Here is a 57,671-nt window from a genome sequence, read left to right as displayed (position 1 = left end):
CAACTGAACGATAGCCTTGAAGATCTCAATTTCGTCACGGCCAGTGAAATCCATTAGTCAGAACCCAAACCAAACGCTAAAAACAGCATATCTCAAAACCAATATGTCAGCAACACCATACAATATCCTGACTACACTTATAATCGGCCTGGCGTTTTCTTCCTGTGAAACCAAGCCCGGGCAGGTGTCTCAGTCCAAAGAAAATGCAAATCCGGTATCACAGTCTGTGACCACCTATCAAACCAAACTGGAATCCGTCACGGAATCGATACGGCTAAACGGACAAATTGAACACAATCCGGATCAGGTCGTGCATTACGCCAGTTTGATCAGCGGCGTTATTACCAAAATGTATTTTTCTCTCGGCGATAAAGTAAACAAAGGGCAGGTTTTAGCCGAGCTCAAAAGCAGCGAACTAACGGATCTGACGTCTCAAAAAAGCACTCTTGAATCTCAACTGCTGGTCGCGAAAAGAAAGCTCTCTGTTGCAGAATCCATGTTTGGAGACCGGATCTCGTCAGAGAAAGATCTCGTAGAAGCCCAAAGTGAAGTAGATATTCTCAAATCAGAAATCGAAAAAATACAGTCTAACCTATCACTTTACAATGCCAGTACCGAAAAGGGAGTTTTTCAGATCAAAGCGCCTGTCAGTGGTTATGTTGTTCAAAATAACATTTCCGGTGGCACACAAATAAGCAGCGGCGCCGATCTGTTTACGATTTCGGATCTATCTGACGTCTGGGTCACAACCAATGTCTATGCAATGGATCTTCCTTTTGTACAAAAAGGCATGGCGGCTGTTATCAAATCCAAGGCTTATCCCGGTGAGACTTTTGAGGGTATTATTTCGGAAATATCCCAGGTTTTTGACCCGCAGGAGCGCGTCCTCAAAGCACGCATCCGAATGCCTAACAAAGATTTGAAACTTAAACCCGGACTGGCGATTGAGGCCGTTGTAAAGAAAAACACGAAAGACTTTGCCATCGGAGTTCCTGCCAATGCTTTGATTTTTCACAACAACGAAAACTATCTGTTGATACAAAGACCTGATGGGGCACTTACGCCAAGAAAAGTGATTGTCGATGCAAAAGATAATGATAAGGTTTTCTTTAAAAACGGACTTTCAACAGGAGAAAATATTGTAATCAACAATCAGCTGTTGCTTTTCTCTGACGTAATTAATCTGGGTAAATAATATCGATTTTCATGCAGAAATTAACACAAAGTATTGTCGCCTTCTCCTTGAAAAATACCATGCTGGTGTTTTTCATGACGGCCGTTCTGGCGATTGTGGGCGTTGTGAGTTATATAGAAACACCGATTGAAGCATTTCCGGATGTAACCAATACCCGGGCGAGGATTATCACGCAATGGCCGGGAAGAAGTGCCGAAGAAATAGAAAAATTCATTACGCTGCCCGTCATGAAGGAAATGAATACCATTCCTAAAAAAACAGAGGTGCGGTCCATTTCCCTCTTCGGCTTATCGGTCGTTACCGTTTTATTTGACGACAAAGTCGAAGATTTTTACGCGCAGCAATATGCCTCAACAAGATTAAGAAATATCGATTTGCCCCAGGGAGCCAACGCCGAGATTGAGCCGCCCTACGGAGCAACCGGTGAAATTTTTAGGTATGTTTTGAAAAGTGACCGGCCACTTAAAGAGCTCACAGCACTCCAGGAGTGGGTTATTGAGCGGGAACTGGTAGCCGTGCCCGGTGTTGCAAACGTTGCCAGCTTTGGCGGAGAAGAAAAAATCTACGAAGTACGGGTTAATCCTGCTTTGCTCGCCCAGTACGACCTCACCCCGCTTGATGTTTATGAAGCCGTCGGGAAAAGTAACATCAATGTTGGCGGAGATGTCATTCAGAAAGGAGATCAGGCCTATGTCGTCCGTGGCGTTGGTTTGCTAGAAAGCACAAAGGATATTGAGAATATCCTCATCAGTGTGAAGGGTTCAGCGCCTGTTCACGTAAAAGAAGTAGCAGAAGTGAATATTACTGCAAAACCAAGACTTGGACAAGTGGGACTTGGTGAAGACAAAGACCTCGTTGAAGGAATTGTCGTGATGCTACGAGGAGAAAATCCAAGTGAGGTGATTGTAAAACTACGTAAAACAATTGATGAGCTTAACAACCGAATTCTTCCCTCGGACGTCAAAATTGTCCCGGTGATCGACAGAACCGAGCTGGTCACCGCGACTGTCAACACCGTTACCCATAACCTGGCAGAAGGCATTGTACTTGTCTCCGTCATCGTCTTCATCTTCCTTTTCAACTGGCGCACCACCGTTACGGTCGCTTTGGTTATCCCCTTGTCCTTTCTTTTTGCCATTACCATGCTTCGGATACAGGGATTACCTGCCAACCTGATTTCCCTGGGTGCGATCGACTTTGGTTTGTTACTCGAAGGCACCATGGTTATTGTTGAAAAAATTTATGTAGATCTAGAAAAAAGCGCGCACCGGCTCGGTGTCGACCGGTTCAATAAAATGTCGAAACTCGGGTTGATAAAACGCAGTGTGAAAAACGTAGCGTCCCATATCTTTTTCGCACAGATTATCCTCATCATTGCGCTCTTGCCAATTTTCTCGTTCCAGAAAGTGGAAGGAAAAATGTTTACGCCACTCGCATTTACGCTGGGTTACGCGTTGGTAGGTTCATTGATATTAAGCCTCACTTTCGTGCCGGCCATGTGTAAGGTATTACTCCGGAAGAATATTACGGAGAAGAACAACCCGGTGGTTAACTTTTTCCGGGATAATATTTTCAAACTATACCTTTGGAGCGATCGGAACAAACGTCTCGCCATAGGGGCCTTCGTGGTATTGTTTATGGTTTGTGTCGGAAAATTTCTGACTTACGGGACCGAGTTTATTCCCAAATTAAATGAAGGTGCCATCTATGTACGGGCCACTTTACCCAACAGCATAAGTCTGGAACAGTCTGTCAAAACCGGAAATGCACTGCGCGATACGCTGAGATCTTTTCAGGAAGTGAAATTCGTCATGAGCCAGACTGGCCGACCCAATGATGGAACCGATCCCACAGGTTTTTTCAACAACGAATTCCACATTCAGCTAAAACCCGAAAATGAGTGGAAACGACATATTAAAAAGGATCAATTGTTGAAAGAAATGAAACAGACGCTTTCTTCCTTCCCGGGGATTTCGCTCGGGTTCAGCCAGCCGATCCAGGATAACGTGGAAGAATATGTGGCCGGGGTTAAAAGTGCTCTGGTAGTTAAAATATTCGGCGAGGATTTGTATGATATGGAAAAACTGGCCGATCAGGTTGCCGACAATCTGCATAAAGTAAGCGGGATCACCGATGTGCTTGTATACCGAAACATAGGCATTCCCGAACTCGCGATTCGCATGGACGAGGCGCGCATGGCACGACATGGCGTATCGATGGCCGACGCCCAGGCTGTAATCGAAATGACCATTGGCGGCAAGGCAGCATCAGTATTCTATGAGAACGACCGGATGTTTGATATCACCATCCGTTATCAGAAGGAATATCGGGACACGGAGGAAGAAATCGGAAATATCCTGATTCCTTCACTCGATAACCACCAGGTGCCCCTCAAAGAAATTGCCAGTATCGGTACCAAAACAGGCCCGGCGTTTATCTACCGGGAAGGAAGCAGCCGCTATATCGGTATCGGTTTCAGTATCGATGGCCGGGATCTGGGCAGTACCATTGCCGAGGCGCAGCAGGTTGTTCACGAGAATGTCAAATTCCCTGCAAACGGAAAGGTCGTTTGGGCGGGAGAATTTGAAAGCAAAGAGAGGGCGACCAAACAGCTGTCTCTGATTGTTCCAGCCGCATTGGTGCTGATCATTTTTCTTCTTTACATGAATTTTGGCAATACAAAAGATACATTAATTTCATTAATAACGATTCCCTTCGCATTCGTTGGCGGTTTTCTTTCGTTATGGATAACGGGAACAATTTTTGGAATTTCTGCCGGGATCGGCTTTATCATCCTATTTGGCGTCTGCACCATTGACGGCATTATTCTGGTACATGTCATGAAAGATAACCTCATCAAAAAACTTCCTTTAAAAGAAGCCATTTCCGAAGGAATCTACGGCCGAATCCGTCCTGTTATTATGATAGCGTTAATGGGATCACTCGGTTTGCTGCCCGCAGCACTGTCAAGTGGTATGGGTTCGGAGATCCAGAAGCCCCTTGCCATTATGATCGTTGGCGGGCTCCTGATTTGTATGTTCCTATCTTTCACGGTCTTGCCGCAAATATTCTATTGGGCTTACCGCAAAACGGACAAAAATTTTCATCATTAAGATTATTTAACGATTTCATCACAAAACATCACGGATAATTACTATTAAGTCTTGTATATTTGTATAAATAAATATTATTAATTCTTATTTGGATTAATTATAAATTATAATCATCTTTGAATCATGTAAGCGTTATGAGATAAAACGAACCATACAAAGCGATTAAAATTCCTGTTTATCTTTAATTATCGACCGAATAGCAATGAAACCAACATATCAAATATCTTTTCGTACCAAATTACCTGATGTCCTTTCCTTTCAACGTCTTCATGACTGTCTGAAAAAATTAAATGTAAAACACTGGGCTTACGACTTCAAAGATCTCCTGTTAAGTATGAGATCGGAGCTCGCTGATTTCCGGAGTATTCAGTCGGCATTAAGTTCTGCCGGTTTCAGATGTGATTTTATTAAAATGGAAAATCTGGAAAGTAAGGAAAATATCCTGACCGCATAAATTCAGCATCAGCCTTATATTAAAAACAGCAAGCCAGGTTATCCCTGACTTGCTGTTTTTTTATATTCCCTTATGGGCAAATGGCTATTCTTCAGGCGTAGAGATCATAAATTTCAAAAAGTGAAATACCTCCTGCTGACTTTTGATATGATTCCTGGCAGCCGAAAGATCGTCTCCGATTTTGATCGTGTACGAGGTCGCAGGCAATGCTTCAAACATGTCTTCGTCCGTTGTGTCATCTCCCATCGCCAGCACAAAATCATAGTTCCCGTTTTCCACGAACGACCGGGCTGCCGTTCCCTTGTTAAAAGCAGTTTTCTTGACTTCCACCACTTTATTCCCGTCGATAATCTGAAGGTTAAGCTCCGGCTGAACAAAATTTTTGAGTTGCCAGATTAACTCCTGCGCTCTTCGTACAGCATATTCTTTATCTTCTGCCGTCCTGTAATGCCAGGCCAGAGAAGTTTCTTTCTCCTCAACAAAAGCGCCGGGGCACCTTTTCGCATAAATATCAAGGATTGGCCGGATACTTTCCTTCCAATTTTCCTCATAACTTTCATTAAGAATCCACTCCGGACTATCCTTTGTTTTGATCAAAGCACCATGTTCGGCAATAATATGAACAGGTAAATCCTTGAAAAGTTCATGCAGAAAATACCGGTCCCGCCCGCTGATGATAATCACCGTATCTCGTTTGGCAAGATCCATGATCAGCTTTTTTGTATCCGTTGAAACAATCGCCTTGGCCGGGTCCGGAACAATCGGAGCCAGCGTACCGTCATAGTCAAAAAATAAAATACGGTTTGACGACGCGTTATATGCCTTACGGATATTGTCAATTCCCTTATTCGTCAAAAAAACCTGACGAAGTCTCTCATGTTCCTGTTCAAGCATAATCATTTGGGTAAAAAAGTCATTGGTCCAGGCGAATACATCGTACTCCCTGATCCGGGCCTGCATGGCATCCATGCGTTTCATTTGTTCCTCTTCCGGCATTTCGAATGCCCGCTTTATGGCATCGGCTATGTCCTGGTTATCCAGTGGATTAATTATTAAAGCCTCCCCAAGCTCGGCCGCGGCGCCCGCCATTTCGCTCAAAATCAGAACGCCTTTTCTATCTTTTCTGCTCGCCACATATTCCTTACAAACGAGGTTCATCCCGTCCCGCACGGGGGTAATCAGCGCAACGTCACTTGCCGTATACATGCCAAGCAACTCCTCATAGGACATGGATCGGTATTGATAAATAATCGGCTGCCAGTTGATATTCCCAAAGTTGGCGTTAATCCTGCCAACGGTCTGATCTATGTCGGATTTCATCTGTTGGTATTGTTCAATATTATCCCGCGAAGGGACCACCACCATCACAAACGAAACTTTTTCGTACCAGTCGGGATACCTTTCCAGAAACCTTTGGTATCCGTTCAGGCGATGTAAAATTCCTTTGGAGTAATCCAGACGGTCCACGGAGAAAATGATCTTCTCTTTTAGCGACTCACGAATCTGCTCACGCTCCCGGACCACTTCCGGCTCGTCATAAGCCGCATTAAATTTCTTAAAATCTATACTAATCGGAAAGGAATCGACCTTGACAATCCGGTTGCTCAAATTGATATAATGTAATTTATTTCCATAACCAGAAACCATTCGGGCTGCTTTTAAAAAATACTCTACATAATCATTGGTATGAAATCCAACAACATCTGCGCCCAAAATACCGTCAATAATTGCTTGTCGCCATTTAACCGGCAGCATGCGGAATAACTCAAAAGAGGGAAACGGTATGTGGAAAAAGAACCCGATTTTGTTCCCTGGGAATTCCTGCCGGATCATTTCGGGTAGGAGCATAAGCTGATAATCCTGGACCCAGACAACGTCATCCGGCTGGATGATCTCCTTTACTTTATCAAAAAACAACCTGTTGGCTACCTGGTAACTTTCATAGTAGGTGTCCTCAAATTTAGCCAGAGAAGGAAAGTAATGACATAAAGGCCAAATGAGGTTATTACAAAATCCCTCATAATAATGCTCGTTTACTTCGGCCGGAATAAATACCGGATGTGCCTGGAAGCTATCGTTTTCAAGAGACTGTCCTTCAAGCTCTTCCACTGTATTTTCAGAAAACCCAATCCACTGGATCTTCTCCTCCGCGTTGAACGGAGACCCCTCCTGCTCATGGACCAAAGAGAGTACTGCCGAAACAAGTCCCCCTGAGTTTTGAAACAACCGGACCTGGTCGTTCTCACTGATGATCTTAAATGGTAATCGATAGGCAACAATGATTAATCTTCCCTTTTTTTCTTTGTTTTTTAAATCTTTCATAAGTTTCAATGCATATTTTAACAGATGCATCTGGTTAAATACAGAGCGACCAACTGGGTAATCACGGCCCCTTCCTATAATTTCCCGCAATTTTTGTTCCAAAAAGTTTCATTCTGGCGTTCCGTTGCCTTATACCAAAAAAATGTCGAAATATTATGTTTCTTTTATAGCAAGATTTCTATAATTTTGTGACAGTGCCACGCAAGTGGCCTATAGTGTGTGTTGTAGTGTACAAATAATCTTGGCATATGCTGGGATTTTTTTGTTTTTAGGCATTTCAAGCTCTGAGGCTCATGCTTAGCCCTCTACCTCTTCCCCCGATTTCGACAATTTGTGTGTATTTACACCACACTTCACCAGATATGTCATGGTAAGAGCCGTGCAGATCTTTCCGAGACCTAAACCCTGTTTATAGAAATATAATTTTTTCAATACTCTTTTTTTTCAACAAGCTGTTTTTCAGCATATTTAACGACATTCCTCATTTTATTCTCTGTCTGCTAGCATGATTATTTTTATATTTTATTTATTCAAAATGGGTCATGCTCATTTTGAGGTGAGAAATATTTAGTAAAAAATCCCGGCATTTGCAGGGATTTTTTCTTTTCTATCAGCACATTTTTCAAAAATAGAATTAATACTACAACTTAAATTTATAGTGTATAATAATTACTAGAATCAAAATAATATATTCTACAAAAATCTTGCTTTTGATATCCTATTGTTCTACTTTTACAACAGTTACCTAATAATGTAGAGTGCTGGGTTAAATAATGAACAAAAGAGCCTTAGTTATACTGAGGCTTTTTTCTTGGAAAAACAGGCAAAATTGTAGACGAAAAACCCCAGGTTTTGGTAAGTATCTAAATGTAACCGATTGGGCACCAGGTGTTTTATGTCATAAAGTCATGCTTTTGGCATAAAAAAACTGACAGTGATTGTCAGGCAAAATAGTCTTCAGTAGCTGTTATTTTGACTTTTTAAGCAGTCCAAATAGCGGACGAATGTACAGTTCAATTGAAGCTGTAAAACCAGAAGTTTTAATCGGCACCACGCCGTCAGGCAGTGTGTTACTGATATTGACCCTGTAACCGCTAAATAATTCAACGCCTATTATTTTATTAATCTGCCGGTTGTACATAATCCCTGTATCCATATCAATCTTTCGGAACAGGCCATTATTTTGCTCGGCGATGTAATAACTCCTGCTAATCGCTTCGCTTTTCAGGTATAGTATATCTTTTGGCGAAAAGTTATACCTCCAGGCAATTTTCTTGGGTAAACTTATTTCTATCCCCGATTTTGGGGAGAAGTTATAATTAAAGACAAAAACAGGCAATACTGAAAGATTTCTGTTCTTACTCGCCATGATACCGTAGCCAATTTCTTTATCTGCTGATTTCTTTTTCAGGTAAACAGCCGTAAAACTATAATTCAGCGGAACATTTTTCAGTGGGATCTCCGCCATACTGCCACTTTTATTTACCTGGGAAGCTACAATCAAAAACGAGCTATCATCCAGTCTGAAAAACGATTTGATATCCACACCCATGGAGCGAAGCTTCCAGTTCGACATCTGGTGCATCGGATTTTCTCCCCTGGTATCGATTTCAAGCTGTTCAGTACGATAATGAGGCCCTAGTACAATGGCATATTTCGGCTTATGGATAACGGGTATCCATGCACGGACATACACATCTTCCTGGGTATAGCGCTGTGTTTCCGAATTTACCGAGCGGTATCTCGCGCCTGGGGCCTGGGTATGTTTTATAGTTATCCATTTAGAAGGCCCCATTCCTGAAAGTCCGGGTTGTAACTCCTGACTGAAGCAAAAGTGACCTAAAAGGGTAAGAGAGCACGCTGCGAATCCCAGATAACGATAACCCATATAGTCTTAAACGTAATTTCTTTCTTATACAAATACTTCAATATATAAAACTTCCCTGCACAATGCCGCATTTCCCGTATGACTAACATCACAAACCGACAACAGATAAACGTATTAAACGATGCATACTCCGGCGCTCAGGCTATTTCCCTCAGGCCTATTCCATATACGAATTTAACCAAAAAAGTCACCAATATTACCGGGCAACAAAGATATTATTTTATAAAGTTCCATTGAGGTAAAAAATGCCTTATGAATTACGATTCAGAGACTTGCGTAAAAGATATCTAAAATAAACCTGTCCTTTTCTCCGGCAGGTTTATTTTGGATAGCCAACCAAGAAAAAGTCCCCCGACATAGTACCTTTGGCATTTAAACATTTATCCCTACAAAATTTCAGCTTTTACATGCGCATCGAAAAGTGTACCATCAACCATCTCCCGCAGCTTACCATGTTGTTTAACGAATACCGGATACACTTCGACCAGGAATCCGATTTAGCAATTTCTTACAATTTCCTTAAAGACAGACTGGAAAATAATCAGGCCACCATTTTCGCAGCAATCAATGAGGATTCCAGGGAGCTAATGGGATTCACCCTGCTTTACCCAATGTTTTCCTCTTTGAAAGCAAAATCAACCTGGACACTCAATGATATGTTTATTTCGGAACGATATCGAAAATTCGGGGTTGCTACCCGCTTGCTGGAAGAAGTAAGAGAATTCGGAGCAAAGACTGATGCCGAATGGATCATGCTCAAGACTGGTATGGAAAACACCAGGGCTCAGGCACTTTATGAAAAATTCGGTTTCCGGAAAGATGAAGGGCATTTTTACTATTATTTGTAATAACAGTGGCATTGAAGGGGCCTGCCTGTCAACAAAAGTTCGTTAAGACACTCAAACACGAGTCTTTCTAAGCGGGAAATTTTCAGCAGACTACTTTATTTATTAATATTGTATGTAGTTGATGTATGATCTATATCAATTAAAGGTTACGATATTTTGTAAAGGACTCCGGATTCCCTGGGTTCTTTATTTTTTTATAGACTACGAAAGACAATTTCTTCGGCAAATCTCAGCAATCAATCCGCTTTATCCGTAATTTCGCCACGTGACAATTAAAGGTTTCTGAACAAACCGGGACGCTTATTTGCTGGTCATATTACTATGAAAAAAACATCCTTTCTACTCGTTGTCATAGCCGTCATATTCAGTGCCTATCGCTTTGCAAATCCATCGTCCAATATAGATTCCGGTCCAAAGATGATCTCTCTCCCAAAAGGTGACGCATCGGGCGCTTATCTGACTACCGACCAGTCAGGCAACCCTGTTTTGAGCTGGGTGCAAAAGGTAAGCGCGGATCAGTATAAATTGTACTATGCTGTTTCAAAAGATGGCGGACGCTCTTTTTCAGGATCCAAAGAAATTCCAACTTCCCGCGGTATTTATCCGCATGATGAAAACCTGTCTAAAATAATTTTCAAGAGAAACGGTGATATGCTTGCCATTTTTGCTGTCAGCAATCCAAGCAAGGAAAATAAGTATGCAGGTTTGCTGTACTACACCCAATCTTTTGATAAAGGGGCTACCTGGACGGAGCCAAAACAATTGTCACCTGCCAAATCGTACAGTAACGATGAACGTTATTTCGATATGACTTTACTGCCCGACGGAGAGATCGGGGTCGTTTGGCTTGATTCAAGAAAACCGGCGCAGGCTAGCCAGCATCATCACGAAGGACACCATGAAGGCATGAGTATGGAAGGATCTGCCCTTTATTTTTCAAAGACAGAACAAAAGGAAGGATTTGTCAATGAGACACGCGTGGCGGAGTCAACCTGCCAATGCTGCCGGACGAAATTGTATTCCGATAAAATGGGGAAGCTCCATCTTACCTACCGCGCCATCCTGAATGATAGTATTCGGGACATGGTACATGCTGTTTCCATGGACAATGGTAAAAATTTTTCGCGGCCAAAGCGTATCAGTGCAGACAATTGGGTCATTCGCGGCTGCCCGCATACTGGCCCGACAATGACTGGAAATCAGCAGGGCATGCATTTTGCCTGGTATACGATGGGAAGCGGAAAAGGTATTTATTATTGTAATTCCAGTGATGCAAATCACTTTACCGCAAGGCAAAGCGTCAGCGCTTCCGCCTCCGCCAAGCATCCGCAAATGGTGGTCAACATGCAGGGCCAGCTGGCAATCGTCTGGGACGAACTTACGGAGGAAGGTAATTTCAGGATCGGCCTTCAAACACGCACAGAAAGTGGGAACTTAATGAAGACCGGATTTATTACCGCAGCTAATATCAACGCGACACATCCTGTTGCACTTGCCTCGGGTCAGACAGGTTTACTGGTTGCCTACACAAAAAAGGAGGGCGATCGCAGCCAGGTATTTTACGATTTCAGACAATTAAGCCGGTAATTATTTTCACAAAAACATTGTTACGGCTACGATAAGTTGTCATGCACGATCGCATGGCTCTGATAGCGTAAATTCAAATGTTGAAAAAAATAATAGTTATTTTAGTGCTCCTGGGCGTATTTTCAAATAGTTATGCCCAGGAAACCTGGAAGTTTCATACCGAAAAAGAGGGTGTGCGGGTATATACCCAATCCCTGCTCACCTCCAAGATCAAGGCACTGAAAGTAGAAAGTATACTGAACGCCTCGGCCTCTCAGTTCGTGTCCGTCATCATGAACATTGACAAAAGTACGGAGTGGGTTTACAACACAAAATCCAGTGTTTTGGTAAAACAGGTATCTCCTTCTGAGTTATTTTACTATTCCGAGGTAACCCTTCCCTGGCCGGCGCAAAATCGGGATTTTATAGCGCACATCGCGGTTACGCAAAATCCTGCGACAAAAACAATTACCATAGATGCACCTTGCGTTTCGGGATTCGTTCCCGTTAAGGAGGGAATCGTTCGTATCACACAGTCGCAGGGGCGGTGGATTATTTTCCCAATATCTAAAAAACAGGTAAAAGTGGAGTATACCATCGCCGTCGATCCGGGCGGTTCCATACCCGCCTGGCTGGTAAATCTGGTGGCTTCGCAGGGCCCGCTCGAATCATTCAAGATGCTTAAACGCCAACTTCAAAAACCGGAGTATAAGTATGCATCATTGCCTTACATTGTTGATTGATTGGCGGAGGTGAATGAAGTCTTTCAATCCGCAACCAAACAAGTCAACGCGGGGCTTGCTATAAAAATTATCTCCGGGTGGTGTAAAGCAATGCGCTACTTCTAATTAATTTAATTGGTCACATCAATGACCACGAAACGTTCCTTCGGAACGAAAACCGCATCGACCTATCCATTCTACCAACGAAATGTCCCGATGGGACAAGGGCATATGGATGTTTCGATGTTTTTATTCCAATAGGAACATTTCATCGGTAACAATGATATTTTGCAATTTCAATATCCGCAATGTGGCGGTGAGAAAAGGACATAAGAATATTTCTACCTTTTTGTTCCAATAGGAACATTTCATCGGTAGCAATGATATTTTGCTATTTCAATATCCGCAATGTGGCGGTGAGAAAAGGACATAAGAATATTTCTACGTTTTTATTCCAATAAAAACATTTCATCGGTAACAATGATATTTTGCTATTTCAATATCCACAATGTGGCGGTGAGACAAGGACATAAGAATATTTCTACCTTTTTGTTCCAATAGGAACATTTCGTTGGTAGCAATGATATTTTGCAATTTCAATATCCACAATGTGGCGGTGAGAAAAGGACATAAGAATATTTCTACCTTTTTGTTCCAATAGGAACATTTCGTTGGTAGCAATGATATTTTGCAATTTCAATATCCACAATGTGGCGGTGAGAAAAGAACATAAGAATATTTCTACGTTTTTATTCCAATAGGAACATTTCGTTGGTAGCAATGACATTTTGCAATTTCAATATCCACAATGTGGCGATGAGACAAGGACATAAGAATATTTCTACGTTTTTGTTCCAATAGGAATATTTCGTTGATAACAATGATATTTTGCAATTTCAATATCCACAATGTGGCGGTGAGACAAGGACATAAGAATATTTCTACCTTTTTGTTCCAATAGGAACATTTCGTTGGTAGCAATGATATTGAAATTGCAAAATATCGTTCCTTCGGAACGACTCGTGGTGTTGCCAGCAGATGCTTTGGTGCTTCAAAATTCAGCCTTTTTAATTGCCTTGAAAATTATCTTCGGGTAGCCTAACCCTGGCAAATCAGCCCAATAAATGCTTAAATTAAATTTGCATTAAAATAAATTAAAAATTAATCCTAATTTTTAATCCAAAGGAAGTATTTGATCGTAAGTGAGTTCTGTAAAACATTCACTCACTTACTCAGATATTTCATGAAAATCACAAATTCTCTACTCAAAAAAGTAACGCTTGTCACGACCTTGGCGGTGGCACTGGGTTGGTTTTCCTGTGAAGATCACCGTCTCGCCCCGACCGCGCAAACTCTTCCTGACAGGATTTTTTATGCATTGTCTGACAACAATCAGTTGCACGAGATCAATGTTAAAAACACATCCACGCCATTGAGATCATTTTCCGTTACAGGTCTGGAAAACGGTGACGTATTGGCCGGAATCGATTTCCGCCCGGCAACAGGTCAGCTTTATGCAATCAGTGCGCAAAGCAACCTTTACCAGATTAATGTAAAAACGGGAGACCAGCAGGGAAAAGCAACCAGAATCGGTACCGCACCCATTGCGACAACTCTGACCGGCACCAGCATCGGATTTGACTTCAACCCCACCGTTGACCGGATCCGCGTCGTAACGAACACGGCGCAAAACCTGCGTTTGCATCCTGAAACAGGGGCCGTCGTGCCGGGAGATTCTCCTTTAAACGGACCTGCAAGCCCAAAAATTGGTGCCGTCGCTTATACCAACAGCCGTGCCGGTGTGACGGCAGCTCCAGGTGGAGTCGGTACAACCCTTTACGATATTGATCCGGTTGCTGATATCCTGTACATTCAAAACCCGCCGAATCCGGGAGCGCTGGTAGCCGTTGGCAGACTGGGGCTTGATATTCAGGACGTGGGTGGGTTTGATATTTCACCAGATCTGAATGCATCTGATATCTATCCAATTGCTTCGGTTAAATTTGACAACAAATGGGAACTGGATTATGTAAATTTGACTTCCGGTAAATTACAAAAACTTGGAAATCTTCCAGCAAACGTTAACATTATCGGAATCGCTATCCCTGCTTTGCCCGTTGCTTATGCACTGGATGCGGCAAACAATCTTAAAATATTCAATCCTGCAAACGGGAGCGAATATAGCACCAAGGCAATTGGTGTGCCCGGTGGCGTGACGTTATTGGGTATAGATATCCGCCCTGTTAACGGACGCTTGCACGCTTTAGGCAGCAACAGTAAAATATATGGTATCGATCTTGGCTCTGGCGCTGCAACTGAACTGGTTAGCCTGAAACTCATGAATGACACACCAGTAACGATAAGCGGCATGTATTTTGGAGTTGACTTTAACCCCGCAGCAGACAGACTCCGTGTAGTGAGTGATAACGGCCAAAATCTGAGAATCAACGTTACAGACGGTGTAACGACGGTCGACGGTCCGCTAAAAATCGGAAACATGGCTGGTCCAACGCCTTTTGCAACAGCCGTTGCTTACACCAACAGCTATCCGGGTGTGATCGCAGCCAATACCACATTGTACGACATCGACAGTCAATCCAATCTGCTTTACAAACAAAGCCCGCCAAACGACGGAATTCTAATTGATCCGAAAGTTCTCGGCGTTGATGTTGACCCTAACAGTGGCTTTGATATCGGTAATGTTTCGGGAACGGGCTTTGCTATTTTTACGGTTGGAGGCAATACCAGCTTCTACACGGTTGATCTGGCAACCGGCACAGCACTCATGAAATACAGCTTCCCGGTACCTGTAAAAGGACTTGCTTTGGGTTTTGGTCTGTAACAATATTATTCTGGATACTAAAAAGGAGATCTGAATATTTAAGATCTCCTTTTTAGTATCACAACACACTGAAATAAAGACAATTAACCAAAATAACTTTTAATACATATCATAATTTAAATAAGTATTAAAAGTATAATATGATAAATACTTATTTCACTATTTTAAATTATCATACTTTACATAAAACCAATACTTTTAAAAACAATACACCAGGAATGACACTATTCACGAAGCCTGGAAAAGTTACCTGGCTTCTTTTCGGAGCTCCGCATAACGTTTACGAAGTTTCTTCAACGCCGATTTATCAGATTTATTTTTGATAATATTGGTCGTTTCGTTGGGGTCTTTTTGGGTATTGTAAAGTTCTTCGTAGTTGTGCTCGATGTACTTCATGTATTTAAAATTCCGGGACACGACACCCTCCACTTTGGGTATGGCCGCACCACCCAGATAAGTATGTTCATAGAAAAAATCTTTTCTGGCCGTCGACTTCTTCTTCATCATTCCGATTAAATCCATGCCCTGTATCGTTGACGGAACAGGAACACCTGCCAATGCCAGAATGGTTGGCGCGATATCAATGTTAAGGGCTATCTTATCCGTCTCTTCTCTTCTCAACTTTCTCGGTAAAGGAGCACCGGAAATGATCAGCGGCACTCTGATGGATTCTTCAAAACCGTACCATTTCCCTTCCAAACCATGTTCTCCAAGGGACAAGCCGTTATCACCCATAAAAATGATGATCGTATTTTTGTCAATTTCTAATTCCTTTAACTGAGCCACCATATTACCAACCACTTCGTCGACACCGGTTATCAACCGATAATAGTTTCTGATCGTTTCCTGTCTCAACGCAGGCGTCGAAAGCAAAGGTTTCCATCTTACACGCGCAATATTTCTATCACTCCTGAAAAACTCAGGGAAGCTGTTCCAGTATTTGGGATCGGCCGTGACCGGCTCGGGAAAGCTGGCATTCTGATAATACCCTTTGTACCGTTCCTGTGCCGGAAAAGTTGGTGGATTGCTATCCAGTTCATGCGGCGCCTTGAAGCTAACCGACAAGCAAAACGGTTCCTTTCCGGCAAACTGGTTTAGAAACTGACGGATATCTTTTCCTACACTATCGGTATGATGGATCATCTTCCCGCTTTTATTGATCATCTCATACACCGGCTGTTCTTCCCGCGCACTGGCCCAATAGTCGAAAAGGGTATCGGGCTGGCGCTTCCCGTCGAGCCCGAATTTACCGATAAAACCCAGCTTGTAGCCCGCATTTTTAAGTAATGCCGGATAAGTTTTAGCCAATGCATTTTTGGAAAGACAGGTTTTGAAATCATTGATCTTATGTCTCGACTGATACTGGCCGGTTAAAAGACTGGCACGGCTCACGCAACAAATCGAAGTGGTCACGTAAGCCTTCTTGAATAAAGTTCCTCTTTTCGCCAGTGCATCAAGGTTAGGCGTTTGGATAATGCTATTACCCATGGCACCCAAAGCGTCGCTACGGTGATCGTCCGTCAAAATGAAGATAATATTGGGACGGGGTTTTTCATCCCTTGGGTTCCGGGGACTTTTCCTACCGATCGCAGCAAGCTGATGCCGGTTATTGATCAATCCGATAACAATATTCGGACTGACGGACAACCGTCCTTCATACCGCTGTCCATACCCGGAAAGGCACTGTACGATAAGAAAAACAACTAACGAAGAGGATCTTATAAAGCTGCTAACTTGCATGGTCACTAATAATATGCTCAAATTTTATACAAAAAATTTGATTTATAATTATTCATGCGCCGGAAAACCTTTTTTTAATAAAATTGCCAGTTCATTTACCGTTTTACTTTGATTATTTTCTTTGGCAAGATTCTTAAACTCTCCCGGATCTAACTGATGGTCATACAGTTCTACGCCCGCTCTTCCTTCATCCCACTCGGTATAACGAAAGCGTTCCGTCCGGACCGAACGGCCGAAAATCTTGTCGCGGCGCACCTGCGTGTAGGCTGGCTTATCCCATTTTGCAGCAGGATTTTTCAACAACGGCGTCAAGCTTTTTCCCTGTAACTTCTGGTGGGGATCAAGGCCCGTAAGCTCTGCCAGCGTGGGATAAATGTCCAGCAATTCCACCGTCCGGCCGGACGCCTTTCCTTTCAGACCTCCGGGAACCGAAATAATCAACGGCACACGAGCAGAATTTTCAAACAAACTTTGCTTCATCCATTGTCCGTGCTGTCCAACATTGTAGCCATGATCACTCCAAAACACAATAATCGTATTGTCCGATAATTTCAGACGATCCAGCGCGTCCAGCAGTTTTCCAACCTGCGCGTCCATAAAAGAAATGGTTGCGTAATAGGCCCGAAGTGCTTCTCTGCGTTCAGGTTCTGAAAGCCCCCAGTGGGCTGGCTTTGTAAATATTGCGGCCTCAGGGATGTCATCCAGATCATTTTCCACTTCTTTTGGAAGCGGAATTTGGTCAAGCGGATACTGATCAAAATATTTTTTCGGAGCTACGTAAGGTGAATGCGGCCTAAAAAAGCCGACAGCGAGAAAGAACGGATCGTTTTTCTTTTCTTCCAGTAGCTTGATCGCTTCGTTGGTTATGATACCGTCGGTATGCTCATCATCCGTTCCTTCCGTTGCGAGGTATGCAAGCGCGCTGCCCAGCGGACGCTTGGGCGTCAGGTTTTTAACGAGTGGTTCTTCCGTTTTATCCCGCCCCTTCGGATTGATTTTGTGATTCCACGACGCAGCATCATCCAGACCATCCGTACCAATTTGTCCCGGTACCCCGTAATGGAAAATCTTACCTACCCGCGCGCTGTAATAGCTATTGTTTTTAAAAAGCTGCGGCAAGGTTACAATGTCCGGGAGGTTCTGCCGGAAATGTGTTTGCAGTTCGTAAATCCCGGTCACGTCCGGTCGCTGCCCGGTGAGCAGGGAAGAACGGCTGGGACTGCACAATGGAAACTGGGTATACGCCCTGTCAAACCGGACGCCGCGCCGGGCGAGCCGGTCAATATTGGGTGTTTTTACGAAAGTATTGCCAAATGCCCCGATATCATTGTTAAGGTCATCTGCGGCTATAAACAACACGTTATATTTCTTTGGCTTGTCAGATCCCTTCTTACTCGAAGAGCCCTGTGCTCCGGCATAACCGGAAAATATCACGCCCATCACCACCAGTGTGTGAGACAATCTACTGATATACTTAACCATAACTTTTCATTTGTTACATTGTGCAATGATTCATTTTATAGCATAAGCTCCTTCAGGGCTCCCCTATACTTCCCATTTTCGTAGCGGTATCGGATCAATAATATGGAATCTGACGATTTGCAACGCCATAAAACCGCATGACTATTTATTCAAACCACCCTTTGCTGCCCGCTCAGCCCGCTTCTTGATATGGCTATCGTCAGACGGCATGCGCTGTACAAGTGCCGGGGGCGTTGCACCCATCTTTTTATTAAAAACCGCCAGTGCGCCAAGCAGTTCTTTTGCCTTGGCAGGATTTGTTTTAAGCAGGTTATTCTTTTCAGTTAAATCTGTTTTCAGGTTAAAAAGCAGCGTGTCAGTTGCCGAAACTACAACGATACCATTGATTTTGATATCGGCCTGTGGCAGGCGTATTTTCCAGTCACCTTTCCGGAATGCTTCGATTTTCCCGTTGGAATAATATGCAAATTCATCCGCCTTACGTTTGCCGGTACCAAAAAGAACCGGACTAATATCTTCACCATCCAGTGGTTTTGTCGTCTGCGTTTTCTGACTTCCCGTCAGACTCATGATCGTCGGATACAGATCCAGCTGCGTTGTAATATCCTCGTAAACGCTTCCGACTTTTATTTTCCCGGGCCAGTAAGCAACGGCCGGAACCCGCTGACCGCCTTCAAAAGTAGTACCTTTTCCCTGTCGCAAAGGTACCGCTGAGCCGCCTTCCACATCGAAGATCAGCCATGGACCGTTATCACTTGTGAAAACAACGAGCGTATTTTCTTCCAACCCATTCTTCTTTAATGCTTTGACGACCTCACCAACACTCCAGTCGATTTCCTCAATAACATCGCCGTACAAACCTCTTTTCGATTTCCCCTCAAATTCAGGTGAAGCATACAACGGAACGTGCGGCATGTTATGCGTCAGGTACAGAAAAAACGGCCGGTCTTTGTTCTTGTCAATAAATTGAACCGCTTTATCCGTATAGGTTTTCGTTGTATACTTCTGGTTAACCCGGATGCTGTCCACATCGTTACCACGCAGATAGACAACACCTTGCATGTCATTGCTATACGGAATTCCATAATATTCGTCAAAACCATTTTGCAACGGCAGAAACTGTTTATGATGTCCCAGGTGCCATTTGCCGAAAATCGCCGTTGTATAGCCGTTCCCTTTCAGTGCCTCAGCAATCGTTACCTCCTCTGCCGGAATACCTGTAAAACTTTCCGGAAAGAAAACATGATCGATCCCCAACCTCCGCGGATAACGTCCGGTGATCAGCGCTGCCCGGGTGGGCTGCAAACCGGTGACGACGAATAAAAGGAAGTCAGTTTTAAACCATTTTTAGCCAGATTATCAATGTTCGGCGTACGAATGTCAGTGGCTCCAAAAGTTCCGATATCTCCATAACCCAGGTCGTCTGCCAGAATTACGACAATGTTAGGCCTGCTGCTCTTTTTCTGCGCGATGGAAACAGTTCCAACGGCCACAAGCAAGATACTTATTACAATCTTTTTCATAGTAAGATCAGGTTGTTTGCCCTACTTCAACAATAACTACTTCTTTAATAAGCCTACCTTTTCTTCTTTATCCTCATCCTGCTCAATAACCAGACTTTTCACAACGCCGTTAAAAGCAAATGTTCCAACGTAGGACTTTGTGACCGGGGAATTCAGGTCCTTTCCGATGCTAAATCCATCCGATGAAGCCGAGCTCAGGTATCTGGTTTTATTCACATTGGTCTGCTCTGCCACTTTCTCGTTATTTAGGTAAAGATTAACTTTCTTATCCTCTGTAAATTCCACCCGAACCACATTTTTCCCCGTTGCCAGACTTTTGTTAGCTGTCAGCACAATCTGATTTATACCGTCATTCAGCAGATATTGCAGTTTATTGTTTTGAACATAGAGACTCGTTCCGCCAATTAACCCTCCATTTGAAAAAATAACGCCCGCAGGATTTTTGGCAGGCACTTCAATATTTGCCGTAATGTTCACAGCACCTTTACCAATATAAACCCTTGTTTTGATCGTCGTGCCCTCATAGATCACTGACTTCTCCCGAATCGCCGGTGGTGTTAAACCAGCTCTGAAATTTTTAAGGGGATACACATTGTATTTTTCGGCTTCCTGATCAAACAACTTTTTCAATTCTTCAAGTTTTTCGGGATACTTCGCCGACAAATCATTGATTTCGTTCCAGTCTTCGCTGAGATTATAGAGCTCCCATTTATCACGCTTGAAATCCGCGATGAAGTTAATGTCCGTCGTAGTTTCTCCAAAAACATTACGCGGATGGTACACACTTGCCTTCCAGCCGTCCTTGTACATGGAACGTCCGCCGTGAAGCTCATAATATTGCTGGTTATGGCGGGTTTGCGCCGCCGCATTTTCGAAAGAGTAAACCAGGGAAGTGCCATGCAAAGGCCGCTGCGGATAACCGTTGATGACCTCCGGCACCTTCACGCCGGTAAGCTCAATGGTTGTCGGCAAAATATCTGTTACATGTGTATACTGGTTTCGCAGGCTCCCCTTCTCCTTAATGCCTTTCGGGTAGTGGACGATCAATGTGGTATGTGAAGCTCCCTCGGCATTTACATCACTTTTCCAGTAACGGAAAGGCGTGTTCGTCGCCTGAGACCAGCCAAGCGGATAATTGGGAAAGCTAAATTCGGTTCCAATCTTATCATACTGGGACAGTAAAAACTTCGCGTCATCGCCCTGCGACTTTTCTGCAATGCCCGTCGTTCCGTTATAAGTTCCTTCTTTACTCCCGCCATTGTCTCCAACAACGAGAAAAATAAGCGTATTGTCAAGCTGGTCAATCTGCTTTAAATAATCCACTACGCGACCAACCTCATAATCCGTATAGGACAAAAATCCGGCATAAACTTCCATAAACCTTGCATAGATCTTCTTCTCATCCGCCGAAAGTGTTTCCCATGGTTTGATACCAGTCTGGCGAGGCGGCAGTACGGTTCCTTTTGGTACAAGGCCAAGCGCCTGTTGCCGCTTGAAAACATTTTCGCGATACTGATCCCAGCCACCGTCAAATTTACCTTTATAGCGGTCACTCCATTCCCTGGAAACATGATGCGGCGCGTGTGCAGCTCCGGTAGCATAATACACAAAAAACGGCTTATCCGGATCCGCAGATTTTTGATTGGCGATATAAGAAATCGTCTTGTCCGTTAGCAACTGATTTAAATGCCGGGTATTGGGTTCAATATCAATCGGTGCGGTTTCTTCCACCAACTGCGGATGCCACTGATCGGTTGCTCCACCCAGAAATCCATAGAAATGTTCAAAACCCCGGCCGGTTGGATAACGGTTGTAAGGTCCTGCAATTGTCAGGTCTCTTGGCTGATTGCCATGCCATTTCCCAAGGGCAAAGGTGTTGTAGCCATTTTCACGAAATATTTCAGCGACAGTCCCGGCTTCGAATGGAATGTTTCCATTGTACCCCGGTGCACCAATGCCCAGCTCCGCATGATGCCCCATCCCAACACTGTGCGGGTTTCTGCCAGTCAATAAAGCTGCTCGTGTCGGACTGCAAATGCCGGTCGTATGAAAGTTCGTATAACGCAATCCATTGTGGGCCAGCTTTTCAAAATTAGGTGTTTCAATAAGTCCCCCAAAAGCAGAAGTTGCTCCGAAGCCTACGTCATCCAACAATATCCAAACGACATTCGGGGCATTTTTCGGGGCTTTGGGCTGCTCCTGCCACCACTGTTCTGTTTCCTCAATTGTTTTGCCAATTTTTCCCTGAAAAGGCTGAACAGGGTCATGCTGTGCAAGAACAGGAAGCGTTATAGTACCTAAGAAAATTGTGAGAGCCATCCAGCGCTTACGGTCGGCAAATTTGAATATTGTTGTTTTCATGTCAATGATTTCAATAGAACGATATATCATATACGCAATTGATCATTCTCCACGGCCTACCTGTTGCGCAGTTTTGAGCGGTGTTGCCTGTGGTGCACCAGAAGGATTCGCCGGTTTTATTTTATCGTAGTCAACCACACCTGTTTTATCCGCCCACTTGAAATAATCGGCTGATAACGCATTAACGATTTCCGTATTAACGGCTGAAAGATCATTGGTTTCACCCCTATCTTTTTCAAGGTCGTAAAGTTCCCACTTGTAACCAGGGTACGTCGAAACGATTTTCCATTTGCCTTTGCGTACCGCCCTGTTTCCCGCTCTTTCCCAGAAAATAGGTTCTCCTCTTTCAACAGTCTCCGATTTTCCTGTTAATACCGGGAGCAGACTTTTTCCCGAAAGGGTATTGGTAACTGCATTGTTGAATTTCTCGGGATACTGCGCTCCGGCCAGTTCATAAAAAGTAGGTGCCAAGTCAATCAGATGCCCCGTTCCCTTGACGATACTCCCCGCCTTGATCTGTTTTGGGAACCACGCAATAAAAGGAGCGCTGATGCCGCCTTCGTGCATATTGTTCTTATAGTTGTTATGGGGCGTATTGGAAACATAAGCCCAGTTTTGCTCCTGATAATCGTAAGAACCGGCGGTGCCGATAGGGCCCGTATTCCGTGGCGGTTTTCTCCGGTTTTTTGCCGAGAATCCACCCTGTGCACCGTTGTCAGAAATAAAAACGATAAGCGTATTCTCATCCTTTTTCAGCACTTTGAGTTTTTCTTTCAACCGGCCGATATTCTGGTCCACCCGGTCCACCATGGCGGCATAAACCTCCATCTTGGTCTCCCAGAGTTTCTTTTCTTCAAATGTCAGGTGATCCCAAAGCGGAACTTCCGCGTCTCTCTTGGCGACCGCTTGTTTTGGATCGGAAATACCGAGTGATTTTTGCTTTCTAATCCGTTCATTCCGAAGCGAATCCCACCCAATCGCATACCTGCCTTTGTATTTGGCAATATCTTCCGGCAAAGCCTGCAACGGCCAGTGCGGCGCATTAAAGGCGACATACAAAAAGAACGGCTTGCCGGTTTTGTCCTGCGCATCCAGGAAGTCGAGTGCATTGGTGGTAATCTCGTCGGTCAGATACTGGCCCGGTTTAAGATTAATCCGCTTGTTATCCTTCACCAGTTCCACTGGAGGCGCCTGTCCATACTCTCCAATATCAAAATAATTACTGGCCCCTTTAATAAAACCGTAAAAATGATCGAAGCCACGTTGATTCGGCCAGGCCAGACTATCTCCGCCCACGTGCCATTTTCCGCTCATCAGGGTGCTATAACCTGCATTTCTAAGTACTTCGGCAAATGTCAGCGATTCTTTGTTGAGATAACCCTGATAAGCAGGCAGTCCCAGATTGACATCAAAATAACCGATACCGGCCTTATGCGGATATTGGCCTGTTATCAGCGAAGCCCGCGTTGGCGCACATATAGAATTGTTATAAAACTCACGAAAACGGATTCCTTCTTTGGCAAGATTATCGAGATTTGGGGTCTGGATTTCCGAGCCATAGGATCCGACATCGGAATATCCCATGTCATCCACCATGATCAGGATTATATTCGGTCGGGTATCGGCTTTTTTAGTTTTTTGGGCAAAGGAGGCAGTCAGGTTTACGAAAAGTAAACCGGCAAGTACAAATTTGAACTTCATTTGCAGGTATATTTAAAATCGGTAGGGAATATGCTATTGAGGCCAGAGCAAGATAAAATCTGAGAATGAAAATCAGGCAGATTAAATTTTCCGGCACCAGAACATCTGGCACCGGAACAGGGAACCTTGTTTACGTAATCACAATGTCTTATTTCACCGCTGAGAATCTTTCCAACTTCTCTTTTTCCAACTGGAGACGTTTGGCTTCCGGTTTCAGATATCCATATTGATGCAAATCCTCTTCCGCATGTGAAGCAACCCACAGCAGAAACTTTTTCGCCTCCGGATTACTGTTGTTTTTCGCAATGGAGAAATGAACATATTCCACCGGAATATTTTTCACCTTTTCGGTTTCCAGTTTCAGTAAAAACTGATCCAGGTTGTCAATGGCTTTTTCTTCTTTGGAAACCCTTCCGTTTCCGTCCAGGTCCACCGGAATAATGGTCAGACCTTCGGCTGGTTTCCGTGAAGTCAGGTCAAAAGCAAGGCCAGGCACGGTGTAAGTAATGCCCGTATCGTCTTTCAAAAGCGCCTTGATCAAATGTTCATCTGCGCCAGCAATGGTTTTCCCCTTGATCTGCTGCTGCTCGTATCCGAAGTATTTCGCGAACGTCAACGGAGCGCCAGCTTTCTGCAAGCGGGTATAAACCGTAAAAGGAGTGGTAATGGACTTATCTTTCTCCGCATAAATATCATGGAAGAAAATCTGTTTGTATATTTTTTCGATCAATCCCTTGTCGCTGTACTCCTTTGCAAACTGGGATTTGGAATTGGCAACAGGTAACAAGGCATAACGGCCAATCGATACGTATTCACGGCTTTCTTTCACTTCTTTTTCCTGATCATAAGCCTCGATTAAAAGATCATATTTCTCCGGATCCGTGATCGTCCGTGTTTCAATCACAATCTGCGCCTTTGGATTTTCAGCACTGTATTGTTTGATCCATTTATCGACAAGCGGGTAGGCAAAACGGACACCCGTGATAATTACCTTATTCTGACTTGTTTCCTGAGCAAAAATCGGGGAAGAAACAACCAGAGACAACCCTGTTGCGACGAGTAGCGATTTTAATGTTTTCATGATGTTAACGGATATTAAATAGTTTGAGCACGCTGTAACCGGAAAACTGCCTGAACAATCAAACCGCTACAAATGAGGTATTCTGATAATCAAAAACTAAAAAGAAGTATTGTCAGCATTAATAACAACAGCCAGCCACGAAAGGAATCGACCGACAAACCACCACATAGGCAGCACAGGGCTGCGAAGAATATACATGCATCGTTTTCATAGGTTAAACGAGATTACGGCTGTTTTTTCCAGTGGTGGTTAAAGGAAATAACATTACCCTACTTTATTGATAGACAAAGTAAGTTTAATAAAAACAGAATACCAAAAGATTTCTTGTTTTTTTGGTATTCTTGGTCTCTACGCAATGATACTTTACAAAAGCATTCCGACTCCATACGAGGCTCCGATGGAGCCAGATAATATGACGTGGCAATCTAATAGCGATAAACAGGAAGCCGTCAACGCGGCTGGAAAACCGCCAAATCATAAATCCATAACTTCACCTAAAGCGAATTTAATGCCCGTAGGGCATTCCGGTTTAAAGAAAAATAAGGCGCAGGAAAATCCCGACTTTCCGCAGTAAAAACTTATTCTCACAAACGTCGGCTAAATCCCTGGCTTTTCTGTTTTTCCATAATCGCCTTTAATTCTTTTACAACAAGGGGATTTTGATCATACAGATTCTTTGACTCGACCAGATCCGTTTCGAGGTTGTAAAGCTGCCCCTCCGGATCCGAAGCATCACCTTTTGAAGACCACCCTCCACTACCCTTTCCGTCAATAAACTTCCATTTTCCCTTTCGTATGGCAAACATTCCCTCAATGGCGTGATGAATAATGCTTTCCCGTACAGATTTCTTCTCTTTCGGATTTTTAAGGACGGTATAGAAGTCAAAACTGTCCTGTCCCGCATCACGGGGTAATCGCTGATGGGTAATGGAAGCAGCAGTAGCCAGCAAATCAGTCAGACATATCGTCTGCGCTGTTTTGCTCCCTTTTGCAATAACCTTCGGCCACCTTGCAATGAATGGAACGTGGTGACCGCCCTCCCAGATATCCGACTTTTGTCCGCGAAAAATATGGTTTGCCTGGTGCGCAGGATATAACTGCTTGTCGCCCGGCTTCCAGTCCGCGCCGTTATCAGAAGTGAAAATAACGAGCGTATTTTCTCCCAATCCCAGGCTGTCCAATGTTTTCATTATGTCGCCCACCACCGCATCCGTATGCGCTACAAAATCCCCATACAATCCCGCCTTTGACTTACCTTTAAAATTATCCGAAGGCAGCCAGGGCGTGTGCGGACTAATTAATGGCAGATACAGAAAAAACGGTTTCCCGGGTGTTTGACCCGCATCTGCAAGAAATTTCTTTGCTTGTTGACCAAAAACATCCAGCGACTTTTCAATTTCAAAACTTTCCGAGCCATTTCCATCACGCCAAAAGACTCCTCTTGGTGTTTTGCTTCCGGCAACGTTGATAATTTTACGATCAACCGGTTTTCCATTTTCCAGATAAATATAAGGCGGAATATCCAGGGATGACGGGATGATATAGCTGTAATCAAATCCGAGATCGTTCGGGCCTTTTACGACACCCTTTGCAATATCAAGATTTTCAGTGCTTGTCCAGTCGTCATACACCGTTGCATCCAGCTTCCTCGACGGATCCACAGGTGTCCAGTCCAGCCCCAAATGCCACTTTCCGATCACCGCCGTTTGATAACCCGCCTGCTTTAAAAGATCCGCGACCGTAAATCGGTCTGGTTCGATCAGCATCGGAGAATATCCTCCGAGAACACCCTTTTTGAGACGGGACCGAAAGGCATAACGGCCTGTTAATATTCCATAACGCGTGGGCGAACAAACGGCTGAACCGGAATGCGCATCGGTAAAAACAAGGCCGTCCCTGCCCAGTTTATCCAGGTTCGGTGTTTCAATCTGAGATTTGTCATTGAGGTAAGCAATGTCACCATAACCCATGTCGTCCGCCAAAATATAGACAATATTAGGCTGCAATTTTTGTTGAAGACCATCAACTTCCCTCCGGTCTTTCCTGAACGAAAAAGCAACAGTTAACGCCATGATCACCATGAGCATTGTAAAAACGAGCGACGAATATTTATAAATCATTTCTTACGCGACTAAATCGGAGACTTTAATATAGCAAAAGACGGGCAATCCCGATTTTACTTATGAACCGGGATTCAGACCAGTTGCATCGTTTATTTTCCGAATTTTTCTGTCTTGTCCCTTGAAAACATTTACACTTTAAAGTGTCTGCCCCGCCAGTATTTTTTCAATTTCTGCTTTGGAAGCGCTTCCGGTCTTCTTCCAGATCACCTCGTTGTTTTTATAAAGCACGAGGGTAGGCAGACCAACAACGCCCAATTCCTTCACCAGATTCTTATTCTCATAAGCCTCAATATTAATCACTTTCAGGATAGCGGACTGCTCTGTTTTAAGCGAGTCGATCGTGGGAGCCAGTTTTTTACAACCGGGGCAATATCTTGAACCAAAATCCACAAGCACCAGTTTATCGCTTTTCAACGAAGCCGTGTACGCTTCCTTTGACAATCCTTTACCAACGGTAGAGATAACCGGACGACCCAACCCGATCCACTTGCTTAGCCCACCAGGAATTTCTGTAACATCCTTGAAACCGGCATTTTTCAAATCCTTTGCCAGAACCCCGCTCCTGCCATTTCCGATTGAATAAATAAAAACAGGCTTGTTCTTATCCAGTTTAGCACTTTCCTTGTCGAAATCCGTCTTGTTTGCGATGTTAAAACTTATGGCGCCTTCCAGATGATTTTGCACATATTCTTCCCGCAAACGCGCGTCAAGAATCTGAGCATCTTTTCCGGCTACTTTCAGTTTCGCCTCAAATTGTTCAAAAGTCGGCAGGTCTCTTTTCTGCGAGGTTTGGGCGGATGCGGCAGTGTATAAGAACAACACAACAAGCAGCAATCCTGATAATCTTAGATTTTTCATCATCAAATGGTTTGAACAGTTATTAAAAGAAAAAAATAGTTTCGTTTACGTGCTAACCTCTTAGCTTTTCATATTATCTCCCCAAAATCACGGAATAACAATCAGCCTTTTCATCTTTCATAAAATCCGAAAGACGCAGAAGTAAAAACCCTTACATACGGAACCGCCCGAGTTTCTGAAACAGAAGCTCAGTTCTTGAAACATATGCAGATCGGATGAATACCACCATTCCTGTTACGGCGAAAACTTTGAACACCCAGAATATTCCGCGCGCTTTACAGGGCCAAAATTCTGGCTACTTTCTTTGCCGGTGGCTGGCTAAAAAAGTTATAGTCTATAAATATTATAGACAAAGTAAGTTAATTAAAATTGAAACTTCAAAAAAGATAGGCAGTATGGTTAGAAGTTTTTATTTGAGTCGACTGAATCTTGATAACCTAGACTTTTTCGCCACCCTTTACCGTAATTAATTCAAGTAGTTATTCCGCATGTAAGTAACCGAATTGTTTATCATTTTTCGCAAGACCTCTATGTCGATATCTTCAATTTTCTTGATATAAATACAGGCTTTCGATATTTTATATTTACCAAATTTTTCCAAAAGTTCTTCCCTCTGGTCAAATTCAGTACTGATGTACAAAGTGATCGCATTCACGCGGGCGGCGAGACCGGCCAACGGTGCATCACCTTCGCGACCGCTCGCATATTTATAATGATAACTACCAAAACCGACGATTCCCGTTCCCCACATTTTGGGTTCTAGTCCGGTTTCCTTTTTGATTAAATCAATAATCAATGCACAGTCCACACGCTTCTTTTCGTCCTGAATCGCTTGCAAATAAGCATCCACACTGTTTTCTGTCTCAATAGTCTTATTTTTTGCCATACTTCAATACGCAAAGAATGTTTTAGTTACCATGTTGAATGACCTCTTTCGGGAATTTATCGGCGATCAGGTTAAGATTTATGCCATGTTCCAGATACGCTTTTAACCCGTCAAGCACCGTTGTAAATCCACCCGTGGAATCTTTGATGCTATCTAAAAGGGCATCTCCGGTCTTATCAAATCCATAATTTTTGATCGTGACATAGGTATTACCGTCACTTAACGTCCGGAATTCAAAATCTACTTTGGTTGCCGGATCTCCCCATTCCATAGCGATTTTTTCATTTGGCAAAATTTCAAGGACCTGAACCCTCGAAGAAACGTTGTACATTTCCCATTCCCAAATGATTGTTTTACCAGCCTCAAGCTTCCCGCTTCCCTTCGTGAACCAGAAATGTTTCGTTATTGACGGATCAATAAATGCCTCAAAAACCTCCGTCGCCGGCTTTCGGATCAGCATTTGCGCCTCTACACAGTTTGAATTGTTTGCCATTGCAATAACCGTTTTGGGTTTAACGAGTTGATGAAAATAAAGTTAGTGATTAAAATTAGTATATTGAAGTGCTGGTAACTCCCAATCATTATGATAATCCATTGTTCTGAAAATGCTTCGGTTGACTAAATCATCCTTCACTTAACTATTCCATCCATCTGTGAATCCTCAAGCAACTTATTAATCCTGGGTTGAATAAACCAGCCCCCCAATGGGAAAAACCAGATTAAAAAGAACTCGCCTGCATAGTCAGCAAATTTCACCGGCTCCATCCATTCCACCGATTTTAACGCTTTTGCGTTAAATCTGAAACAGTACAGAATACAAGTCATAGCAAACAGATGAACCGGTAAGATCACCATGAACACCCCGAAGCCAAACTGTGCGGCTGGCAAAACATGTGTCACCGCTCCCCCAATTGCAACGAATATCACCAACATGTAGCCTATTGGAAAGAAAATGCAAAATTTGAATCGATTCAGGTTTAATTTTACCTGAGCAGGTAACCTTTTGTGTAACCAGGTCCCGAGGGTATAAAACCAACCGAAATAAACAATACTTACTACAATCATCAAAGCTGAACTAAATCCAATCAGTAATGGGGAACCTGTATTGTTAATAAAAATATCGGTCGAAAAAAACTGAAATACTACTGGAAACCCAAAGATCAATCCAAACAGCTGCCAGTGTTTAAGTTGTAAAAATAATTTCATTTTAAATTCTTTAGAGGGTTTGTGTTAAAAAAGTCACTAATCCGGTAAGCGCTCTGTCAAAAGCAACCCCTACCGTCGTTTTACTTTAATAATTTCTTTTCTCGGATTGGAAACCATTTTCGGCAAACCTTTAATAAAACAAACCCACTGAACAAATAAAACCATCCCAGCAAACACTTGTTCAACTAAAAACTTCGTTTGAAATAAAAAACCATGATTCCTGATAACTTTTATGAGAAACATTCCTTTGCTCCTGCTCTGTATCCTGCTCGCTATTAAGCTGCGTGCAGCCCCCCCTTTCAAATCAGGCTTTCCGACGCAGCCATGACGCTTACCAGTCATCGTGTTAAATACGATCCGAAATATTTTGCTATTGCTTATCCCAATGGAGATCCTCCTGCGGACAAAGGAGTTTGTACGGACGTTGTGATACGGGCTTATCGAAAGCTTGGTATTGACTTACAAAAACAAGTGCATGAGGATATGCACAAGAACTTTTCCAGCTATCCCAAAAACTGGGGCATGAAATCCACCGATAAAAATATTGATCATCGACGCGTTCTCAACCTGATGCGATTCTTTTCCCGTCACGGTACAATTTTACCCCTTTCTCAAACCGCATCCGATTACAAACCGGGTGATATCGTATGCTGGAATTTACGGGGCGGCATCACACATATAGGCATCGTCGTCAACAGAAAAACCGTCGGTGGCACGCGCAATTTAATTGTACATAATATCGGCGGAGGTCAGGTTTTGGCCGACTGCCTGTTTACGTACAAGATTATCGGGCATTATCGGTATGAAGGTTAATACATATTATTTTCCCAATCTGCTCACAAAATCCTTGGCTGCCCTGGAATCATAATCGAACATCCCCGGCTCTGTTTTGATCAATGCCCTTGCATTTTCAAGTGCCGGAGCTGCATCCGGGCCTAGATTACTCAAAGCATTTAGGGCCTGCACCCGCGTCGCAACATTTTCGACTTTAAGTGCCTTTGTTAATGTGGTAATCGCAAGTTCTTTTTCACCAATATAATACAGTGCTTCGGCGGCCGCAATACGCACGGCAGGCTCCGCATCTCCTATTGCCCGTGTTAACGCTGTTTTACCGGTTTTCGCCTTCAAAACAAGAAGCCCCGTAGCAGCCCAGTAGCGTATCGTGGGGTCGGTATCCGATAATCTTTTGATCAGTCCACTGATATAACCCGTTTTACGCGACGACGCCCAGTCGGCCGTTTCCAGGATTCGTTTGAAATTGTATTTCCCACTGGCGGCATAATCACGTAAAGGTGTATTCGCTGCAATTCCGGATAAAATTGCTTCCGGAATAAAACCAACATCCTGCGATTTAATCAGCCAATCCTCATTTGCTTTTCGAAGTCTGGCCAGCTCGGTGGCATATTGGGGATCGTTAGCAAGGTTCTTTACATTATGCGGATCGGCCAGTACGTCAAACAGCTCCTCAGCGGGCTTCTCCTGCCAGAATTTCGACTGGATCGCATTCAGTCTTCCCGTGTTAAACTCATTTTGCCAAGATTGCACAGAAGGCGCGCGCCACAGATATTCAAGATATTGTCCGTAAATTCTGTGCGGCAGATAATTGCGAATGTATCGGAACTTCTTGTCCCGCACCGTCCGTGAAAGGTCAATACGCTCATCCATACGGCCCCGAAAGCCGTAAGCATATTGATGTTCAGCTTTTTGCTGCGTACCTAGAAAAGCTTCACCTTGCATGTAATCAGGAATTTTTATCCCAACGAGACTTAAAATAGTTGGTGCAAAATCCAGAAATGTAACAAGACGGTCGGTTTTTACACCCTGTTTTATCGACGCTAAATGTTCATATTTCTTCGGTAGATGAACGATCAAAGGCACATGTAAACCCGATTCATACACAAATCGCTTGCTTCTGGCCAATACCCCGCCATTGTCGCCATAATAAAATACAATGGTATTTTCGGCAAGTCCAGCCTCGTTAAGCGCTTCGATAAGGCTTCCAAACTGTGCGTCCATATCTTCGATCTTGTCGTAGTATTGCGCCCAGTCGTGTCTCATTTCCGGCGTGTCCGGATGATATGGAGGCAAAGGTACTTTCCCCGGATCGTGTCTCAATTTCGCAACAGGCTCGAAAAGAGAACTTTCATGAGACACATTCAGATTAAAAACTGCAAAAAATGGTTGTCCACTTTTCCGGTTTTTATAAGTCGCCTTATTGCTGGATTCATCCCAGGCATCCAGCTGATCCACGGTATTGTAATCTTTTTTTGCGTTGTTGGTCGTATAATAACCGGCCTCACGCAAATATTTTGGCAAAAACTTAACATAAGACGGCACCGGATAAATGCTCCTCATATGCTCGGTTCCCAGCGATGGCGGATACATACCGGTAATCAGCGTATTTCGGGACGGAGCACAAACCGGCGCCGTGGAAAAAGCATTTTTATACAGTATGCTCCGTTCAGCAAATTTGTCCAGGTTGGGTGTCGTCGCAAAAGTATCGCCATAGGCACCAAGCATGGGAATATTGTCTTCGCTGACAATCCAGAGAATATTGGGTTTTTCGGACTGTCCTTCTGCGGTATTCTGAGAAAAAACAAACAGTAAGACAAAAAGAGAAATATATTTCTTCATAAAATAACGGTCGGTTTTCGTTTAAAAGTCAACCGGTTAAGGTTTGTACTTATGAAAATGAAACAATAACGATTATGGCTAAAGCCGGAAGATGGTCGTCGCCGTGCCCAAGGCTAAAGCCTTGGGTTAATACATGCGGCGAAGATAATCCTGGTCTGGTTGTTTCGTCAGACAAGTCATTCTCAGCATTGTCTGCGCTTTGAGCATAGCCCGGCTGTGGGAAAACTAGCTCCTGATTCCCGGTTTTAGCCAATCTGAATGCGGTAGAGCCAGGAACCGGAACTCCAATACTGAATCCAGCATAACCCAAGGCTTCAGCCTTGGGAAAACAGCTTCCACAAATTCCAGGCCTTAGCCAATCTGAATGAGGTAGTTACAGAACAGAAACCCGTACACCGAATCCAGCATAACCCAAGGCTTCAGCCTTGGGAAAACAGCTTCCACAAATTCCAGGCCTTAGCCAATCTGACTGAGGTAGTTCCAGAACAGAAACCCGTACACCGAATCCAGCATAACCCAAGGCTTCAGCCTTGGGAAAACAGCTTCCACAAATTCCAAGCCTTAGCCAATCTGACTGAGGTAGTTCCAGAACAGAAACCCGTACACCGAATCCAGCATAACCCAAGGCTTCAGCCTTGGGAAAACAGCTTCCACAAATTCCAAGCCTTAGCCAATCTGACTGAGGTAGTTCCAGAACGGAAACCCGTACACCGAATCCGGCATAACCCAAGGCTTCAGCCTTGGGAAAACAGCTTCCACAAATTCCAAGCCTTAGCCAATCTGACTGAGGTAGTTACAGAACAGAAACCCGTACACCGAATCCGGCATAACCCAAGGCTTCAGCCTTGGGAAAACAGCTTCCACCAATTCCAAGCCTTAGCCAGTCTGACTGAGGTAGTTCCAGAACGGAAACCCGTACACCGAATCCGGCATAACCCAAGGCTTCAGCCTTGGGAAAACAGCTTCCACAAATTCCAAGCCTTAGCCAATCTGACTGAGGTAGTTCCAGAACGGAAACCCGGACACCGAATCCAGCATAACCCAAGGCTTCAGCCTTGGGAAAACAGCTTCCACAAATTCCAGGCCTTAGCCAATCTGACTGAGGTAGTTACAGAACGGAAACCCGTACACCGAATCCGGCATAACCCAAGGCTTCAGCCTTGGGATGACGCGACCTCAGCTGCCGGGCTTTAGCCACAGACAATTATTTCAAATTCGCCTGCTGCCCCGCATTGTAGTCGATTACCACCTTATTGATTTTTCCGGTAAACGCAAAAGGTACTTTATAGGAATCCGCAACCGGCGTCAGATCATCAATGCCCACATTTACCCCCTCATGCAGATAAACCGAGCCCGTAGTCTTTTCCAGCTTCGACTCGCCTGCCTTTACATTATTTACAAAAAGACTAACAACACCGCTTCCATTTTCAGCATATTTCACATCGGCACGAAGCTGCACCTTTCCTGTTGGCAGTGTCGCATTTTCAGACGAGACCACATACTTTGTCCCGTCGCCAACCGCATATACAAGATTAAGTTTATGATTTTGAATAAAGAAACTCAAACCACCTTCGAAACCTCCGCGAGATAATAATACTCCCTCGGTTTCAACACCATTAATCTCGGCATCAGCAATTAAGCTAAATGATCTTTTAACCGCGAACGGTCCGGCAACATCTACAATGGTCGATTGTCCGGGATAAAGCACAACCCGGTCAATATCTTTATAGGCCGTTGGTAAAACAAAGGGCTCCGTACCGTCCTTAAGCGGATAAACATTGTACTTCGTTGCTTCGCTGTCAAACAACGTTTTCAGTTCTTTGAGCTTTACCGGATTCTGTTCCGCCAAATTGTTTACCTCGTTAAAATCTTCTTTCAGATTATACAGCTCCCATGTATCATTGTTGTAATCCTGCCCTTTTACATGCAGTGAACCCGCTTTCCAGCCATCCTTATAAATTGAACGGGAGCCTCTAATCTCATAATACTGCACCGTATGGCGATCTTTTGCTCCGGCATCATTTAAACTATAAGCTAGGCTTGTCCCTTCGATAATGTCCTGCTTGTAACCGTTAATATTTTCAGGCACTTTGGCATTAACCAGCTCCAAAGTCGTCGGTAAAATATCAATCACATGGCCATATTGATTTCTGATCCCGCCTTTCTCTTTAATACCCTTTGGATAAAAAACAATGAGGGGATTATGCGTACCACCTTCCGAATTGGCATCTTGTTTCCAGTGACGGAAAGGAACATTTGTGGCCGCTGACCATCCCAGAGGATAGTTTACTTTGGAAAATTCGGTGCCGATCAGGTCAATGTTTTCAATATTTTTCTTCAAACGCTCCTCTTCCGAAATCCCTGCGCCATAATTGTTAACAGTACCTACAAAGGTCCCTTCCTTACTCGCGCCATTATCGCCGACAGAAACAAAAACCAATGTATTTTCAAGTTGACCCGATTCTTTAAGATGGGTAATGACCCGCCCAATTTCATGATCTGTATATTCGAGAAAACCGGCATAAGTTTCCATGAAACGCGCATACAATTTCTTCTCATTTGCCGACAAAGTGTTCCAGTCTTTCACACCCGGATTACGAGGTGGTACCTTTGCATTTTTGGGAACAACGCCCAGTTTGATCTGGTTGGCAATAACTTTTTCCCGATAAACATCCCAGCCCTCATCAAACTTGCCTTTGTATTTATCCGACCACTCTTTGGCGACCTGATGCGGCGCATGGCCAGCGCCCGTTGCGAGATACAGGAAAAATGGCTTTTCGGAACCGCCTGATCCCTGTCCCGAAATATAACTGATTGCGCGATCCGCGATGAGTTCATTGAAATGTTTTCCATCCTGCTGGTCTTTCAACCGGTGCGTTCCTTCCCAAAGTTCTGGGTGCCACTGGTCGATGCTCCCACGGGATGGAAATCCGTAGAATTGTTCAAAACCTCTTCCCGTTGGCCAACGGTTAAATGGACCGGCTGGTGTTAAGTCAGCCAGCGGCGTAATATGCCATTTGCCCAACGCAAAAGTATTGTATCCGTTTTCTTTTAAAATTTCGGCTACGGTCGCTTTTTCAAATGGAATCTGCGCATCATAACCCGGTGTGCCGATAGCAGTTTCAGGAAACAGACCCATATGGGCTGAATGCGAATTTCGGCCTGTCAGCAGCGCAGCGCGGGTTGGTGCGCATATTGCCGTTGTATGAAAATTGGTGTAACGTAAACCGTTATTGGCCAGGCTGTCCAATGTCGGTGTATTGATCAGGCCGCCGAAAGTGCTAATCGCGCCATAACCGATATCATCCAGCAAAATCCAGACAACATTTGGTGCTCCTTTGGCCGCTTTTTTCTTTTCCGGCCACGCTTCCTGTGTCTCCTTTACAGTTTTTCCAATTTTACCTTTGTAAGGCTGCAAAGGCGTATGTTGCGCATTGACCACCTGATTTGAGGCTATCCAGGCCATTGCTGCCAAAGCCATTTGTTTTACGGGAAAAGATAGATTTTTCATCATTTTTTGTGTTTGCGATTTCTTATAATCTATTAATTTTCAAAACTTTACTTGATCTTGTTCCAATCCACGACACCCACTTTCCCAGCCCACTGCTGATATTCTTCCGCTAGTGTTTTTACCTTCTCCGGATAGGTAGCGGCCAGGTCTTTTGTCTCCGCACGATCGGTTTTTAGATTGTACAATTCCCAGGGCTGGTTTATTTCAGCCACCAGTTTCCAGTCGCCTTTCCGCATCGCACGACTTCCTTCATGTTCCCAAAAAAGGGTTTTGCTCCTATTCCGTATCGGATTTTTGAAAATATTCACCAAACTCTGTCCTTCCAGCGGCGTTAATGTGTCTGTTTGAAATTTTCCAGGATAAGCAACCCCGGCCAAATCCAGGCAGGTAGGCATGATATCAATCAGATGCCCGACCTGATCGCTTGTTGTCCCTTCTTTAATTCCCCTCGGATACCAGGCGATGAATGGTGTCGCTATCCCGCCTTCATGTGTGTTTTTCTTAAACAACCGAAAAGGCGTATTGCTGACATTTCCCCAGGGCGGATAATAACTGTCGATAGAATTTACTGAACCCGGCGTTCCATTCTTTTGCGTCACGTAGTCCCAGTCTTTTACCGTATCACCACTTCCTCCATTGTCTGAAACAAAAAGAATGATCGTGTTTTTGTCCTTTTTTATTGCTTTCAGTTTGCTGATAATTTCACCGATTCCGTGGTCCATCCGATCAATCATAGCGGCATAAATGGCCATCCTCATATCCCAGAAATCTTTCTCCGCTGCCGTCAGCTTATTCCAGTCGGGTGTTTGTTCAAATCGCGGTGACAACTGCCAGCTATCTTTCACAATACCCAATTTCCTTTGCTTCCGGAAGCGCTGGGTGCGCATTACATCCCAGCCTTTCAAATAACTGCCTTTGTACTTGGCAATATCTTCCGGTAAAGCCTGAATCGGCCAGTGGGGCGCATTGTAGGCGACATACAAGAAAAAAGGATTGGCATCGGCCTTAATTTCATCGAGTGATTTAACGGCAAAATCAGTAATCGCCTGGGTCAGATAACGCGATGTATCCTGCCGTTGCATTGGCTTTCCATTTAGCAAAAAAGTAACCTTCCGCCCGTCGTTATAAATCGGTTCCGAATTAAAATAACTGCTTCCGTTATTCTGCATGGTAAAAGACTTGTCGAAACCGCGGTTATGCGCCAACGCAGATTCAACCTGCCCGACGTGCCATTTCCCTGAGACAATGGTATGATAACCGACCGTTTTCAATAATTCAGCAATGGTTACACTGTGTTTACTCAGATATCCCTGATAAGCAGGCGATCCCTTGTCCTGAATCATATCGCCAATGCCCGCCTGATGCGGGTAAAGTCCGGTCAGCAGTGCCGCCCGCGAAGGGCAACACCTTCCGCTGTTATAAAACTGGGTAATCTTCAAGCCTTCGTGAGCAAGTTTATCCAGATTGGGCGTATGGATTTCGGAGCCAAAACTTCCCAGATCCGAGAAGCCCATATCATCAGCCAGAATGACGACAATATTGGGTTTTTCCGTTCTCTGGGCACAAACGTTTCCATGAAAAAAAATGAACGCCGCAACGCCTGAGCGTAAATTGATACCAAGTATTCTTTTCAAAATATCGTAGTTAAAACAAAGGTAAATGCCCTGATTCCTGTAAAAAGAAAAGACATTTACCTTCATTCCGCTTGTTTAAATCAAATGACGATCACTCAAAACCCGGATTCTGAACCAGCAGTTTGTTGTTGTCGATTTCAGATTGCGGAATCGGATATAAACGATGCTTTTCAGCTGCATTCGTCTTGCCAACCTTTTGCTGATTCCGCACAAATGTTGATTTCCCATCGGCATCTTTCTGACGAATCAAATCAAACCATCGCTGATATTCATAAGTAAGTTCCAGGCGGCGGTCCAGATATACAGAGTCGCGGAACTGATCTTTGGTCAATCCGGCCGTCAGATCTGGAAGCCCTGCCCTTGTTCTTACCTTGTTCAAAGACTTGTAAGCCTTAGCGGTGGGGCCATTCGCTTCATTTTCCGCTTCCGCATGGATCAACAGTAATTCGGCATAACGGATAATGGGTACATTGGCAGCCGACTGATTCGTAACTGACAACGACGCCGGGTCCTGCCATTTATTCCAGAAAGGCGTTGAGTCGTTAGGAACAGCGGTATTTGCGATTGGCAATGCATACCTGCGTCCATTGGAGGGGCTGGTAAAATTTCTTACAAAAGTTACATTCCTTCTCTTGTCGTCCGGACGAAACAGCTTATAAATACTGAAAAATTTGTCATTGCCCTGCGTGTAATATCGTACCATATGCGCATAGTTCCCGGTGAGTCCGGGAATGCCTGAAAGTATCGACCGGGGATATTCGTTATTCCCCTGATTCAAGGAATTGGATTTAAACTGCGCTGAAAAAATATGCTCCTTATTATTTTTGAAAGCGGGCAAAAACACTTCAGCATAGTTCGAAACCAGATCATAACCATAGTTCCCGGTTCCGCCGTCAGCCACGGAAAGTGCTTCCTCCGCTTTCTTCACGGCGTCAGCGTAATGTGCGCTGATGTTCAATGGAAGAGAAGCTTTTGTCAGGTAAACCTTCGCCAAAAGTGCCTTTGCAGCCCCCGCAGTTGCCCGGCCAACGTTCGGTGATGCATAAGTAGCGGGTAAAACAGCCGCCGCCTCGGTCAGGTCTTTTTCAATCTGTTTGTAAACATCTGCCGAAGAAGACTTTGCGATTTCATAATCGTTTGCATTGACATACTTCTGATATTCCACGATTAGCGGTACGTCGCCATACAACCGGACTACATTGAAATAGTACAATGCACGCAAAAACTTGGTCTCCGCCAGCAAGCGTTCTTTCAGCGCATTGTCAAAATCAATGGCCCGAATCTTTTCCAACGCCACGTTTGCCTTTTTGATCGCGGCAAAATGCTGCTGCCAAAGCTCGTAAATCCGAAGGTTACTGGACGAATGCGCCAGTACGGAAAGTGATCTAACATCGGCATTCGTCGCGCCAGGACCCGGATCTTCGTCGTCGCTGGCCATATTCATACCCGTGTTGAAAAGTGTATTGTAAGGCGTTTGAACCGAATTACCACCCGAATTCAGAAGAAAATAAACGGCATTGACCGCGTTGATAGCATCCGTCTGGGTTTTGTAATACTGCTCCTCCGACAGGAAGGACTTGGGATCCTCTTTCAAAAATTCATCGCAGGACGAAAGCCCGATCGTCATCGATGCAAGAAGAAAATATTTTATACTTTTCATAATTTATAGCATTTTGCTGTTGTCATTCAGGCATCAGCCCTGTTTATATCTTGTATGGATTCGGATTATTTTCGGTCTGATTTGTCTAGAATGAAAGGGAAAGACCAACCTGAACCGACTTGTTGTTTGGATAAACACCCTGGTCTACACCCTTATTGATCAGTGACTGCCCGTTAAGACTCACCTCCGGATCATAACCGGTATACTTTGACCAAGTGATTGCATTTTGCGCAGAAACATAAACCCGAAGCGATTCTACTTTTATCCTCGACAAAAGTGCTTTTGGTAAAGAATATCCGAATGAGATATTTTTCAGACGATAATACGTAGCATCTTCGATAAAGCGATCTGAGATCGTAATGGCAGGATCCTGGAATGCGGCCTTCACATCGGTGTCTGTATTCGTAGGAGTCCAGCGATTCAGAACGACGTCCGAAGCGTTTATGTAACCGGTTCCCAGTTCCAGCAACGCGCGGTTTTGATTATATAACTTTCCTCCGATAGATGCCTGGAAGAAAACTGTCAGATCAAATCCTTTGTAGTTAAATGTGTTGGTCAATCCCGTCGTGAAACCCGGCTGATTTGAAATAATCACACGGTCGCCGGTTTGCGTGATCACACCGTCATTGTTGATATCCTTGTATTTCTGTCCGCCAGGACTTTTGTTTTGCTGCGGCGTCAAAGCCGTTTCTCCCTGCTGGATGATACCATCCGTTTTATAGACGATAAATGATCCCAATGGATAACCCACTTTCGCAATCGACGGCGCGCTGATGTTTGGAATAATCTGGTCCACACCGTCACCAAGACTCAGAATCTTGTTCGTGTTTTTTGCAAAAATGAAGATTGTATTCCATTTAAAAGGTCCGGTTGTATTTTGAGAATTGACGTATAATTCAACGCCCTGATTGCTCACTTCGCCAATATTCTGGTAAACGGTAGATGCCTGTCCGTTGTAAAAATCCGATAAACCGGAAGTACCCGCTACCGTTCTTGTCAAAAGCAGATCCGTAGTCTTTTTATAATAATAATCAGCGATAATGCTCAAACGGTTTTTGAATAATCCCAGGTCAATCCCTGCATCCACCTGAAATGTTTTTTCCCACCCCAAATTTGGATTCGGTACGGAATTGGGTGCATATCCCGAAACCGTGGTATTAGAAAAGTTATAACGGTAGTAGGCAAGCTGCGACAACGACTGATATGGCGGAATACTCTGATTACCCGTTGTCCCGGCGCTCAATCTCAATTTCAAAAGACTGATGCTCTTAAATTGCTGGAAGAATTTTTCATTGTTTACATTCCATCCAATCGCGGCCGAAGGAAAATATCCCCACTTATTGCCATCGCCAAAACGCGAAGATCCATCCGCGCGAAGTGTGAAAGTAAACAGATAGCGATCGTCAAAAACATAATTGATACGACCAAGATAAGAAGCCAGAGACCATTCACTGGAAGCCGAACGCGGTGCAATGCTTGTGATACCCGTTGCAAGATTGTTAAATTGGAAAGCATCCGTTGCAAAACCAGCAGCCTCGGCAATAGCGCTTTTCGACTGCGAAGTTTGTGCTGTAAAACCTACAACTGCGTTGATCCGGTTTTTCTCGTTTAACTCTTTGTCATAACTTAACGTATTCTCGTTCAGCCAGCTCGTAGTAGCAACCGTCCCCACGATCGCATCGCCACTTAATGCCAGTCCTTCTGCCGTAGTACTTGGCAAATATCTGTTTTGTTTGTTTCCTACAACATCAACACCGATTAAAACTTTCGCTTTCAGGCCTTCCGCGATTGTATATTCACCGGAAACATTTCCAAGAAAACGGTTGGTGATCGTTTCATTCAGCTGGTTGTAAAGCGAGTTTATCGGGTTTTGCAAAGCCGACTCAAAAGGGCTGTTCACGACAAATGTACCGTCATTTTGATAGATGGGCAGCGAAGGCGGTGTCTGCAGCAGGTTTCCGATAATGTTGGCCGGTGCCACATTTGCCTTGGTATTGCTCGCACTTAAATTGGCAAAAATCCGGAAACGGTCATTGTAATGATGATCCAGGTTTACGCGCGCTGAAAACCTCCTGAAATCCGTATTTTGCAGAATGCCATTTTGTTTGAAATAATTACCGGAAATGGCAAGTCTTGTTTTATCCGAACCCGACAAAATCGATAAGTTATGGCTTTGCTGCGTAGCTCTTCTGAATGCAGCATCCTGCCAGTCTGTTCCTACACCCGTTGTATCCAGTGAGTAACCTGTGACAGATGGTATCGAAACCGATTTTCCGGAATTCACAGCAGCATCTTTTCGCAATGCCCACCATTGTGCGGCGTTCAGCAAAGGCAGTGTACGAACCACTTCCTGCGTGCCATAGAATCCATCATAGTTGATGGATGACTTGTTTTTGGACCCCGTTTTGGTTGTGATAATAACGACCCCATTGGCGCCGCGGGAGCCGTAAATCGCAGTGGCCGAAGCATCCTTTAATACATCGATATTTTCAATATCTGCGGTAGCGATAGAGGACAAAGGATTAATTTTTGATCCGTCTGTTACGCCGGCATCTGTTAGAGAATAATCGTTGTTAATAGGAAATCCGTCGATTACATACAGGGGATCACTCCCAGCCGTGATGGAGTTATTACCCCGGATCTGCACACTTACCCCACCACCAGGCTGACCGGAGGTTTGTGTAACCACGGCACCCGCTACCGAGCCCTGAAGCAGGCGTTCCACCGAGGCAACGGGCTGGCTTTTTATTTCCAAAGGCACTGACGCCACAGAACCCGTAATGTCCTTTCTTTTTTGCTCTCCGTAACCAATTACGACAAGTTCGTCGAGCACATTAGCCGTTTTTAGAATAACATCCACGGGCTCGTCAGTCAGCTCGTATATTTCAATTTCCTGCTGCTGAAAACCGGTGATATTGATTTGAATGGTGAATGGAAATACTTTGCCGGCAGGAATCGTAAATTTCCCATCAACATCGGTGGATGCAAACTTTGTAGTTCCTTTTTCTACGACGGTGGCACCCGGTAAACCCTGGCCGGATTCATCCTTGACGACACCTTTTATGAGATCCTGGCCTTTTACCTGAAACGAGGTAAAAACCAGCGCACCTAATATCCATATCAGGTAGAGATTTTTCTTAATCATTTTGTGGGAAAATAATGGTAAATTAATAATTTGAACCGATCTGATGAAGCACACGCACCTCCGCTGGCAGCTACCCGAAAGAGGATAACCTACAAGTATATACGGAAATAATATCCTGATTCAGGATAACCGGGGCTGCTACAAAATTTAACGATCGAAGGAAATATCCCTGACTAGTCAGAGCATATGTCAGAAACTTGCTTCCAGGTTGATAAGCCGATTAACAAGATCAATAGCTTATACAATCCTGACAACCCTTCCACAAGGTCTCTGAAGGCCAGTGGAGAGAGGTGTTGGCCAGATGTGCAAAAAATGGAGTTCCGATGTTCACAATTCAATACAAGTAGTGGTGAAAAATTAGTTTACATTATTGATTTTTAAAATAAGCTATCAATCATCCGATTACTGAGAATCGCATATAGCTAATTGCCAACAGCTACTTTTGTAATATTCTGTAAATCAAATCGCCGCCCTTGTTTCAAGCGGTAGTGGTTCAACGCTGGTTTCGGGCACTGCGTCGCCAACCATAGGACCATCCGCTGAAAGTTCGCTGCCCTTCTTTTTCGATTTTATGATCGGCCAAAGAAACTGGGCGTACCATTCCTCCTCTTGATAATGTTTTATACCATAGGAAGTTGGATATTTTCTGGTGATGATACCTGTCCCGAAAATGATGTCCCAAAGGAAAAACATGTTACCAAAATTACCCTTGTAATAACCTACGCCGTCGTCTGTGGTATCGGCGTGGTGTGCGTGATGCGTCGCCGGTGTCGAAATTAATCTTTCCAAAACCCAGCCAATCGGGTTCAACCATTTAATCTGGTAAAAAGGCTTATCCCAGGGAATGCTCGAATGTGCTCCCGTCGTGATCAGCGACTTAATCACCTTTACGAAAAGCGCAGCATAACCCAAACCTACGTAAGTAAGCGCTGCGGTGAGGTAAGTTTGTGAGAAAAAAATGGTATAAATGATATTCTGACGACTCGCCATCGCCATGCCCATGTAGTTGGCGCTATGGTGCGTACGGTGAAAACGCCATAGCCACGGAAGCTGATGATGCAATCGGTGGTACCAGTACTGGGTAAGATCGTCGGCCACAGCGATAATTGCGAACGCCCACCAGAAGGGTACCCAGGAGAAAACATCTTTCGCATCGGGTAGTATTTGTGGGAGCAATTGCAGACTGAAATATGTCACAACAGGCCGCACGATGATTTTAGGAACAACAAAACAAACGATATCGAGAAGACTCTCGTTTTTTGTCCATTTGTTTTCATATAAACCGGCAATGAATTCGATCACGCCAATAACCAGAACAATAACCGGTAAACCCCAGGAGCTCAGATTTTTAAATATACCTTCCAAAAACTGTGGAACCCGAAAAGGAAGTACATTACTTCCCTGCCAGGGTTTATCACCCGTAAAATAAAAAGCACTGAACATCAATACAATCGGCAGCAGATACAAAAACACGCTAATGATCGCGTCCCGCCTGATTTTTTGTGTGATTTCTTGTTCAACTTTCATATCGTAAGAACTAATAGTAAATGATAATTAGTGACTAACTTATTAGATTATACGCCAACCAGATTCCTCCGGCAATCAGCACAAAGGGAACGAGCGTCAGAAAAATGCCGACAGCAATTTTCTTGACAAGCAGAACGACATCATCTGTTGTCATAACAATATATGATTACTTGGGAAAATATTTCCTGAAATACCCCTGGACAGTATGCCGCGCATTTGCAAATTGACAACCACCGAAAATCTGCATCTGAACAGCATCACTGCCGACCGGGATATTTCAGAACTTTAAATAAGTTACAGGAAGAAAAACGGGATCAGCAACAACACGGCTCAGAAACGAGCAGTTGACGATATACCCCCTTGTTTGCCATTACAGACAAATCAAAATCATGTAAAACAGTCGCTTTCATAAACGAATAATTTCTGGTTTTACTTAGGCACAAGGGTGGTTCAAAGCCATAAGTCTATAAAATATATAGACAAAGTAAATTTAATGAATTTGGAATTGCAAGCTTTTGTAGAAGTTTTTATAAAAAAAGTTTGCGAGCCCTGATGAGACATCACAAACTTTATACTTTCGGTCCTGGTTAAGAGAAATGAATTTGTAAAACCGGCAAGACGAAAACGCCAGTTTTTAAAATTCCCTGTAAGTTAGAAAAATTGATATGGTATTTCTTTTGTATCACCAGCCAAACGCCAGTGATCCGGATCCTGGTAGTTATAGGATTTATCTACCATATTGAGCAGATAGGCACTAGAATCGCCGTAGTTGAATACACCATGCCAGACTTTGGGCGGCACAATAATCAACATTGGCCTTTCCGTACCGGACCTGAACTCATTGATTCGGCCAAATGTGGGAGAATCTTCTCTGCCATCATACAAAACAACCTTGATAGTACCATGATTGACAAACAGCCTGTCCGTCGTGAATTCATGGGCATGCCAGGCAGACAATCCGCCCGGATTCAACGAAACTTGAAAAACCTGTCCGACTGGCAGATTATCCACTTCCCAATCTTTCCGGTATATTTCTGTCAAATATCCGTTATTCTTCAAAACATTTTTAACCTCTTTTACCTTAACTCCTTCAATAAAATCGGAAATTACCGGTATCCAGTCCGCAGTTATACTTTGCGGGTCTTTTTTCGCATTTGTAAAGATGTTATCCATAGCTTGAGTTTGGTTATATTATTATAAGCCGCGTTGTTTACGGTATTTCTTAACAAGGCCTCCCTTTCCAAATTTAAAAAAGAACCTTAGTTCAATCGTGTTCCAGCCAAAGTATATAAGTAAATTTCTAATTTTTCTACGCAAAAACCGTCCAAAATAAATTTTCTCATCGTGGTAATAAAATTGACCAAAATCGAATATAACCCGGGAAAAGAGTTGAACACGAAAATCTGGATCATTAATTCTGGCAAAATACTTCTCGTTTTCCGCCTGACTTCTATCAAGATACGCATTTTTGCGAGAACTGGATGGTAAAGCGATTACCGTAATTTTCTTTGTAAAAACAATCCGTTTCCCAGCATTAAAAACTCTCTTCTGCCAATCATGTGAGGGAACAAGGTAGAGTTCTCTCGCGGGTCTCCAAAGACCAATTTCCTGAACCAACTCCTTTCTAAAAAGCCAGTTGGATGCCGGGATAAAACTGAGACTTGGATGATACCCACGTCTATTACTCACAATTCCGATGACGTCCAAAGGGATCTCTTCTCCGTGATCGACAATTCCACTGGCAAAAACCAGGTCAGCTTCATTTTTTAACAATGTACTCAGTCCCGTTTCGAGATGATCATTAAACCATAAATCATCATGATTTAAAAAAGCAATGTATTTCCCCCGCGTTCTTTTCAGCCCCTCGTTATTGGGGCCCGATTGTTCTCCAAAATTGACGGGAAGATTTATAAAACGGATTCGGTTATCCCTAAAATCCGACACGACTTGCTCTGAATCATCCGTGCAGCAATCGCCTATGACCAAAAGTTCCCAATTTTCAAAAGTTTGGCTGATTACCGAAGCGATAGAATAACTTAAGATATTACTCCTGTTATAAGTCGCCATCACAATTGAAATCTCCGGTAGGATCATCTGCTGGTTATATATTTTACTATTAAAATAAATATAGAATTTGAATGCTGCAATATATAAAAACAGTTCAAACTAAGATAAGCTAAAACTTTCTTTCTCTGATTAAATCATTGTTTACATCAATAAAAACCAGTATTCCCAGTAATTTCCTGAGTAGCACAAACGATAACAAAACGGGAAATTCCTGTTCGTCACAAAATATTCTCTATTTTTTGTGACCAAATTATTACTACAACGTCTTTATCACATCTTAACGAAACTGAATTCAATATGCCTAGTTCATACTTGCGAACCGCCGCGAAGAAGGTGTTTTTATTCTATTAATAGCCGTCCTAATCCTATGGATATTTTCAAAAGTCCGGGCACGAACCTAATTCTCAGGAATACCTACCGTTGGATCATTAATACTTGTTTAAATCACTCAAAAAAAGTAATTTAAATCATCTTTCTAAACCTGATTTAAATTACCGCTTTAAAAAACCCTCTGTTAATGAATATTGTAATGCTTAGTTTTAATCATTTTCAATCTAAATTAACCTCATTATGGATCCGTCTACATTACGTCTTGAAAGAGAGGAGCAGGTTTTTTATCTTTTGATCGGAATTCTGATACTCTGGGTAATATCAATCGTCAGATCAGAGAAAATACGGGAAATTGATCACAATTCTTCAAGCGACAGTCTTTGAATTGGATACCGACAATAAGATCCGAACGGTTTGTCGTCTCAACACGGCTGGCTGACTGACCTATTGGGTACACTTTACTATGCTCTTTTCCGTCTTTTTGATGATTTCGCGTGAACATTGAAACTTAAAGCCAAATTGATCCAGTACTTTAAGGCCTGGTTTGTTTTTACATTTTCAAGATCTACAAACACAAAATCTTTCATAACCCGCCCATGGCTGATCATCTGTCTGCATTCGCCTTTTTCAAGCTCAATTTCCGCCTGTTCCGAACCGATCCGGCATAAAATATGATTATCTCGGGCGCAGACACACATTTTATCATGCACCATAAAACAAATTCCCTGGAACATTTTCGTCTCTTCAACGGCAGTTTTATTACCAAGTTCTTCCCGAATCCGGTTCACAATTATTTCATCATAGGCCATAGCAATTCATCTTTAAAATGCATCCATAAGTTGACATTTATAAAGGAATTTGCCAACTTGTTCTTACGAAAATAGGCAAAAAAGTAGTAAATTAATGTGCTTTATTAATTAATTGAATGGCGAAAACAACCCCTTAGATCGTCGTATTTACCCCCCTTAGGATTTAGATTATCCTGATATATTTGCTTTATCAAGTTTAAGATGCTTTTAACAATCAAACCCGTTTAAAAGTATGACTAAAAGTCCACTAAAAAGTATCGTAGCAATTCTCGCCGGCATCATGACCATCGTATTGTTGTCTACCGGAACTGACATTTTGCTTGAAACGCTCGGTATTTTCCCGGCGCCTGAAAAAGGTCTGTCCATACCCTGGATGCTTATGCTCGCACTGATTTACCGTTGTGTGTATGCGGTCGTCGGAGGTTATATTACAGCGGTACTTGCGCCTTCGCACGGTACGCGTCATGCAATTATTCTGGGGGTTATCGGCATTATCGTCAGCCTCATCGGCGTCATCGTGGCCTGGGATCTATCTCCCCACTGGTATCCCATCGCCCTGGCCGTTACTGCATTGCCATGCACCTGGTTTGGTGGTAAATTACGAAAAGAAAAACCTGTTATTATATGAACATACCCTATTTCAAAGAAATCATTTACTAAAAACGCGATATGAACCCAGAAGTAACACAGTACATCGAAAAATTACAGCCATGGCAAATAGAAGTATGTGGTGAATTAAGAAAAATGATTAGCCACACGATCCCAGATGTTCAAGAGCGGTTACAATATGGCAAACCTCATTATTTGAAAAACGGCCACTATGCCTGCGTCATTCATGGTGCTAAGGAAAAGATATCCTTTATGATTTTTAATGCGGGAGAACTTGAAGAAATTAAAGGATTTTTCAAATCAACTACCAGTCCGGACAGGAAAACTGCCACAATAATTGAGGGACAAAAAATTGACTATGAAGTGGTCGCGAGATTATTGGGTAAAGCGTCCGCTAGTTTATAACGACTATCTTAAGCTGACAATAGTACACATGATGAATTCATTTAAACTTATTTGAAGTAAATCAATATACCTTACACGAATCATCTTGTAAGACGGTTTTGTTGTCGGCAATCGGCCAAAATTTCATTCCTCGCCTTCTTAGGATAGTCGATGGGGCTAGAAAAAACCAACACCCTACAAAATCCCTAAGGAATGATATTATTGTAGAAGGTAACTGTCAGACAGAACCCTCAAACCTCGTTGGGCTGGTCGATTCGTTGTGATTAGCTTGGGAATAAGATTTTTCACCGCGTTGTAAATTCGATTTCTGAAATGGTTATTTCACCCTTTTAGTGTTAGAACCTGAATGTTTGCCCGCATTTTCCACAATACTATCATCCCTTCGGGATTATCTATAAGTTTAAAACAACGTCGATGACTAAAAATATTTCCGCTGAGGCCTTTACTGAAAAATTATACACATTACAATCTCCGGAAGAACTTGTAAAGATACAGCGCTATTTCAAATCAGGTGCCGGGCAATATGGCGAAGGAGATGTGTTTATCGGTGTGCGTATGGGCAGTTTGTTCTCGCTTGCGAAAGAGTTTATTCAAATGTCAACGGATGAATTGGAAAAGTTACTGGAAAGCCCTGTCCATGAACTCCGGACCGGCGCATTAAGTATTATGAACCAACAAGCCCGTAATAATAAAACCTCTGAAAATAACCGGAAAGCATTGTATGACCTTTACCTGCGTCGTCACGACAGAATCAACAATTGGGATCTTGTCGATATCAGCTGCATGTATGTGATCGGGCGGTATTTGAATGACAAACCAAGAGATATTTTATATCAACTTGCCGTTTCTGACAATATCTGGGAGCGCCGGACCGCGATTGTAAGCACGGGCTATTTTTTAAAAAACAGAGATCTGGACGACACTTTCCACATTGCCGAAATATTGCTGAACGATACCCAGGACCTGATTCATAAAGCAGCCGGTGGATGGCTCCGGCAGGCGGGAAAAAGTGACCAGGTCAGGCTCATCAGCTTTCTGGACCGGTACGCATCAACTATGCCCCGAACACTTTTAAGATATGCCATAGAGCATCTCAGTGACCAGAAACGAAAGTATTACCTGGCCTTAAAAAAGACAGATAACGAAGCTTCCTAAGTTTCAAAACCACCATGCTGTATTTACAGCAACAAAAGGGCACAACCGAAAAATATCAGCTGTGCCCTTTAAAAATCAATAGAATTCAATCCAAAGTGGTATCTCAGCTTTTCACCGTGGTGGCCTTGCTAAGCTCCTCTCTGATCCGCCTCGCAACAATTTTGTCTTCACCAGGTTGAAGCATCCAACCCGTAACCCGTATCAGATTCGCACCTTTTAGTGTTTCCGCAATCGCCGGGTCAACAGAGTCGGAACCTGCCTGATAATGATACAAAGGCAATCCTCCAAACCCTGCTTCTATTGACGGATTGCCTGCACGAAGATGGTCACGTAATTCCCGACCCGTCAGTTTTACAATATTTTCATCCCAGGATATTGTAAGCGTCGGGGTGATATTACCGAGTTCCGGAACTACCACTTTGGTTGTTATACCGGCAAGATCTTTTAACGCGCCTTCAATCTGTGCGATACGCGCTTCCCAGGTCTTCCACTCCCGCTCATGGTCTCCGGAAATAAACTTTTCCAGCGCCACATACATACCGAGTATTTCCTCCTTATTTACTTTATGCCCCCTGGCAATGGTAAAACCGCGTGGCGGTGCATTTAACCGGGCAGCTGCAATGAGATCCTTCTTCCCCATTAGAATTCCGGCACTTTGCGGCCCGCGCATTGCTTTTCCTCCTGAAATAAACACGAGATCAAAACCCATATCGTTGAATTTCCAAAGGTTTGAAACGGGCGGAACATCGGCTGCGATATCAATGGACGTAGGGATTTGCAACGCTTTACCCAAGGCTACCCATTCTTCATGTTTAATCTTTCCCTCGTTTGTCTGAATATTCAGAAAATGCAGTAAAGCGGTCTTCTCATTAACCGCCTTGCGTACGTCCTCGATTGTTTCAACCTCCACAACCGTACAACCTGTGTTCAGAAAAGCATGGTTATATCTTTCATTATGCGATTTCTGACAAATCACTTCCGACTTCATTCCAGTTCCTTCCAGATGCGGCAGCTGCTCTACTTTCCTGATATCAAGTCCTGTTAAAATACCGGCAAGCCCCAGCGTCATCGCAGAAAAAGCGCCGCAGGAAACCATGGCCGCCTCAGCATGTACAAATTCAGCAATTTTAGCACCCACTTTATCCTGCACTTCATCAATCATGCAAAAATGCCGCGAAGTATTTTCAATCGTTTCAACAACTTCTTCATCCATAATACAGCCCGACATATAAGTTAACGTACCGGCAGCGTTAATAAAGGAACGAATTCCTAATTCCTGGATGATATCACGTTTCTTTTTTAGGGGAGTTGTCGTTAAATTAACGGACTGAAATGGCAATGTACCAATCAAAGGCAGTGTTGACAGGCTTTTTAAAATTTTTCTACGTTTCATGGGTTTAGTTTTATTACAATCCCAATTTACATAGCTTTCAGTTAAATATTTACATAAATATCCTGACTTAAACGATATTCAAAATGACGAAGAAACTATTTATCCTCTTGATGGGCATAAGTCTTGCTTCCTGTGATATCATTTGTCCACCGGAAGACAGCAAAGAATCTACTGATTCCACCACAACCAAAAACAGTCAAATCCGAACGTCGCGATAATACTCACAACTTACTTATAATCAATATATTAAATACAAAAAAAAGACTATAAACATGCCCAGTATTTTAATCCCTCGTTCAAAGGCAGAATCGATTTCATGAAAATACCAAAGTGTATTTAACAAATTCATAACCAGTGATTAGAGTTGGTTTTAATAAACAACTTTAACCAACATAGCGCTGATTCCGATTAAACAGTAGGAATCAGGATAGGATGATAAACAGTTGGTGAAACTTTATCAAAAAAATCAATATTGCAGATTATTCGTCTTTTTCTTTCTGGCCAATCTGCCTCACTTCCCCCAAGATCCGTCCAGATCATACAAAAGCACTAAAAATTAATAACAATCTCTTTATCAAAAATTTACAAAAACAATATGATTAAAATACTCAAAACAGCATTCAAATCTAACATCGTTAAATAAAATACCAGACCAAGATTGATAGGATTTGAGGTCATTCGGCTTCAATCAGGGTTCCGAAATAGAAAACAACGTGTGTCCCGAATTCTTATATTTTGGTAAAATCTCCCTCATTTTTTTTATACTCAAAACGGGAGCCTTCACTGCAAAAGCATTTACGATATAGGCGGGGATAATCCCACCCGGATCGACTTGCAGGGTATAGTCTATATTAACCCGCTCTTTCCCCAAAGGTGTCAAAATCCAGGTCCCCACCGAATGGTCTATCCTGACAATACCTTCCTTTGCAGCCAGAATACCTGGAACAGCCGGCGCCGTGATCGTGATAATTTTGGTAACCGGATGCTGAAATATTTTCATGTGCGTTACAAAATCCCGGTTATTCAACGGCCAGGGCAAATCCACCTCCGTGTAATAATACAACTCAGAGGCCGATACTCGTTTTAAAACCGAACACGATTTTGTATGACATATCCACTGTTCAGCGGTTTCCACATCCAGCAGTAAAGCCAGTATTTGCGCCAGATTGGCCTTGATTTCACAAGTTACATGCACCGCTTTGATCCTGGAGTCCATTACGCTTTTGCTAAAAACCCGGACACCGTCCTCATCGGCCACGAGTTTCCAGTTCGGTTGCCCGGATACGAAACCGAACTGGAAAAAGAAAAGCAAAAAGAGGCTTGCCTTGAATTTCAGGACGCTAATGCCTTGAAATAACCATTTCTCCATCCGGGCGGCAAACCAGAGAAACATGTACTTTGTTAACTACTATTTTATATTTTTTCATGGCTATTGTTTTACTGGCACAAAAATGAGTAATAACAACCTCGTTATCAGCACAGAATTATCTGAATTGATACAAATGATATTTCAAATGCAATTTCCTCTATTGGAATTGAAATCGCGGGACTACTTTCCATCTAAAATCTCTAAATTGCATGTAAATCTGTGAAACAGCAATCCTGCAAACCGACATCATACGCTACCTAAACTGAGTCAATAAAAATGAAAAATATTCTGCTCATTGTTTTGCTCCCACTACTTTTCGCGGGAACACTCATGTTTGGTTTCTTAAAACAAGAGCAGGAGCCAACCGGCAGTATGGATAATATCACCGTTTGCGCCCCCATTGCCGGAGGAATTATCAGACCGATGGTTTCCGGAAAATTCATAAACCCGCTTCCAGGCTGGGGCAGCTACGAATATAAAATTTCCACGGACAATGACAGTGCCCAGTTCTATTTCAACCAGGGCCTTAACATGTATTACAGTTACCACATGAAGGAATCACTTGCTTCCTTCAAGGAGGCTTCCCGCCTTGACCCCGGTTCTGCCATGACATATTGGGGCCAGGCATTGGCCATGGGACCCTATTACAACGCTGCGCATAGTTATAAAATGCCTGCTGAAATCCTGGACGTCTTAAAAAATATGAATGAAAAAGCGGGCCTATCTGATAAGGAAAAAGGTCTGATCCGTGTGATGAATTACCGTTATTCAAAAGATGCAACGGATGCCCGCAGGAAGACTTTGAACCAGGCCTACGCCAATGCGATGCGGGAACTCATTTTGGAGTATCCGGACGATCCGGATGTTAAGGCATTATTCGTAGATGCGGTGATGGTTATACATGCCTGGGATTTCTGGAATAGTGATGGCACTGCAAAAGTCTGGACCGACGAACTTGTACATTTCTGCGAAGAGATATTAAAGAAAAACCCTGATCATCCGGCCGCTTTGCACTATCATATCCATCTTACAGAGGCCTCACGACACCCTGAAGTTGCATTGCCCAATGCGGACAAGCTGAAAGATCTGTTTCCCGGCGTTGCGCACATGGTGCATATGTCGAGCCACGAATATGAACGCAACGGCCTATTTGAAAAAGGTGTGATGGTAAATGATCTGGCTGATGCCAATCTGCATCTTTATGACTCGCTGGCAAAAAATCTTAGCCTTAGCAAACACAGCCCGCATTACTTTGCCGTGCAAACCTATTGTGCGCTAAGCGGCGGAATGTATGAAGTCGGCATTCGCAGTGCGCTCCGGTGTAGAAAAAGCGTTTCTCCAACGTATGAGAGCACCTATGACCAATATCTTTATATGCTGCCGTCGTTGACCCTGGTTCGTCTGGGAAAATGGGACGAAATTATAAAAGATGAAAGCCAGCCTGATCCAAAATGGACCTATGCTCAGTTGCTTTATCATTTCTCAAAAGGTATGGCTTATGTTCAAACCGGACAGACCCAGCTTGCGAAAAAGCATCTTGCATTATTACAGCAAAACCTTAAAGATCCAATTTTAGAAAAACGAAGAATTCCTTTCAACGCCCCGCTGCCCATCGCACAGATCGCTGATAAAATTTTGAACGGTTCCATATTGTTTTCAGAAAAAAAATATAGAAAAGCAATTGCCAGCCTGAACAAGGCAATCAAAATTGAAGATGGCCTTATTTATACGGAGCCTAACGATTGGCCGATTCCTGCCAGGCAATTTCTAGGTGCTTATTATCTAAAAATGGGCAAACCGGCCCATGCTGAAAAAGTCTACCAGGATGACCTCGCCAGGAATCCCGGTAATGGCTGGTCGTACGTTGGATTATATCAAATTGCAAAAAAACATAACAACACCAGACAACTTGCCGAGTATGCGTCTAAATACAAAATTGCATTTTCCAAAGCCGAAGAAATTCCGGCGGGGTCAGTTTATATGCGGTAAAGCCGTTAAGTCTATCGAGTTATCCAAACTTGGCGTACGCTATTTTATGTTCAAATAACGCCGCTAACTTTTCAGCCCGCCACCTCGCCTCTTCGGACTTTTCACCCGTAAACAATTCATCGATGGTCTGATTGAATAACCCGAGCCAGGCTGTGAAATGCGTATGGTCAACCGGAAGCATAGCATGGTGCGGAAACGGGCTCCCGAAATAAGTATGTTCTTTCAGTAAAATCGTTTGCCAAAATTTGTACATTTTTTCCAGATGTGGCTGCCAATGCCCCTGAATCCGTTCATCAAAAACCGGTGCCAGAATATCGTCCTTGCGTACCTTATCGTAAAAGGTATCAACCAGTAATTTTACATCTTCCAAATCAAGTATCTCCTTTTTTACATCCATCTCAATTACAATTTACCGTTCCGCAGTTCCCGCGCTCATTCCTTTCCCCAACACACGAATCCGATGTTAACCCCGCTGTGCTTTATCAGGACTACCTGCAAATATATGAAACCTAAAACAAATAAAAGATAAAACTATCTTTTATTATTCAATTTTACTATTACCTTTGTTCCGTCAACGGATTCTAGCGCTTTTAAACAACGGCACTTTCCTTAAATTATCTATTTCAACACAATTAAAAAGATAAAAAGGTATTTATATATTTTAATTATAAAATTTCGATACATATATTTCTGTTGGAAGCAACAGAAGACAGTTTCCCCTTTCTGATCAAGGGATCACCTATTATACCGCTACTTTAAAAATCAAGTATTTAATAACAAAACAAGGAACAAGCATGATCACTCAAGACCAAAAAAACCTCATCAAAGCAACAGTACCTGTTTTAAAGGAAAATGGTGTGTTATTGACAACGCACTTTTACAAACGTATGTTCACCCATAATCCCGAACTGAAAAATGTTTTCAACATGGGTAACCAGCAAAACGGCAGACAGCAAACTGCACTTGCGATGGCAGTTTTAGCCTATGCCGAAAATATAGAAAATCCCGCTGTACTGATGCCGGTTGTTGACGGAATCGGACAAAAACACACCAGTCTGGACATCAGACCCGAGCATTACATCATCGTTGGAGAACATCTTTTAGCATCAATTTCAGAAGTACTCGGAGACGCAGCCACACCTGCAATTATTGACGCCTGGGGCGTTGCCTACACGCAGCTTGCGCAAATTATGTCGGGCCATGAAACCCACTTATACAACAAACAAGTGCAAAAAAAAGGCGGATGGACCGGATGGCGCCCCTTTATTGTGAAAGAAAAAATTGCTGAATCGACTGAAATTACCTCGTTTCACTTGTATCCTTCCGATGGAGGGGCCGTTGCAAGTTTTCTCCCGGGTCAATTCATCAGTGTTCGTCTTTTTCTTCCTGAACTTAATCTTTTACAGCCTCGCCAGTACAGTATTTCCAGTGCCCCAAACGGACTGTACTACCGCATTTCAGTCAAAAAAGAGACTTCCACAAACCTTAACCCGAATGGCATGATCAGTAACCGACTGCATGATTTCGTTAACGAGGGTGACCTGATCGATGTTTCCGCCCCGGCTGGTAGTTTTACCTTAAAAACAGATAATGATCACTCCGTTGTGTTCATCAGCGGAGGTGTCGGGCAAACGCCATTGATCAGCATGCTTGAAGAGCTCATCAGGAGCGCGAGTAAAAGGCCAAAAACCTGGATTCACGGCTGCCGGGACAAAAACGCTCATGCCTTCAAGGAAGTTATTGAGTACTGGGCAGACGAAAAAAAGGCCATTGACAAGCACATCTTTTACGATGAAATCGATGAAGATTCGGCAAACGAAGGTTTGTACAAAGGATGGGTGGATTTGAATGTGTTGGGAAATGAACTGATCGCACCAGACACGGAATACTACATTTGCGGTCCGGCTCCATTCATCACGAAACATTACACGGCACTGATTGCGAATGGAATAAATAAAGAATTTATCCATTTTGAAGAATTCGGCCCACAAACACTGCATCTGAATTAGATGATCCTACACATCTATAACAAAAAACGGCGATGTCCCAGATTCAGAGATACCGCCGTTTTTTATGCTTAATATTTCCTAGTGCCCTACTATTTCACGGCTAATTAACGACCAGTTGTCTCGCCACATCCGTATTGGCGCCCTTGACACGCACAACGTATTTTCCCGGCTGCAAATTATTTAACAAAACTTTGACACGACTTTTCATATCCTGCTTTTGCGTAACCATGATCCGACCGTACAGATCATACACGACAATTTCGGCGTCATTTATATCCTCCAGTGATTCCACATACACTTGGTCACGGGTAGCCGGATTGGGAAATACAACTACATCTGAAATACCCTCTGTAATCACCTGAAGGTCATTGGAGAAAGACGAATAACAGGTCAACAAATTGCTTCCTACAACATAGGTCACACCCGCTCTCGCCGAATAAGTCCCCGTTTGCGCCGTTTTGATGATATTCGCTGTTGAGCTTGTCAATATTTCACCGCCCATTTTCCAATCATACTTTTCTTTCAGGTCCTTTTGACTAATCGTCGCCAGTGCGGTAAACGGCCCTGTTCTTTCGATGATCGGGGTCGGCGTTTTCGGACGAATTGTCAGCGATGAAACATCTGAATTATTGGACAAACATCCGAAAACATTTTCACTTCTGGCAAAATAATTCCCGCCATCCGACACCGTTAATGTACTATTTGTTGCCAGGGTATTACCTGTTCCCTGTTTGTACCAATTGTAAAGTTCATTACCCTGATTAATTGAAAAAGTAAACGATGAATCCGCGCAGGCCTGCTGCGAGCCAATTTCCCGGATCGTCGGAGTTACCGGTTTAATACTTGTATTTATAACCATCGTTTGGGTTACCAGAGCATTTCCATAGGCATCCTTAACCGTCCCGGTGTACTTGCCCGGTTCCGAGATATTGATCGACCTGCCCGAACGTTCAGTGTATCGCCCATTTACTTCTACCGACCATTTATAACCCTGAAAACCATCCGGTAATGTCAGGTTTACAGAAGCGTTATTGTCCGCACAAACGCTGGTGATTTTAGGTTCCTGGGAAACGGAAACGGGATTAACGGTGGCAAAGAAATTTGTATTCAACGTTTCATTCCACGCATTTGCCAGCACTTTCAAAGCCACTTCGCCAAAAAAATGCGTCCCGTCGCTGCGGGCTGCCGGGAGATTATCGGTCTCCGGTCCGGGGTAAGTAATACCCGGAAGCTCTCTCAAAACAGCATTTTGCCCGGCAATAATCTCATTGCTGGTAACGGAAGTAAATTTCGGATCATCGGGGATAGATACCATGGAGGTACGTGAAATCACCCAGGTAATCGGGCGATTGACATCTGACGAAAGCTTGGAAATAACCGACTTAAGATCATTTTTGTAGGTGTCTGCATTGGTTCTCCGTGGCAAATTGTCGGTTTCACCCTGCATCCAGAGAACCGCTCTCGCCCCAAACGGTTTCGCATAATACTGCATCGCCAACCTCAGATTTCCGTAA

At 43.5% G+C, this 57,671-nt stretch carries 43 protein-coding genes and 1 pseudogene (2 of these 44 cut by a window edge); 17 read left to right on the top strand and 27 right to left on the bottom strand.

The genetic code is table 11. From position 1 onward, the window contains the following. From RB622_RS07170 to RB622_RS07155, 4 genes are all read left to right on the top strand, one after another. Positions 1-57, top strand: partial view of a TolC family protein gene (locus tag RB622_RS07170; protein ID WP_308045874.1) — the final stretch only. The gene continues 1,266 nt to the left of window position 1, outside the view; only the last 57 of its 1,323 coding nucleotides appear in the window; its start codon lies off the left edge, out of view; the stop codon is at positions 55-57. Positions 58-103: 46 nt separating this feature from the next. Beyond that, positions 104-1,195, top strand: a complete 1,092-nt coding sequence (locus RB622_RS07165) for an efflux RND transporter periplasmic adaptor subunit (protein WP_308045873.1) — start codon at positions 104-106, stop codon at positions 1,193-1,195. A gap of 11 nt (positions 1,196-1,206) precedes the next feature. Continuing rightward, positions 1,207-4,308 carry a CusA/CzcA family heavy metal efflux RND transporter gene (locus RB622_RS07160; protein ID WP_308045872.1) on the top strand — a complete coding sequence of 1,034 codons (3,102 nt, stop codon included), beginning with the start codon at positions 1,207-1,209 and terminating at the stop codon, positions 4,306-4,308. 202 nt (positions 4,309-4,510) lie between these two features. Continuing rightward, on the top strand, positions 4,511-4,762 hold the full coding sequence (locus tag RB622_RS07155; protein WP_308045871.1) for a hypothetical protein: 252 nt from the start codon (positions 4,511-4,513) through the stop codon (positions 4,760-4,762). A gap of 84 nt (positions 4,763-4,846) precedes the next feature. Here RB622_RS07155 and RB622_RS07150 read toward each other — a convergent pair whose 3' ends face one another. Both RB622_RS07150 and RB622_RS07145 read right to left on the bottom strand, forming a co-directional pair. After that, entirely contained in the window at positions 4,847-7,084 is a 2,238-nt protein-coding gene (locus RB622_RS07150; protein ID WP_308045870.1) for a bifunctional alpha,alpha-trehalose-phosphate synthase (UDP-forming)/trehalose-phosphatase, read from the bottom strand. Positions 7,085-8,051: 967 nt separating this feature from the next. Next, complete coding sequence (locus tag RB622_RS07145; protein WP_308045869.1) at positions 8,052-8,972, bottom strand: DUF6268 family outer membrane beta-barrel protein; 921 nt, start codon at positions 8,970-8,972, stop codon at positions 8,052-8,054. Positions 8,973-9,379: 407 nt separating this feature from the next. Between RB622_RS07145 and RB622_RS07140 the strand changes: the two genes are divergently transcribed. The 4 genes from RB622_RS07140 (at position 9,380) to RB622_RS07125 (ending at position 14,950) form a co-directional block, all read left to right on the top strand. Then, the gene (locus RB622_RS07140; protein WP_308045868.1) at positions 9,380-9,820 is read left to right on the top strand and encodes a GNAT family N-acetyltransferase; all 441 of its coding nucleotides are present in this window, start codon (positions 9,380-9,382) and stop codon (positions 9,818-9,820) included. Positions 9,821-10,141: 321 nt separating this feature from the next. Next, on the top strand, positions 10,142-11,407 hold the full coding sequence (locus RB622_RS07135; RefSeq protein WP_308045867.1) for a sialidase family protein: 1,266 nt from the start codon (positions 10,142-10,144) through the stop codon (positions 11,405-11,407). Positions 11,408-11,484: 77 nt separating this feature from the next. Then, positions 11,485-12,129 (top strand): START domain-containing protein, encoded by a 645-nt coding sequence (locus tag RB622_RS07130; RefSeq protein WP_308045866.1) that lies wholly within the window; start codon positions 11,485-11,487, stop codon positions 12,127-12,129. Between the two features lie 1,222 nt (positions 12,130-13,351). Further along, the gene (locus RB622_RS07125) at positions 13,352-14,950 is read left to right on the top strand and encodes a DUF4394 domain-containing protein (protein WP_308045865.1); all 1,599 of its coding nucleotides are present in this window, start codon (positions 13,352-13,354) and stop codon (positions 14,948-14,950) included. A 246-nt stretch (positions 14,951-15,196) separates the two neighbouring features. Here RB622_RS07125 and RB622_RS07120 read toward each other — a convergent pair whose 3' ends face one another. From RB622_RS07120 to RB622_RS07095, 6 genes and pseudogenes are all read right to left on the bottom strand, one after another. Then, positions 15,197-16,711 carry a sulfatase gene (locus tag RB622_RS07120; RefSeq protein ID WP_308045864.1) on the bottom strand — a complete coding sequence of 505 codons (1,515 nt, stop codon included), beginning with the start codon at positions 16,709-16,711 and terminating at the stop codon, positions 15,197-15,199. A gap of 27 nt (positions 16,712-16,738) precedes the next feature. Continuing rightward, the gene (locus tag RB622_RS07115; RefSeq protein WP_308045863.1) at positions 16,739-18,172 is read right to left on the bottom strand and encodes a sulfatase; all 1,434 of its coding nucleotides are present in this window, start codon (positions 18,170-18,172) and stop codon (positions 16,739-16,741) included. A 141-nt stretch (positions 18,173-18,313) separates the two neighbouring features. Next, positions 18,314-19,695: pseudogene (locus RB622_RS07110) on the bottom strand (sulfatase). Between the two features lie 36 nt (positions 19,696-19,731). Beyond that, the gene (locus tag RB622_RS07105) at positions 19,732-22,056 is read right to left on the bottom strand and encodes an arylsulfatase (protein ID WP_308045862.1); all 2,325 of its coding nucleotides are present in this window, start codon (positions 22,054-22,056) and stop codon (positions 19,732-19,734) included. 42 nt (positions 22,057-22,098) lie between these two features. Next, complete coding sequence (locus tag RB622_RS07100; protein WP_308045861.1) at positions 22,099-23,757, bottom strand: arylsulfatase; 1,659 nt, start codon at positions 23,755-23,757, stop codon at positions 22,099-22,101. 148 nt (positions 23,758-23,905) lie between these two features. Next, positions 23,906-24,838, bottom strand: coding sequence for a hypothetical protein (locus RB622_RS07095; protein ID WP_308045860.1), 933 nt, complete (start codon positions 24,836-24,838; stop codon positions 23,906-23,908). Positions 24,839-25,115: 277 nt separating this feature from the next. On the opposite strand from RB622_RS07095, the gene RB622_RS07090 reads away from it, so the two are divergent. Next, positions 25,116-25,412, top strand: coding sequence for a hypothetical protein (locus RB622_RS07090; RefSeq protein WP_308045859.1), 297 nt, complete (start codon positions 25,116-25,118; stop codon positions 25,410-25,412). Between the two features lie 10 nt (positions 25,413-25,422). On the opposite strand, the gene RB622_RS07085 is transcribed toward RB622_RS07090, so the two are convergent. The 5 genes from RB622_RS07085 to RB622_RS07065 form a co-directional block, all read right to left on the bottom strand. Continuing rightward, complete coding sequence (locus tag RB622_RS07085; RefSeq protein WP_308045858.1) at positions 25,423-26,958, bottom strand: arylsulfatase; 1,536 nt, start codon at positions 26,956-26,958, stop codon at positions 25,423-25,425. Positions 26,959-27,096: 138 nt separating this feature from the next. Beyond that, a complete protein-coding gene (locus RB622_RS07080) occupies positions 27,097-27,822 on the bottom strand; it encodes a thioredoxin domain-containing protein (RefSeq protein WP_308045857.1) in 726 nt (241 codons plus the stop codon). Between the two features lie 463 nt (positions 27,823-28,285). Beyond that, positions 28,286-28,705 (bottom strand): DUF1801 domain-containing protein, encoded by a 420-nt coding sequence (locus tag RB622_RS07075; RefSeq protein WP_308045856.1) that lies wholly within the window; start codon positions 28,703-28,705, stop codon positions 28,286-28,288. 22 nt (positions 28,706-28,727) lie between these two features. After that, positions 28,728-29,198, bottom strand: coding sequence for an SRPBCC family protein (locus tag RB622_RS07070; protein ID WP_308045855.1), 471 nt, complete (start codon positions 29,196-29,198; stop codon positions 28,728-28,730). A 137-nt stretch (positions 29,199-29,335) separates the two neighbouring features. Beyond that, a complete protein-coding gene (locus RB622_RS07065) occupies positions 29,336-29,911 on the bottom strand; it encodes a hypothetical protein (protein ID WP_308045854.1) in 576 nt (191 codons plus the stop codon). A gap of 324 nt (positions 29,912-30,235) precedes the next feature. Here RB622_RS07065 and RB622_RS07060 point away from each other — a divergent pair, with 324 nt between their 5' ends. Further along, a complete protein-coding gene (locus RB622_RS07060) occupies positions 30,236-30,724 on the top strand; it encodes a DUF1287 domain-containing protein (RefSeq protein ID WP_308045853.1) in 489 nt (162 codons plus the stop codon). Positions 30,725-30,730: 6 nt separating this feature from the next. On the opposite strand, the gene RB622_RS07055 is transcribed toward RB622_RS07060, so the two are convergent. The 9 genes from RB622_RS07055 to RB622_RS07015 all read right to left on the bottom strand — a co-directional run bounded on the left by RB622_RS07055 (position 30,731) and on the right by RB622_RS07015 (position 46,116). After that, positions 30,731-32,545 (bottom strand): sulfatase-like hydrolase/transferase, encoded by a 1,815-nt coding sequence (locus RB622_RS07055; RefSeq protein ID WP_308045852.1) that lies wholly within the window; start codon positions 32,543-32,545, stop codon positions 30,731-30,733. A 793-nt stretch (positions 32,546-33,338) separates the two neighbouring features. Next, a complete protein-coding gene (locus RB622_RS07050; protein WP_308045851.1) occupies positions 33,339-33,590 on the bottom strand; it encodes a hypothetical protein in 252 nt (83 codons plus the stop codon). Between the two features lie 159 nt (positions 33,591-33,749). Beyond that, positions 33,750-36,059, bottom strand: coding sequence for an arylsulfatase (locus tag RB622_RS07045; RefSeq protein WP_308045850.1), 2,310 nt, complete (start codon positions 36,057-36,059; stop codon positions 33,750-33,752). 44 nt (positions 36,060-36,103) lie between these two features. Beyond that, positions 36,104-37,690, bottom strand: a complete 1,587-nt coding sequence (locus RB622_RS07040) for an arylsulfatase (protein ID WP_308045849.1) — start codon at positions 37,688-37,690, stop codon at positions 36,104-36,106. 91 nt (positions 37,691-37,781) lie between these two features. Beyond that, positions 37,782-39,350: a RagB/SusD family nutrient uptake outer membrane protein gene (locus tag RB622_RS07035; RefSeq protein WP_308045848.1), complete on the bottom strand. Its 1,569-nt coding sequence runs from the start codon at positions 39,348-39,350 to the stop codon at positions 37,782-37,784. 85 nt (positions 39,351-39,435) lie between these two features. Beyond that, positions 39,436-42,495, bottom strand: coding sequence for a TonB-dependent receptor (locus RB622_RS07030; RefSeq protein WP_308045847.1), 3,060 nt, complete (start codon positions 42,493-42,495; stop codon positions 39,436-39,438). A gap of 459 nt (positions 42,496-42,954) precedes the next feature. After that, on the bottom strand, positions 42,955-44,022 hold the full coding sequence (locus tag RB622_RS07025; protein WP_308045846.1) for a sterol desaturase family protein: 1,068 nt from the start codon (positions 44,020-44,022) through the stop codon (positions 42,955-42,957). Between the two features lie 651 nt (positions 44,023-44,673). Continuing rightward, positions 44,674-45,195 (bottom strand): dTDP-4-dehydrorhamnose 3,5-epimerase family protein, encoded by a 522-nt coding sequence (locus RB622_RS07020; protein ID WP_308045845.1) that lies wholly within the window; start codon positions 45,193-45,195, stop codon positions 44,674-44,676. A gap of 21 nt (positions 45,196-45,216) precedes the next feature. Continuing rightward, on the bottom strand, positions 45,217-46,116 hold the full coding sequence (locus RB622_RS07015) for a glycosyltransferase family 2 protein (RefSeq protein WP_308045844.1): 900 nt from the start codon (positions 46,114-46,116) through the stop codon (positions 45,217-45,219). A gap of 543 nt (positions 46,117-46,659) precedes the next feature. On the opposite strand from RB622_RS07015, the gene RB622_RS07010 reads away from it, so the two are divergent. Then, on the top strand, positions 46,660-46,803 hold the full coding sequence (locus RB622_RS07010; protein ID WP_308045843.1) for a hypothetical protein: 144 nt from the start codon (positions 46,660-46,662) through the stop codon (positions 46,801-46,803). A gap of 77 nt (positions 46,804-46,880) precedes the next feature. On the opposite strand, the gene RB622_RS07005 is transcribed toward RB622_RS07010, so the two are convergent. Then, complete coding sequence (locus RB622_RS07005; protein ID WP_308045842.1) at positions 46,881-47,228, bottom strand: TfoX/Sxy family protein; 348 nt, start codon at positions 47,226-47,228, stop codon at positions 46,881-46,883. Positions 47,229-47,460: 232 nt separating this feature from the next. On the opposite strand from RB622_RS07005, the gene RB622_RS07000 reads away from it, so the two are divergent. From RB622_RS07000 to RB622_RS06990, 3 genes are all read left to right on the top strand, one after another. Next, positions 47,461-47,856 (top strand): hypothetical protein, encoded by a 396-nt coding sequence (locus tag RB622_RS07000; protein WP_308045841.1) that lies wholly within the window; start codon positions 47,461-47,463, stop codon positions 47,854-47,856. 41 nt (positions 47,857-47,897) lie between these two features. Continuing rightward, positions 47,898-48,242, top strand: coding sequence for a DUF1801 domain-containing protein (locus RB622_RS06995; protein WP_308045840.1), 345 nt, complete (start codon positions 47,898-47,900; stop codon positions 48,240-48,242). Between the two features lie 414 nt (positions 48,243-48,656). Further along, positions 48,657-49,397, top strand: coding sequence for a DNA alkylation repair protein (locus tag RB622_RS06990; RefSeq protein ID WP_308045839.1), 741 nt, complete (start codon positions 48,657-48,659; stop codon positions 49,395-49,397). 103 nt (positions 49,398-49,500) lie between these two features. On the opposite strand, the gene RB622_RS06985 is transcribed toward RB622_RS06990, so the two are convergent. Continuing rightward, a complete protein-coding gene (locus RB622_RS06985; protein ID WP_308045838.1) occupies positions 49,501-50,790 on the bottom strand; it encodes an aminotransferase class V-fold PLP-dependent enzyme in 1,290 nt (429 codons plus the stop codon). A gap of 83 nt (positions 50,791-50,873) precedes the next feature. Here RB622_RS06985 and RB622_RS06980 point away from each other — a divergent pair, with 83 nt between their 5' ends. Continuing rightward, complete coding sequence (locus tag RB622_RS06980; protein ID WP_308045837.1) at positions 50,874-51,008, top strand: hypothetical protein; 135 nt, start codon at positions 50,874-50,876, stop codon at positions 51,006-51,008. Between the two features lie 470 nt (positions 51,009-51,478). On the opposite strand, the gene RB622_RS06975 is transcribed toward RB622_RS06980, so the two are convergent. Then, on the bottom strand, positions 51,479-52,183 hold the full coding sequence (locus RB622_RS06975; protein ID WP_308045836.1) for an START domain-containing protein: 705 nt from the start codon (positions 52,181-52,183) through the stop codon (positions 51,479-51,481). Positions 52,184-52,435: 252 nt separating this feature from the next. On the opposite strand from RB622_RS06975, the gene RB622_RS06970 reads away from it, so the two are divergent. Then, complete coding sequence (locus tag RB622_RS06970; protein WP_308045835.1) at positions 52,436-54,148, top strand: hypothetical protein; 1,713 nt, start codon at positions 52,436-52,438, stop codon at positions 54,146-54,148. A gap of 19 nt (positions 54,149-54,167) precedes the next feature. Here the strand turns inward: RB622_RS06970 and RB622_RS06965 are convergent, their stop codons facing one another. Continuing rightward, the gene (locus tag RB622_RS06965) at positions 54,168-54,545 is read right to left on the bottom strand and encodes a group III truncated hemoglobin (protein ID WP_308045834.1); all 378 of its coding nucleotides are present in this window, start codon (positions 54,543-54,545) and stop codon (positions 54,168-54,170) included. Positions 54,546-54,942: 397 nt separating this feature from the next. On the opposite strand from RB622_RS06965, the gene hmpA reads away from it, so the two are divergent. Continuing rightward, positions 54,943-56,157: an NO-inducible flavohemoprotein gene (hmpA, locus tag RB622_RS06960; protein ID WP_308045833.1), complete on the top strand. Its 1,215-nt coding sequence runs from the start codon at positions 54,943-54,945 to the stop codon at positions 56,155-56,157. A 100-nt stretch (positions 56,158-56,257) separates the two neighbouring features. Here hmpA and RB622_RS06955 read toward each other — a convergent pair whose 3' ends face one another. Further along, on the bottom strand, positions 56,258-57,671 hold the 3' portion of the coding sequence (locus RB622_RS06955; RefSeq protein ID WP_308045832.1) for a sialate O-acetylesterase. 788 nt of this gene lie beyond the right edge of the window; the window shows 1,414 of its 2,202 coding nt (coding positions 789-2,202); its start codon lies beyond the right edge, outside the window; it ends in the stop codon at positions 56,258-56,260.

This window comes from Dyadobacter sp. LHD-138, from assembly GCF_030929615.1.
Lineage (GTDB): Bacteria > Bacteroidota > Bacteroidia > Cytophagales > Spirosomataceae > Dyadobacter.
The sequence above is the reverse complement of the archived record's forward strand: the minus strand, read 5'-3'. Positions and strand labels throughout refer to the sequence as shown.

Excerpts from the sequence above, each read along its gene's own strand:
- RB622_RS07165 (WP_308045873.1), top strand. The coding sequence starts at position 104 with ATGTCAGCAACACCATACAATATCCTGACTACACTTATAATCGGCCTG.
- RB622_RS07160 (WP_308045872.1), top strand. The coding sequence starts at position 1,207 with ATGCAGAAATTAACACAAAGTATTGTCGCCTTCTCCTTGAAAAATACC.
- RB622_RS07155 (WP_308045871.1), top strand. The coding sequence starts at position 4,511 with ATGAAACCAACATATCAAATATCTTTTCGTACCAAATTACCTGATGTC.
- RB622_RS07150 (WP_308045870.1), bottom strand. The coding sequence starts at position 7,084 with ATGAAAGATTTAAAAAACAAAGAAAAAAAGGGAAGATTAATCATTGTT.
- RB622_RS07145 (WP_308045869.1), bottom strand. The coding sequence starts at position 8,972 with ATGGGTTATCGTTATCTGGGATTCGCAGCGTGCTCTCTTACCCTTTTA.
- RB622_RS07140 (WP_308045868.1), top strand. The coding sequence starts at position 9,380 with ATGCGCATCGAAAAGTGTACCATCAACCATCTCCCGCAGCTTACCATG.
- RB622_RS07135 (WP_308045867.1), top strand. The coding sequence starts at position 10,142 with ATGAAAAAAACATCCTTTCTACTCGTTGTCATAGCCGTCATATTCAGT.
- RB622_RS07130 (WP_308045866.1), top strand. The coding sequence starts at position 11,485 with ATGTTGAAAAAAATAATAGTTATTTTAGTGCTCCTGGGCGTATTTTCA.
- RB622_RS07125 (WP_308045865.1), top strand. The coding sequence starts at position 13,352 with ATGAAAATCACAAATTCTCTACTCAAAAAAGTAACGCTTGTCACGACC.
- RB622_RS07115 (WP_308045863.1), bottom strand. The coding sequence starts at position 18,172 with ATGGTTAAGTATATCAGTAGATTGTCTCACACACTGGTGGTGATGGGC.
- RB622_RS07105 (WP_308045862.1), bottom strand. The coding sequence starts at position 22,056 with ATGAAAACAACAATATTCAAATTTGCCGACCGTAAGCGCTGGATGGCT.
- RB622_RS07100 (WP_308045861.1), bottom strand. The coding sequence starts at position 23,757 with ATGAAGTTCAAATTTGTACTTGCCGGTTTACTTTTCGTAAACCTGACT.
- RB622_RS07095 (WP_308045860.1), bottom strand. The coding sequence starts at position 24,838 with ATGAAAACATTAAAATCGCTACTCGTCGCAACAGGGTTGTCTCTGGTT.
- RB622_RS07085 (WP_308045858.1), bottom strand. The coding sequence starts at position 26,958 with ATGATTTATAAATATTCGTCGCTCGTTTTTACAATGCTCATGGTGATC.
- RB622_RS07080 (WP_308045857.1), bottom strand. The coding sequence starts at position 27,822 with ATGATGAAAAATCTAAGATTATCAGGATTGCTGCTTGTTGTGTTGTTC.
- RB622_RS07075 (WP_308045856.1), bottom strand. The coding sequence starts at position 28,705 with ATGGCAAAAAATAAGACTATTGAGACAGAAAACAGTGTGGATGCTTAT.
- RB622_RS07070 (WP_308045855.1), bottom strand. The coding sequence starts at position 29,198 with ATGGCAAACAATTCAAACTGTGTAGAGGCGCAAATGCTGATCCGAAAG.
- RB622_RS07065 (WP_308045854.1), bottom strand. The coding sequence starts at position 29,911 with ATGAAATTATTTTTACAACTTAAACACTGGCAGCTGTTTGGATTGATC.
- RB622_RS07060 (WP_308045853.1), top strand. The coding sequence starts at position 30,236 with ATGACGCTTACCAGTCATCGTGTTAAATACGATCCGAAATATTTTGCT.
- RB622_RS07055 (WP_308045852.1), bottom strand. The coding sequence starts at position 32,545 with ATGAAGAAATATATTTCTCTTTTTGTCTTACTGTTTGTTTTTTCTCAG.
- RB622_RS07045 (WP_308045850.1), bottom strand. The coding sequence starts at position 36,059 with ATGATGAAAAATCTATCTTTTCCCGTAAAACAAATGGCTTTGGCAGCA.
- RB622_RS07035 (WP_308045848.1), bottom strand. The coding sequence starts at position 39,350 with ATGAAAAGTATAAAATATTTTCTTCTTGCATCGATGACGATCGGGCTT.
- RB622_RS07030 (WP_308045847.1), bottom strand. The coding sequence starts at position 42,495 with ATGATTAAGAAAAATCTCTACCTGATATGGATATTAGGTGCGCTGGTT.
- RB622_RS07025 (WP_308045846.1), bottom strand. The coding sequence starts at position 44,022 with ATGAAAGTTGAACAAGAAATCACACAAAAAATCAGGCGGGACGCGATC.
- RB622_RS07020 (WP_308045845.1), bottom strand. The coding sequence starts at position 45,195 with ATGGATAACATCTTTACAAATGCGAAAAAAGACCCGCAAAGTATAACT.
- RB622_RS07015 (WP_308045844.1), bottom strand. The coding sequence starts at position 46,116 with ATGATCCTACCGGAGATTTCAATTGTGATGGCGACTTATAACAGGAGT.
- RB622_RS07010 (WP_308045843.1), top strand. The coding sequence starts at position 46,660 with ATGGATCCGTCTACATTACGTCTTGAAAGAGAGGAGCAGGTTTTTTAT.
- RB622_RS07005 (WP_308045842.1), bottom strand. The coding sequence starts at position 47,228 with ATGGCCTATGATGAAATAATTGTGAACCGGATTCGGGAAGAACTTGGT.
- RB622_RS07000 (WP_308045841.1), top strand. The coding sequence starts at position 47,461 with ATGACTAAAAGTCCACTAAAAAGTATCGTAGCAATTCTCGCCGGCATC.
- RB622_RS06995 (WP_308045840.1), top strand. The coding sequence starts at position 47,898 with ATGAACCCAGAAGTAACACAGTACATCGAAAAATTACAGCCATGGCAA.
- RB622_RS06990 (WP_308045839.1), top strand. The coding sequence starts at position 48,657 with ATGACTAAAAATATTTCCGCTGAGGCCTTTACTGAAAAATTATACACA.
- RB622_RS06985 (WP_308045838.1), bottom strand. The coding sequence starts at position 50,790 with ATGAAACGTAGAAAAATTTTAAAAAGCCTGTCAACACTGCCTTTGATT.
- RB622_RS06980 (WP_308045837.1), top strand. The coding sequence starts at position 50,874 with ATGACGAAGAAACTATTTATCCTCTTGATGGGCATAAGTCTTGCTTCC.
- RB622_RS06975 (WP_308045836.1), bottom strand. The coding sequence starts at position 52,183 with ATGTTTCTCTGGTTTGCCGCCCGGATGGAGAAATGGTTATTTCAAGGC.
- RB622_RS06970 (WP_308045835.1), top strand. The coding sequence starts at position 52,436 with ATGAAAAATATTCTGCTCATTGTTTTGCTCCCACTACTTTTCGCGGGA.
- RB622_RS06965 (WP_308045834.1), bottom strand. The coding sequence starts at position 54,545 with ATGGATGTAAAAAAGGAGATACTTGATTTGGAAGATGTAAAATTACTG.
- hmpA (WP_308045833.1), top strand. The coding sequence starts at position 54,943 with ATGATCACTCAAGACCAAAAAAACCTCATCAAAGCAACAGTACCTGTT.